Source organism: Lactobacillus sp. B4026 (assembly GCF_026535825.1).
GTDB lineage: Bacteria > Bacillota > Bacilli > Lactobacillales > Lactobacillaceae > Lactobacillus > Lactobacillus panisapium.
On record NZ_JAFNPD010000002.1, the window covers coordinates 230,686 to 288,356 of the forward strand.

Consider the following 57,671-nt stretch of genomic DNA (forward strand, 5'->3'; position numbering starts at 1 on the left):
ACATTCTGCTAGCAATTCAAACGATTGCGGCAATAGTTATTTCAATTATTAGTGTAATTGGTTTTAGAGACGGCCATTTTTACTTATACGATAATGGCAATACTGGCTTTTTCCTCATCTTGATTGGGGTTTTCGCTAGTCTGGCTTTGATTGCTCTGATAGTATTTTTTGGTATTACTTGCTTTAACAACGAAAGCTATAATAGCAACCAAAGCTACCGATTATTGGCGATTAGTGATACTAAATATTTTTTAGCTAATATTCTAAGTTCATTTGTTGCCCTGATCGTGATGAATATCATTAATCTGTTATTTGTCGTCCTCTTTTCCATATTAGCCTTTGTGACAGATCAAGATTTTCGAATAAATACCATCAGTATCTGGCAAGATATTTGTCATGATGCTTTCAAACTAGGGGCCGACTTTTATCTTACGCTGTTACAAATAGTGGTTTGGCTGATTCTACTAATATTTGTAACTTATGTCTTAATTAGCTTTTTAAATTTCTCCAGTAAGGCCATTCTTAATTTTTTACCTGGATTTTCAAATCGTCCAGCTTTATTTTTTGTTCGCGGATTACTAATTTTAGTAATTTCTTGGCTAGTAATTAAAGTAATGGAACCCATCAATTGGCTCGTTGCTTCCAATGTTCCAGGTTCTTTATTCTACAATGACCCGGACTTGACGGGCTTCTTTTATAGCTCCAGTCTCATTTGTGTGGTTATCTTTCTTGTATTCTTATTAGCAGATTTATTTTTATTCAACCGCTATTTTGAACCAAAAGATTGAGCAAATATCGAATTCAAAAGACCAACTACTGAAATTATGTCAGGGCTGGTCTTTTTCTTAAAGTTATTGCAAATTCTTATTATTTAGTTTAACATGATACTGTATTAGAAAAATAATACAGTAAAAAGAAAAATCTGATGCTTTGAGCTTAATCTTATTATCTTGCAAGGGATTTTTTAAAAAAATTTCTCTCGTGAATGATCAAATACCATCAACGTCTAACCACACTAAACAGTTAAAAAATAGCTTAATGCTTGCCACCACTTTAGACAATAAAGCGGAGGACACCAAAAACCAGTACAATCTTATCTGGTTATTCAAAACAGGAGTAGTACAATGGAAAATCTTTTACAAATCAAGGATTTGACCTACCGGAAAAATCAGAAGTCAATTTTAAAAAATATTAACCTAACCCTGCAACCTGGTAAAATTGTAGCCCTACTAGGTGAAAATGGGGCAGGGAAAACCACCCTGATGCGTATCATCAGCAGCACAGCCAAGAATTACCATGGCAGTGTCTATGTAGCTGGACGTGAAAAAGAAGCTGAAAGAAAGGCACACCTGTCCTTTACTGACGGCCTGACAGGTTTTACTGATTCAACCAGAATTAATGAGATTGTCAAATTCTACGAAGTGATTTATCAAGATTTTGATCTTGAAGAATTTGACCAGTTACGCCAGTTTATGAGGCTAGATGCAAGTTCACGATTGGCAGAACTATCAAAGGGGATGCGGGAAAAACTAGTTATTGCTTTAACTTTTTCACGTAAAACTGACCTTTATTTGCTTGATGAGCCTTTTTCTGGCATTGATGCGATGGCCCGCAAAAAAATAATTAGTTCTATTATCTTGTGGAAAGCGGAAAAAGCTACCATTTTGATTTCTGACCACTTTGTTAATGAAATTGCATCACTTTTAGATGAAGTGGTCATTATCAAAGACAAGACAATTTATTGCCACAAGTCTACTGAAGAAATTAGAGCTAAAAACGAAAGTCTCGAAGACTATTATGAAGGTCTTTACGAGAAGGAGGAAGAGTAATGTCAATTTTTTACCGTAGTTTTACTGAGCTGTTCAAGCTAAAAATCAAAAATACTCATCTATGGTTTATTTGCCAGCTAATTGGCTCATTTGCCCTGACCTTCTTTAATTACATTCACGATAAATCTCTTCAGAATGCCAGTTTCACCGCAACGTGGTTGACTAATTTCTTATATTTAACTTTTTTATTTATTGGAATTTACTATTGTATAACCTGTATTACTCATGAAAAAGTCAACCGCAATCAAACTTGGCGTTTAATCCCAATGAGTAGTTCGGGACTATACGCAGACAACATGTTAAGTTCATTTGTTTCCGTAGCATTCTTTTGCATATTGGAAATCATTAGTAATATAATTTTTCTTTTAATTACAATGCTGGTCGATCGCCAATTTGCCAAAGAAGTTATTAAAAGCTTTCAATATGTTAATGCCGATGTATCTAAGATCGATTTTCAAATTGTTTCTAGTATATTGAGTTTAGTCTTTATCTTAATCTTACTGGGTTTCTTATTTTACTTCATAGTTGATTTCTTAAACTTTAGCAGCCGCTCAATTGCTGATTTTCTTCCCGGTTCTAACGGTCAAGCGTATATCAGAGTTATTATTATCTTGTTGATTATTTTGATTGCTTGGACCATCATTAATACAAATAACTTTATCGCATCAATTGTGTTATATCCACTTTCATTTTTGCGCGGGGACCTGTTTTCCGACAATCATACTTTGTCAAACATAATTATTATATTGATCACGTTTAATGTTGTATTAGCTATTATTAATTTATTCTCTTACAACAAATTCTTTGAAGCGAGTGAAAGTAAGTAAAGTTACTAGTAACACATTTTATCTTAAGCAAAAAGGGCACTAAGCAGATACTTAGTGCCCTTTAATTATTAAAATCGTAACTCCTAATGGTTAGCGGCAAGGTAATCATAGAGTTGGTTAATTTCTTCAGGAGTGAACTCACCCTCACCGGTTTTCATTGCATGAATTTTTTCAACCGAAAGGTGACTGGCAAAAGCCAAGTCAGTGTCCGTGATATGATGCTTAATTTGATAATTAATAATTGAACTGGATAATTCTTCTAGTTGCTGATTCATAATAATTCTCCTTTACAGTTTATTTTAGCGAAAAAACCGGTAATTTTAAAGAAAAGTCATATTAAAAACCTTGTACTTTGTTAAAAGGCCAATACCGCAATACCACCTTACCAATTAAGTTCTTACGTTTTACCGGGCCAAAAATATGTGAATCCCTCGAAATATCGCGGTGATCACCCATTACCCAGTAGTAACCTTTCGGTACCTTATAAGTAAAATTATTAGTATAAGTATGGCCAGTGTCATTAGCTGCTTTTTTAAAGCTATTATTTAAATAAGACTCAGGAAGCAATTTTCCGTTAACATACATTTTATCGTTTTTAGACACCAGTTTATCGCCAGGTAAGCCGATAACACGCTTAATATATAGAGCGCCAGGAACATCGTTGGCAGCCTTAGGAGCCAATAGAACAACGACATCATTTCTTTTAGGTGTGAAATTTCTGACGGAAATCAACCGATCATTATTTTCAAAAGTAGGTTGCATTGATGGGCCAGAAACCCGATCATTAGACAATACGAAATGGAAAATGAGATAAAAAGCGCCTAAGATAACCGCCATCATGACGACGATATCTAAAATAAATTTGCCAAGGCTTTCTTCCTCTTGATCCTGCTTTTTTGTAACATTTTTTGCCATAAAAATTCTCCTATTTTAGATTAAAAACTTTGAACCCGGTTAAACGGCCAATAACGAAAGACAACTTTACCAACTAAATTACCACGGCTAACGGGACCAAATCTGCGTGAATCTTTTGAGATATCCCGATGATCACCCATAACCCAATAATGGCCACTAGGTACGCGATAGGTAAAATTGTTGGTATAGGTATAGCCCGCAGCATTATCTGCTTTCTTGAATTTGTTATTCAAATAAGGTTCAGGTATTAGTTTACCATTAACATACATTTTATCATTTTTTGCTGTGACCTTATCACCCGGCAATCCAATCACACGCTTAACATAGAGTGCATGCGGATCATTCGCCCTTTTAGGAGGAATTAAGGCAACAAAATCGTATCTTTTGGGCGTAAAATGACGAACTGAGATCATTCGCTCATTATTTTCAAAAGTCGGCTGCATCGAAATGCCAGAAACACGCACGTTAACTAAAACAAAGTGAAACAGCAGATAAAAGATTCCGAAAATAACGACTACCATTACGACAAAATCTAAAATGAATTTTCCTAAACTTTCTTCCTCATCGTCTTTTTTTATATCATTTTCCATCAAATATTCTCCTTTATTCTATTACTCTTTATTATAACTGAAATCATTTCATTTGAATGGTAAAATCATTATAGGTATTTGATATGACAGAATTTTTAGAGAAAATTAAGCACTTAGCAATTGAGATTGACAACCAACAGGTTGATCAGCAAGCTAAAGAAATCATGAGCATCATTCAAACAATTGAAAAAAAGCAAGTTTTGGCTAAAGCACCAGACATACTCGGCTTTTATCCTGATAAACTAGAGGAGATAATGACAGAAGTCGGACCGCAAAAAGCAGCGGCACTTAAGATAATTAACCAGCTTTTTAACAGTACAAGGCAGTTTTTATCGATTCACTATGGTTTATGGTCTTTACCGAACTTGGAAACGGCTCAAGCAATCAAAGAGAACTTACATGTAAATTCAGCACTGGAAATAATGGCGGGTAACGCTTATTGGACTCGGGCATTACAACAGGTTGGGATTCAAACAGTTGCAACAGATTCATTGCAGTGGGCCAAGACTTCGCGAACTGGCCAGCAACCGTTTGCTTCTGTGGTTAATCTAAATGCTAGTTCAGCTATTGCCCAGTATTCGGCAGTAGACTTAATTCTTTGTTCTTGGGCACCCAATTTTAACCGCAGTGATTTAGTAGCAGTTAATGCTTGGCAAAAGTACAATCCCAAAAGTCACTTCTTGTTTATTGGCGAAAAAAATGGGGCAACAAACTCACCAGCTTTTTGGCACCAGGAAAAATTTCGTCATTCACCAGCTCTTAGACAAATTAAGCAAACTTTTACCAGTTACGATTTTATTGATGAACAAATATTTGAGATAGAACATGAAATTTAAAAAGATTTTTTTATTATTTATTATTTTTTTAGCAATGCTCGGTGTGGGCTCAATGCTATCTAATATTCAATCCGATGAAGCCAATCAATTACTTGAAGCATACGGATTAAGTAATAATACTCGTTATATTAAAATTAAAAATGACCAAAACATTAGCACTTTTGTGCATTATTTAGAGCAAAAGTTTCCAAAAAACAAGATCCAGCTTCACCTAGCAAGTAACAGAAAAGATAAGCAAACTTTAATTTGGTCTAACAAAGATGTCTTAACTTTGCCAACAGAAGCGGGTCGTTACTTTACTTCTGACGACTTTAAGGGTAGGGTCTCTTTTGGTGTCTTAGGCTTAAATGCCAATGTTAAACAGTATAAAACGCAAGGAAACCAGTACATTGTTTTAAACAATAAATATTACACCGTAATTGGGACATTAAAGCATTATCGGCAAATGAAACAGAATGGGTATTATTTAACTACGGGTTCAAAGCAGCCGACTGGCCAATTTAAGTTGCGCAATTACGTAATTATCATTGATAGTTCGACTAGGGTGATCAGACAGATTGCTGCTCATTATGGTGTAAAGGTTAAAACACCATCGTTTGTCAAAAGTCATCAGAGCCATCAATTTTCAGTGATCAAGGAAATATTATTAATTGTCGTGTTTATTTTGATTGCCGGAATCAGCAATCTTATTTTAGCCTTTTTAGATTGGCAAACTGTTAAGCAAACCCACTTAAGTGGCGGATTACTGCGCAATTGGCTGTTAAACCACGGAATTAGAACCATTTTAACCGAAATTTTACTGGTGTTTGGTGCCTATTTCTTCTTATGCTGGCGGGCTTTCTTCTCAAAGCCGGAGCATCTCTTGTTATTGTTACTAGCTAGCTGGATAATTATTTCCATTATCTATAGTTACGGCATTTTTTATCGCGTACGAAAGGAAAAACTTGATGCTTAAATTACCTAATGAATTTACTGCTAAGTACCGCAAATTATTGGGTCCAAAAGCCGATCAGCTATTTGCTGCAATGAACGATGAAGAACCAAAGAAAGCATTTCGCATTAATGCACTCAAGCAAAAACAAGATATTGGTTACGCGCTAACCAAACCTGTTTTAGGGATTAATAACGCGTATTATGATCAAGTTAGTGGTTCAGATCCTGAATGGGTAAGTGGGATGGTCTATTCACAAGAGCCAGCAGCAATGTTTCCTGCGCAGATTGCTCAGGTAAAACCAGGAGAGAAAGTGCTTGATCTTTGCGCTGCGCCTGGCGGAAAAAGTACCGCTTTGGCTGAACAGTTAAGAGGTGATGGTCTGTTAGTTGCTAACGATATCTCATCTTCCCGAGCAAAAGTCCTACGTGAAAATTTGGAGCGCTGGGGAGTCACCAATGCATTAATTACTAATGAAAGTCCAGCAAGATTAGCGCAGCACTTTAACAGTTTCTTTGATAAAATTATCGTTGATGCACCATGTAGTGGGGAAGGGATGTTTCGTAAAAATCCGGATGCCGTTTCTTATTGGTCCCAGGATTATGTCTTAACCTGCCAAAGTCGTCAAAAAGAAATTTTAGCAGCTGCGACAGAAATGTTGCGACCGGGTGGCGAGCTTATTTACTCGACGTGTACTTTTGCGCCCGAAGAAGATGAACAAATTGTATCTTGGCTCGCAAAAACTTATAGCTTTGAGATTATACCTATCACTTTAAGCAATACTAACTGCGCTACTGGAAACCCTGATTGGGCTGATCAAAATCCAGCGTTAACTAACACAGTACGTTTTTGGCCTTTTGATGAGCTAGGGGAAGGCCAATTTGTGGCAAGATTGCAAAAGCCTGCCAGCTCAGTAATCGCTAAAGCCAAGTCTCAACGACAAAAGCGTAAACGTGAAAAAGCCAGTACCAGGCACCTAACTAATCAAGAGCTGGAATTGATTGCACCAGTCTTAAAACCATTCAATCTGCCTTCGGCATTAAGTGAATGGTCCACGCGCTGTTTAGTAAGCCACGATCACGTTTTTTTACCAGCTTTAACGACAAACATTGCTCATTTGAAAATTTTAAATAATGGTTTTGAACTAGGTTTGCTCAAGAAAAATCGGTTTGAACCGAGTCATCAATTGGCAATGGTTTTAAGTCAAGTTGAGCAAAAGCAGGTGCTTGAACTTAGCCAACCAGATTTCACTGCTTTTTTACACGGAGAAACATTACGTGGCCAAGATAAAAAGATGCAGGGCTTTATTTTACTTAGTTACCAGCACTTAATCTTTAGCTTTGGTAAAAATACGAGAGATGGCGTTTTGAAGAATTTTTACCCTAAGGGTTTACGAATTTTGAAGAAAGATTAGAGATTAACATGATTAAATTAATTGCTACCGATATGGACGGAACATGGTTGACCGATCAAAAAACCTACGATGAAGAACTATTTTTACGTGAATTTGCAGTTATGCAGGAGCGCGGAATTAAATTTGTCATTGCTAGCGGTAACCAATATGAAAATATTTATGCCCGTTTTCCCAAAACTGCAGCTAAAATGTACTTTATTGCTGAAAATGGAGCATTGGTAGCCCAAGGCAGGCAGGTTATTCATACCGATTGTATTTCCGATGAGGATCTGCAAGTCATTTTTGAGATTATCGCTAAGTATGCGCATGAAAAGATAACCGTTTCCGGTCTTGCAAGTGCATACGTACGCGCAAGTGACGGACCAGAATATGCTACTGAGTTAAAAAATATTATGATAAATTGACAATTGTGCCAAGTTTTACCGATTTGCAAGATCAGATTTTTAAAGTTACACTCGATGTTCCAGCAAAAAAGCGACCACGAATTATTAGCGAATTGCAAAATAATTATCCTCAGATCGGTTTTGTGTCGGGGTCAGCTACTTCAATTGATATTTCGACCAAAAAAATGAACAAGGCGGTTGGATTAGAGTACTTAAGCAAAAAGTATCATATCAATCCCCGCGAAATGGTTGCTTTCGGTGATAGTGGCAATGATGTGGGAATGCTTAAATATGTAGGTCAAAGTTATGTGACTGCTACCGCCTTGCCAATCGCTAAAAGTGTAGCTAACCGCGTAATTGGCTCTAGCAATAGTAGTGCAGTTCAAAAAGAAATTTGGCGGCTTTTAAATGACTAATAATAAGCAAGTCAGTTAAATATACTTTATCTTTTAATCCAAACAAAAATCCTGTTAAATCAAGGTTTACAATACCAAGATCTAACAGGATTTTTCAATACTCATGTTTTTGACTTATTTTTAAAGTAATTGGTCAATTTGCGCTTTCAATGGTAAATCAAAGTACCGCTTAATTTTAGGCAAATCGGTTAAATTGTTTTGACCATAAATCGCCATTAAGTAAGCAAGTTGCTTTTGCCATTCTTTAATCAGTTGAAGTAAATTTTCAAAGCCATTGTCTTGAAGGAGGACTTGTAAGAAGGTGTTAGAAATACCAACATATTTTCCACCTAGGCAAAGTCCCTTGAAGACATCTAACGGATTGCGAATCCCCCCTGAAACAATCAAATCAACATCTTCGTTTGCAGCAAGCACCGCAGCAATAACAGTGGGTAAGCCGATATTTTCAAGGTAAGCAAGGGGCTGCGGATTTCGGGCATTTTCGATTTGTGCAAAATTGGTTCCACCACTACCAGCGATATCGAAGAAGGTGATACCTTCTTTTTTTAAACGGTGAATTGTTGCTTGATCCAGACCACAACCAACTTCTTTAATAATGATTGGCACAGTTATTTGCTGGCGTAGTTCTTGAAGGTTAGCTAGCCAGTGAAAGTCGCGATCACCTTCCGGCATTGCTATTTCCTGCACGACGTTTAAATGGACTTGCAAGGCATCTGCTTGCAGCTCAGCAATAATTTTTTCAGCATCTCTTACAGAGGTCTTAGCATTTACGTTAGCGAGCAATACACCGTTAGGGTTTTCTTGACGAGCAATGATAAAACTATCCAGCTGATCTGCTTCTTTGACGAGAATGCTGGCGGAGCCTAAAGCAAGCGCAATGTGCGTTTGTTGGGCAATTTTACCTAAAGCTTGGTTAATTGCAAAAGATTTTTTAGAGCCGCCCGTCATTGCATTAATGAAAAATGGGGCACTCACAGTTTTGCCAAACATTTTTGTGCTAATCGCCTGCAAGTTAACATTAGTTTCGGGTAAAGCCGGCCGAACTAAATGCATCTGATCAAAACTATTCGACTTCTCATTCTCATAGAACTTTTGGGCTAAAGCCAAGTGTTCTTCTTTACGCGTAGATCTAATGGACATTTTTTCCTCTTACTCATTTACCGGGCTAACTTGACGGAATGAACGCGAAAATCAAGGGGCATAATCCCGTTTTGATGCCATTCTTCTTCAAGGGCCGCTATGTTGGTTTGCTCATCTGTAATGACGATCCCGCAATCACCGTTACCGGCACCAGAAGTTTTAGCAGCACCACCAAATGATTCAGCAATGTTAATTAATTTGGATAAGCGGGGAATTTCAATCGCAATTTGATTGATAGCAGCAAAATGTTGCAACAATTTACGGTTTTCGCGGATCTGCTTTTTAATTAGGTCGATATCGTTTCTTTCAAACCCAACAATCATTTTTAAAACACATTTTCGTGAAAGCCTAATAAATTCCCGGTACTTTCCGTTCAGTGCCTCTTTGTTGGCATTAGTTTCATCAACTAAGCGGGAAGTGGAAGCAGGCTTTTGACTCCAACCAATCATTAAATTCATGCCGGTTGGCGGCGTTAACAACTGAATTTTTAGTCCTGGCCATGCTTCATCGACAACTTCAGACAGCGATTTATGTGCTAGTTCTTGTTTTAGCCAGCTCTTATCAAAAGTCTGGTAGGCAAGCCAGCCACCATAAACGCTGGCAGCAATATCACCAGCCGAACCATTACCCTGAACTGAATAATGAGAGATGGCTGACAATTTATAAACAAGTTCGTTACTGAAGGGTACGTTATAAAAGCGTAAGATTGCTTTCACAGTTGCTACCGTAACTGCCGCACTCGAGCCCAAGCCATACTTTTTACCATCAGCCGAATCAAGATCTGAATTGATATAAAGATCATAGACCTGCATCTCAATGTGCTTTTCAAGGCAAAATCGTTCAGTAAACGAAATAGCCGCCAAAATATATTCAAAAGGGTTATCACGATTGTCAATAACCATTTCGGCCCCATGCCTAACCCAGTGAATTGAATCTTGTGAATATTGTTTAGAATGGATTAACCCAGTAGATGACTTTGTTTTAGTAATTGAAACCCGGATAAATTGATTAACTGCGACTAAAATTGCGGGACAATCTTGTTCAAGTACCGCATATTCGCCAGCAATATATAACTTTCCGGGCGCTTGTTCTGTTATCAAAAGAATTTAATCTCCTAATCAATTAAATTACATTAATTAGTCCAAATATGATAGACCTGGACCAAAACTTGCATTTACTATCTTAACATTGTCAAATTGCGATACAAACTGATTAGTAATTTCTTTTACATTTTTTAAACGAGTAATAACTTTTACGTTGGGACCGGCATCAATCGTGTAATAACACTCAATCCCAGTTTCACGTAAATGCCTTACCAAGTTAATCGCTGCAATTGTTTGTGGCTCAAAATATGTAAAACCAGGCTGGGCGGTTAAGTTAATTGCGTGCATTTCGTTAGCATTTAATTCTGCTAGTTGTCCCAGCGCAGTAAAATCATTATTTTGAATGGCCGTTATCATTTGGTCTAGCTCGGTCTGATTTCGCTGTAACCAAGGCTTAAAGAAGGGGGAACTGGTTGCTTGTTTCATCCCTTCCGTTGATGAAAGTTTTTTAGGTTTCGGATTTAATTCAATTGCCAAAAGCTGTAAGTCCATCTCGGGCTTTTCGTTTAAGGCGTAGGCATAAGAGGAAGTATCATCTTCACCTTTTTGCCACAAGACAAAGCCACCAAAAACTGACCGACACGCAGAGCCCGAACCCATTCTAGCAAGCCGGGATAATTCTTTGGGTTCTATTTCAAAGCCATAATGAGAGCAGAAAGCTCCGGCTAAAGCAGCAAAAGCCGATGAAGACGATGCCAGGCCAGCAGCCGTTGGAACATGATTGGTTGATCTAACGGCTAAATTACCACTAACACCAAACTTGTCCTGCAAAAATTTAAGATAAGTGAAAACACGCTGCGAACTTTGACCGATTTGTTCAATCCCGTTTAAGTAAAAATGATTAAGATCGCTTTCGGTAATTTTAGTATCAGTATAAAAACGATCCAACGTCATAGAAAGGCTTGACATTAAAGGAAGTCGCAAACGTTCGTCTTTTTTCCCCCAATATTTAATTAGTGCAATATTGGCGTGTGCTCGTACAGTTTTTCCCATTAAATCTCCTCAATCCAACTATTAACAGCAATTTTTTGACTATGATCTGCTATTGCTTGCGCTACCGCATGATTCTTGCAAAGAGCAATTACAATGCCGCCAAGACCGCTGCCTGAAAGCTTAAAGCCGAGCGCTTGGTGCGCAAGTGCTATTTTTTGTAATTGGTCAATTTTAGCCGTTGATAAGCCAAAAGAACACAGAATTTCTTGTGCTTCATTAAAGTAAGTACCAATTTGACCAGCATCATGATTAAGCCAAGACGTCTTAGTCCTATCGGCCAAATTTCCCAGTCGCTTTAACTTATCTGCTGCTTGAGGTGAAGCTTTTATTTGATCATGAACTTGCATAACGGCTTCTTTCGTACTGCCTAATTCTCCCGTATCCATAATTAATAAAGTAGCCCCCAGTTTTGCTTTTAAAACACGTGGACCATCTTTTTGATTAAAAAAAACGAGGTAGTTGGAATTAACTGTAGCCGCATCTAAACCTGAGGCTTTACCATGATTAATCATTTCCGCATGATTGGTAATAGCCAAAATTTGCTCTTCGGTTAGATTAAGCTTGAAATAATCGTCCATTGCCCGAGTGGTTGCCAGGGCAACGGTGGCACTGGAACCCAATCCGCGTTCAATTGGAATTTGCCCAGTATATGAGATTTTCAGTTGCTCAGTACTGGCAGCTAACTCCAACATTTTTTTAACAACATATTTTAAGCCGTTATATTCATTTGGAGCCATAAAAAAAGGCCCTTGATAACGCTCAGTGTCCATCCACATCTCGGGGGCCGGTTCAACAGTTGTTTTGATATGAAGCGAATTAATTGGCATTGCTAACGCATCATAGCCATATACAACCGAATGTTCCCCGATTAAAATTACTTTGCCATGGGCCAAATAACTAGATTTCATTTTGCTTAAGATCCTTACTGTTTGTGAAAATTTTTTTACTCCTTATGCTAAAATAAATAGCAAAGGAGAAGAGAACAGATGATCAAGATTTTAGTCGGTCGGCAGACAGATTCTTTACAAGAAAAAGTCCTGCAAGCTGCAGTTGATAACTACCAACGCTTTCCAGAACACGAAACTTTTATTATCGTTCCTAATCATATTAAGTTTACCACAGAAGTCAGAGCAATAAACAGATTAGCCGTTAGCAAGGGCAACGTTGAGCAATCGGTTAAAAATTTGCAGGTTTTATCATTTTCACGACTTGCCTGGTTTTTCCTCAAAGATGCTGAACAGGGTTTGCCAACGCAACTTGATAATGCCGCGGCTGCCATGATTTTAGCCAAGATTATTGAGCAAAAACGTGACCAGCTTCATCTTTTTAAAACGGTTAGCGTCAGTCCCGGTTTAGTTAAACAGCTTTATGATACGATTTTGCAGGTTAGGGAAGGGAACCTTGATCTTGATGAAATCGACGAAGATTCTCTTGACTTAGAAACGAAAAATAAGATTGCAGACCTTAAAATCATTTACGAGGCATTTACCAGTACAATTGCTACTAAGTTTTCTACTTCGAATGAGGTGCAATTGCAGCTGAATGAGTATCTTGCTGGCGGAATTGATTTAAGCAAGACCGATTTTTATTTTAGTGATTTTTCTCATTTTTCACTGCAGGAATGTTTGACGGTCAAATTGTTAATGATGCATGCTCATAGCGTTACCTTAGCTTTTAAAACCAAAATTGGCGACATTAACCCTGATTTTGCGAAAGGTGATTACGATTATGTAATTCAGAGAACAATTAATCAATTACTGAATTATTTGAAACAGCACGATCTGTCTTATGAAGTAGAAAAAACTCCTATTTCGCCCCAGCCCACTAAGCGGGAATTGCTCAATGAGTTCTGGACGGGTACTGCTTATGATGTGGGTAAACTTGACCAGGTGCAATTAGTTCGAGCAGATAACCGGTATGCCGAGGCCTATTATGTTGCCCATACAATTTACCAACAAGTGGCCCTAAAAAACTACCGTTACCGCGATTTTTTGGTCTTAGCACCCAATCTACATGAATACGAAACATACCTGATTCCGATTTTACGGCAGAATCATGTCCCATTTTTTGATGACTTACAGCAAGAAATGAAATATCATCCGTTAGTTATTTTAATTGAAAATATTGCTCAGCTTTTGGCACGGCCGTTTCAAACCCAAAATATGCTAGCAATTATGAAAACCCATCTAATTATTCCGGACTGGTACCAAGAAGAATCAGCTTATATTCATGACGTCGATGAGCTGGAAAATTTTGTTTTAGCGCACGGAATTAACCATAATTTATGGAAACGTGATTTTACGGACTATGTTGCTTCTGAAGTGATCAGGCTAGACAAAGTTCCTGATGAAGTGGCTAAAATAAGCAAATTAAAAGACTTTTTTGTGAAAAAGCTTGAACGGTTATTAACTAAACTTAAGCAGGAAGAGGACACGCAAAAAGCGATTACCACTTTCTTTAATTTTTTAACCAATAATAAAGTTAATCAAGTGCTTGAAAAATGGCGCGAAGATGCGCAAACCGCTGGTGACTTGCAGCAAGCTCGCCAATCTGAACAAGTATGGGACTTGCTCATTACGTTATTACATGATTACTTACTGATTAATCCGACTGAATTTGATGTAGCCAGTTTTTTCAATGTTTTAACCAATGGCTTTAAAGAGGCTACTTTCTCCCAAATTCCTTCTACCTTGGATGCAGTTAATCTTTCTGAAACAGGTATTGTCCAAGTTAGCGGCTATAAGCAAGTTTTCATCATGGGCGCTACTAGCACTGGTTTGCCAGCAATTCAAACCACCCCAGGTTTTTTAAGCACTGAAAATCTAGAGAATTTAAGTACTGCCTTTGGCGAAGATTCTTATTTGGAAGATCACCAGCAATTAAGCAATCTTGATCAGAACTATCAGTTTGGTATTTGTTTAGCCTTGGCCAGTGACAAGGTTTACTTATCTTATTCGGTGGCCAATTCTGACAACGAAGCAGTTGAGCCTTCAATTTATTATGACCGGCTCAAACGCGCTGGTGCAATCGAATTCCAGCAACACAATTTACCGGAAAAATTCCAAGACCTTTTAAGTTTCCTAACCAATCCCCAGGCAAGTTTAGGTTACTTGACTTACTTAAAGCAGGCAAATAGCGAAATTGATGTTGATCAATTATTAAAATTAACAGCAGCAAAAATCCCAACTAAGACGGCAATGGTTCTAGAAGCCAGTCAATTTGACAACCAGCCGGCAGATATTGGTGCTGAGTTAGCCCAGGAATTGTACGGTCAGAATTTAAATTCATCCGTTTCACAACTGGAAACTTTTTATGAAAATTCTTACGAATACTTTTTAAATTACGGTTTGCATTTGCATAAACGCTTTGAAAATGAGTTTGATATTATTCAAGCTGGTAATTATTTTCACGAAACTTTCGACCGTTTGGTAAAAGAACTTAACCAAAAGCACTTAGATTTAGCCGATGTTGACGAAACTACTTTAAGTCAATTACTAGCCATTGCTAGAGCGAAAATGATGACCGAAGCTAAATATAAGCAGCTTGCCAATGATCCCTTTAACCAATTTTTATTTAAGTGTCTTGATCAAACTACCACCAAGGTTGCTTTCAACTGGCAAAAAGCAGTACAAAAAACGCCTTTACGGGCAAAATACTCTGAACTTAGTTTTGGTTTTGGCGAAAAAGTCCACGGCCTTGACCTGGTTGTTCCTAACTTGGCTGGCAAGCATTATGTTAATTTACGCGGTAAGATGGACCGGGTTGATTTGGCCCAAATTAGTGACAAGAATGAATACTTGGCGCAGGTGATTGATTACAAGTCTTCCGCAAAGAAATTTAATTTGGGCCTCTTTTACCAAGGTATCTCGCTACAAATGGTTTCCTATCTCGATGTTTTACTGAAAAACCAGCCCTTCTTTACGGGCAAAACACCACTTTACTTGCTTGGTGCGTTTTACCAAACAATTACGAGGCAAACTGAGCGGTTAAACGGTAAAGATTTGTACAATAGTCATTTAGAGTTAAAACAAGATAATCTGGATGGCAAAACCAGGCTAAAATACACTGGATTAATTAATTATGACCAAGCACTAGTTCTTGACGCTGACCCTGAGCTTGAAAAAAACAGTACCACCTCGGATTTATATACCGGTGTTAATAGTAAAAAAGATGGCAGTCTCAGCTTTCGGGGTAATGCTTTTAAAGATGATGAAATTGAGCTTTTGCTGCAATATGATGAAGAGCTCATTAAGGACGCCGCAAGTCAAATTTTATCCGGTGAAATTAAGCTCAATCCATATAAGTATGGCAAAGGTATTAACGCCTTAACTTATTCCGACTACCGTGATATTTTCTTTTTTGACGCAATGCTTAAGGAAAACAAGTATCACCAGGTAGGTAGTTTAAGTAAAAAAGAGTTATTAAGTAAAATTAAAGAGAAACTGGGAGAGGAGGAATAGTCATGGCAGATTTTACTCAAGCCCAAAATAAGGCGATTAGCGATCGCGGACACGACATCTTAGTTTCTGCTTCCGCTGGAAGTGGCAAAACCACTGTTTTGGTGCAGCGTTTGCTGCAAGAAATTCTTGCCGGAACTAGGGTAGACCAACTATTAGTAGTGACGTTTACCAAGGCAGCAGCCCAAGAAATGAAGGGGCGAATTAAACAAGTTTTGCAAACTGAGCTAGCCAAGACGACTGCCAAAACCTATCTCAGGCAGCAGCTTAACGCGGTTGACTCTGCCAATATTTCCACAATTGATGCCTTTTGCCTAGATGTCATTCATCGCTTTTACTACGTCATCGATCTTGATCCAAGCTTTAGCGTCTTGACCGATGAAACGCAAGCCGAATTGATGCGTGAACGAGCACTGCACGAAATTGAAAGCGAGTTTTTAGAGGCAAATGACGAAGACTTCATTAGCTTTTATAATAATTTTGCTGGCGACAGGGATGCAGAATCAGCGCAAAATCTTCTTTTAGATTTATACTCTTACGCAATGGCTAAACCTGATTATTCCAGTTGGTTAAAAGGCTTAGCTGCTAAATATGAAGTAGGGGAAAGCGTAATTACAACTAAGCTGTGGCAAAAGCAAATTAAACCTTATTTAACGAATACTTTTACTGAGCTCAGCAATAAAATTGAACAAATTGTTAACGACCCATTGATTGAAACCAAGGAACTAGCGAAGGTTAAGGAAAGTTTTACTATCTTTCAGAAATGCTTAAACCGGTATCTTGAAGGACTATTTAATGACGCTAATTACGACGACCAAAGGCAGTTATTGCGTAGTTGTCTTTTTACCGGAACCTTTCGTAAGTCAAAAAAATGGGATGAGGATCTACTAGCTTTTTACCAAAATTGTTATGACCGCAAAGCCGAAGCCGCTGAGCAAGTGTTTACTGCCTTCACGTCTTTTTACGCTACAGATGAACATGAGCAAATTGAGATCCTGAAACGTGGCCAAAAAATTATGACCGCAGTTGTAAAAGCAGAAAATGCCCTAATTAAACGTTTCGGAGAATTAAAGCGGGCAGAAAATTTGGTCGACTTCAGTGATATGGAGCAATTTGCATACCAGATCCTAAGTCAAGACACATCTAACGCTGAAATGGCACGCTCCTTTTACCAAAATAAGTTCACTGAAATTTTAGTTGATGAATACCAGGATATTAATCCGTTGCAAGAAAAGATCTTACAACTAATTAAGAAAACCGGTCAAAATAACTTATTTATGGTAGGTGACGTCAAACAATCGATTTACGGTTTTAGGCAAGCCGAACCCACGCTTTTCTTGCATAAATACCAAGAGGCGGCGAAGAAAGAAAATACCGACCAAGAGCGAATTTTGCTTTCCGAAAACTTTCGTTCGACTAATCCCGTTCTCAAAATTGTTAACCAAGTGTTTAAGACCATCTTAACACCCGACTTTGGCGGCATTGACTACCAAAAAGAAGGGCAGTTGGTTTTAGGGGCTAAATATTATCCGGTTGCACTTCCCGCTGCATGCGAAATCATTTATCATAACCAAGATGAAAAAGAGGGCTCACTCAATGAGGAGCAGGAGCAAGATATTGACTCGGCAGAAATAGCCATGGTTATTAATCGCATCAAGCAATTTCAAAATGAACACTTAGAAGTATATGACCCACAGACAGGTCAAAAGCGGCCTTTTAAATATAGTGATATTGCCATCTTGACTCGTAGCCGGAGTGAGAACCTTGCTATCATGCAGGAATTTGCGAAAAACGATCTGCCGTTAATGGTGACGGATGCCAAAAATTATTTTCAAACAATTGAATTGACCATCGTTATGAATTACTTGCGCATTATTGATAATCCCGATCAAGATATCCCTTTGGTAACTGTTCTGCGCTCTCCGCTGTTTAACTTTAATGAACAAGATTTAGCCCAAATTCGGATTCATAGCAAAAATACTAATTTTTATGATGCTTTGACCTCTTACGTGGCAATTAACGACAGCCTCAGTCAAAAAATAAAGGATTTTTTAAACCAATTAGCTGAATTAAGACAATTTGCTACGAATCACCGGATTTCCGAATTAGTCTGGAGCATTTATGAGCGAACCAATTTGCTAGAAATCATGACGGCATTGCCCAACGGCAAACAGCGGCGGGTCAACTTAGAAGCACTGTATGAACGGGCAAGCTCATATGAAAGTGCCGGTTTTAAAGGACTTTACCAGTTTATTAACTTTATCGAAAGAATGCGCCGCAGCCAAAAAGATCTGGCACAGCCGTTACTGGCTAAAGAAGCAGGCAATTCAGTGCGGCTAATGACTGTTCACGGGTCTAAGGGCCTGGAATTTCCAATTGTTTTTTACCTTGGGCTGCAGCACCGGTTTCAATTGCGTGATCTTAGTGGAAATTATATTATTAACGCAGATAATGTCGGATTGACTTTACGCCAAGAGCATTATCGCGCTGATTCACTGCTCAAATCATATGACAATGTTGCCAAGAAAAAACAATTACTCGAAGAAGAGGCTAGAATACTATACGTTGGTATGACTAGAGCACGGCAAAAGTTAATTTTAGTGACTGACTTAAAAAATTTTCCCAAACTTACCCAGACCTGGAGTCAGCAGCTCACTCATGAGCATAAGTTACCCTTAAGCGATAAGATTGATGCTACCAGCGCAATGAGCTTTATTGGTCCAGCCATTAACTTTACGCATCAGGTAGCTTTGCCAATGAGTGAGATCACCCCGGAACTAGATGAGCAAGAAGATTTACTCTTAATTCACTACCAGGATGAAACAATTGCGCGGCCAAAAACCGTACAAGCAAAAACGGCCGCTACAGAGGATTTCACGCTTTTAAATCAAACAGCCAAAAAGCTCTATGATTTTGCTTATCCGTTTAAAGATGCTAGTCAGACGACCGCTTACCAATCTGTTTCAGAAATTAAAAAGGCCTTTAATGATCCGCTGGACAGTGAACTAGAGAATGCTCATTTGCTCTCATCAACCAATAGGTATTTACAGCCGATTGATACTAAGCCTAATTTTTTGTTTGCAACCAAATTTACCGGTGCCGAAATCGGAACCGCGACACACCTGCTGTTACAATATTATGATTATCACGGCAAGGGTGACGACCAGCAGTTAGATGATGAAATTGCTTCTTTGGTTAAGCAAGATAAACTAAATCCCGCTATTGTACCGGATTTAAATAAAGAACAGATTAACTGGTTTGTTCATAGCGACTTTAGCCGTGAATTTTGGCAAAAGCCGGAGAACTTAAAACGTGAAATTGAATTTTCTAGTTTACTTTCGGCAAGTAGCTTATTTGACCATTTTAGTGATCCAAATGCTAAAATTTTAATTCACGGTACAATTGATGGTTACTTCATCCAAAATGATGGCATAATACTATTTGACTATAAAACTGATTATCTCGATCCTAATCATTTGGATTTAGCAATTAATCAGCTTAAGCAAAAATACACGGGGCAGTTAAGACTTTATGAGCAGGCTTTAAATTCGTTTGCTAACAAAAAGGTAACGCACAAATACCTAGTTTTACTGGCAGCGCAAAAAATCGTCGAAATTAAGTAGAAAAGAAAGGAGGTCGAATTTAATGACATTATTTGCTAAGGAGACATTTGCAGTCGTTGATCTGGAAACAACCGGAACCCAGCGCGAAGAGGACAATCATATTATCCAGTTTGGCTGTGCCATCATCAAAAACATGAAGGTTGTTAAAACCTACTCTTTTATGATTAATCCCCACCGTGACATCCCTTTAGCAATTCAGAACCTTACGCATATTCATAATTCAGATGTAGCTCAGCAAAAGGACTTTTCTTATTATGCTCCAAAGATTATTGCCATCTTAAAAGATGCGGTCTTTGTGGCGCATAATGTAAATTTTGATTTGCCGTTTCTTAATTATGAACTAGTGCAGCATGGCTATGAGGCTTTAACCAATAGGGCAATCGATACAGTTGAACTGGCTAAGATTGCATTTCCAACTTTACCGTCATATAAGCTGACAGATCTAACTAATCAGCTAAATATCCCACACCTAAATCCGCATAAAGCTGATTCAGATGCATACGGGACGGCTGTGTTACTGCTTAAGATTATCAACAAATTGGAAACATTGCCGCAAGCCACACTGAATACGTTAAGTTCTCTTGCGCACGGTCTTATCCGAGATACTTCCTGGATTTTTACCACAATTGCAGACGAATTGCGGCTAACTAAAAGACCACTAGGCAAAAACTACGTGCAGGTCCGCAATATTATTTTGCAAAAACAACAGACTAAAATTCCAGAGCACAGTAATGGCTCAAATGCATCTTTTCCCCTCAGTAATAAAGCCAAGCATCAGCTATTTAAAGGAAAAATCAATTACCGGCAGCCACAAGTTGATTTGATCAACCAAATTAATCAGTTCATCAAGAATCCTGATCAAAGGGCGTTATTGGTTGAAGCACCCAATGGTACTGGTAAAACTTTTTCCTACTTGTTTGCTTATTCCTATCATTTATATACGAGTCGAAAGCTTGTGGTGGCGACGCCAACTAAAGTTTTGCAAGATCAGATCATCACGCAGGAAATTCCCCAATTACTTAAGGTCACTGACCTTGATTTAACTGCAGAAGTGGTGAAATCAAGTAGTCATTATCTCGATTTAGATGGCTTTTACCAAAGTCTGTACCAGGGAACTCCTAACAAAATGACGCTAGTCTTGCAAATGCGAATTTTAGTGTGGTTAACGGAGACTAAAACGGGAGATCTAGATGAATTACAGCTGACTAACTATAAGGCACCGTTGTTTGTTCAGATAGCTCATCCGGGGGATGCCCGGGTAGGTAGTAGTTTTGCTAAAGTCGATTTTTGGAATTTAGCGCGGCAAAAGCAAGAAGAAGCCGATATTTTAATTACTAATCACGCCTATTTGGCCAATCATTACAACGACACAATTTGGGGGCAAAATCCTTATTTGGTGATTGATGAAGCTCACCGTTTTGTCGATAACGTAATCAATTCGCGGAATGATTCATTTCAGTTTGAATCACTTTGGGGCGTACTCAATCATTTGCGCAATCTTTTGTTTTATGCCGAAGATAGCGTATTTAACCAGTATGGTAATGATGTTTCAGTCAACTTTTTACTAGAAAAATTAGATCCGGCGATATTGGACTTGATTCACGTCATCAACCAGTTACAGAGAATATTATTTGCCCAAAACGAGCAAGCGGTAAATAAAAATATCTTGCCAAATGGTAATCTGCTCTTAAGTTTTGAGGGCACGGATTTATTCGCTAGTGAGAGTCCATTTTTACCGAAACTTGGAGAGTTTCAGCGCAAATTAGAAGACGTCCGGCAACAGACTAATGCTATTTTATTTAAGCTGTATAATGAAACTGATAATTCGGGATTGGAGAGGGATGCTGTTTTAAGTGAGTTGACTGATCAAATTGATCGTCTTGATTTTTATATTACTAAAAGCTACCAGCTATCAGACATTCTTCATACCAAGGAAGTTTTAACTCAGGAAGGATTTTTACTAACTTTAACCAATCCCCAGGATCCGTTAAGTGTTAATCTGAGCTGGATGACATTAGACGCTTCTAGTGAATTAAAACAAATTTACGCTCGTTTTGACCATCTTTGCTTTGTTAGTGCTACTTTGACAAATGATAATGATTTTTCCTTTACAATTAAACAGTTAGCTTTAACTGATTTACATCCGGAAAAATTTATTGGTAGCAGCACATTTAAACTTGATCAGCATTTGCAGGTTTTAGCCGTGAAAGACTTCCCTGCTATCGACACGCCGCAATATGATCAGCAGCTAGCTAACATTCTAGAAAATGACTTGAGTCAGAAAAGCCATATTCTAGTTTTAATGACTAATTTAGATAAAATAAAAGAAGTCTTTAGTGCCATTTTAAATTCGCCTAATCTACGTGACTTTGAAATTTTAGCCCAAGGTGTATCCGGCTCTAATAACCGCATTACCAAAAGGTTCGCGATTGCGCAAAAGGCCATTTTAATCGGGGCCGATAGTTTCTGGGAAGGAATTGATTTTCATGAATGTCGGATTGATTTAGTTATTGCCGCTAAACTACCATTTGAATCCCCCGACCAGCCGGAAGTCCGTTTACGTCAACGCCAATTGCAAAAAAAGGGCATTAATGTTTTCCAAAATGATACGATGCCACGGGCAATTATTCGGTTTAAGCAGGGCATGGGACGCCTAATTCGTGGCGAAAAAGATCATGGTCAGTTCTTAATTTTGGATTCACGGATTTGGAGCAAAGATTATGGTAAAGTATTTTTAAACGCAATACCTGTAACAACAAGAAAAATTTTGATAAAAGATTTACGGAATAAGTTGGATAATTATGATAATTGAAGACGACACAAAACAAACGCTTAAATTTATTGCTTGGCTAATTGCCATTATTGTTGTGCTCTATTTTTCATTTCTGCTTATTTTTTATAAAGCAAGCAGTCCCGTACGAAATGAAACACGTGAGCTTAATCAAATAGTCTTGCAAAAATCACCGATTAAAAAAATTGAGCGAAACTATCATTTAGATCGCGGTGTTAATAGTTACTCCGCTAAAGGCATTGCTAAAAACAGCCAAACCTATTACTTCATTTATTTACCCGCCTCAAAGAAAGCCTACCTTTTATCTAGTAAAAAGGGCGTTGGCGAGACAGCAGTTAGAAATAAATACGGAACTAAGTATCCAGATGATAAAATTACTGCGGTTAACTTGGGGTGGTATCGTAACAAAGCGGTTTGGGAAGTAGCGGCTAAAAATAGCTCAGGTGACTACCATTACAAACTCTATGAATTTAAAAACGGAAATTTACTAGGTTAAGTCGCTTATTTAACAAAACTTTGGTATTATTAAGTTGATATGATAAGGAAAGTGGAATAAAAGTTTATGACAAAATTAATTTCAATTAGAGATTGTTCAAAGCATGTTGATGAAGAAGTTCAAATGCATGTTTGGCTGACTGATAAACGGTCAAGTGGAAAAATCGTATTTTTACAGTTACGTGATGGAACTGCATTTTTCCAAGGAATAGTTAGAAAAAATGATGTTACAGATGAAGTTTTTGAAGCAGCAAAATCATTGCATCAAGAAGCTAGCTTTTACATCACAGGAACTGTTCACCAAGATGATCGTTCTCATTTCGGCTATGAAATTCAAATTTCTGATTTAAAGGTTGTCACTAATAATGAAGGCTACCCAATCGGGAATAAAGAACACGGAATTGAATTCTTGCTTGATCACCGGCACTTATGGTTGCGTAGCAGAAGACCATTTGCAATCATGCGCATTAGAAACACCATCTTTAAGGCAACAGTTGATTTCTTTGAAAACGAGGGCTTCGTTAAATTTGATGCTCCAATTTTCATGCATTCAGCTCCTGAAGGTACCACGGAGCTATTCCATACCGAATACTTTGGTGGTGATGCTTATTTATCACAATCTGGTCAGCTTTATGGTGAAGTAGGCGCTGAAGCCTTTGGTAAGATTTTCACTTTCGGTCCTACTTTTAGAGCAGAAGAATCTAAGACAAGACGGCATCTTACTGAATTTTGGATGATGGAACCTGAAATGGCCTGGATGCACCAAGATGAGTCTTTGGATATTCAAGAACGCTTTTTATCATACGTTGTTAAACAAGTCTTGGAAAACTGCGATTACGAATTAGAATTACTCGGCCGTGATAAGGAAAAACTGCGGCCTGCTGCAGAAGGCAACTATACCCATTTATCTTATGATGATGCGGTTAAAATGCTTCAAGAAGATGGCAGAGATTTCAAGTGGGGCGATGATTTTGGTGCTCCAGACGAAGCATTCATTTCTGAAAAATTTGATCGTCCATTTTTCATTGTTAATTACCCAACGGCAATTAAGCCATTCTACATGAAGAAAAATCCAGATAACCCTAAGGAATATTTATGTGCCGATGTTTTGGCTCCAGAGGGCTATGGTGAAATTATGGGTGGTTCTGAACGTGAAAGTGACTACGACACTCTGAAAGAGCAAATTAAAGAAGCCGGTCTTAAAGAAGAAAATTATGATTGGTATCTTGACTTACGTAAATATGGTAGTGTTCCTCACTCAGGCTTTGGTATGGGCTTTGAGCGTGTAATTGCTTGGATTTGCAAATTAGATCACGTTCGCGAAGCTATTCCATTCCCAAGAATGATTAACCGGGTTAAGCCATAAATTTGCATTAACTAAATAATTAAAAAAGTTGAACTAAAATATTTTAGTTCAACTTTTTTAAAGGAGAGAAAATTATCATGCATTACAATGATTACCGAACTCTTGGATTTACAACCTTTTCCAATGGTTTATTAGCTTATTATCCGCAACTTAAAATTAGTGACTCTGAAATAATCTTAATTATGCAACTTGAATTATTTGCTCAAAAAGGTGAGAATTTTCCCTCTAACGAACAGATCGCTGCTAACACTAATTTTTCTTCAGCCGAAATTGCTGATATTATTCAGCGCCTAATTGAAAAAAATTACTTGGCAATTGACCAAGTCACTGATAAGAAGGGCCGGATTGGCAATCAATTTAATCTGGACCAATTATATATAAAACTCGATGAGTTGTTAGCCAAGAATGTTTTGCCTAATGCTGAAGAAGGAGTAACTGAAAGCAGCTCTTCAACTGTTGATAATAGTCCGTTAAACCAGTTAATGCGGCAATTTGAAATTGAATTTGGCCGTTATCTTAGTCCAATCGAACGAGAAGAGGTTGCTGCTTGGTTGAATGTTGATCATTATGATCCGGAAATTATCAAGTTGGCGTTAAGAGAGGCTGTTTTGTCGCAAGCATATAGTTTAAAGTATGTTGACCGCGTGCTTCTTAACTGGCAGCGGCACAACCTAAAAACAACAAGTGAAGTGCAAAAATTTTTACAAAGGAACCGTTAAATGCCTGAAAAATTATTAAGTACAGCAGAAGCAAGAAAAGTCTTGCGTGCCATAAACGAGATGTACCCTGATGCAAAAAGTGAATTGATTTGGGATAATAAATTTCATTTACTTTGCGCCGTGTTAATGAGTGCTCAAACGACTGATAAAATGGTTAACAGAATCATGCCGAAATTTATTGCGGATTATCCAGATCCAAGCTCTTTAGCGCAAGCATCAATTACCGATATTGAGCACCATATTTCAAAAATTGGCCTCTATCATTCTAAAGCCAAGCACTTAAAAGAAACCGCCCAAATTTTGGTGGACAAATTTGCTGGTCAGATTCCTGAAGATAAGAAAACGTTAGTGACATTGCCCGGAGTGGGCGAGAAGACTGCAAATGTAGTTTTAGCTGACGGTTTTGGTGTACCGGCTATTGCTGTTGATACACATGTTTCCCGAATCTCAAAAAGATTTCATATCGTACCGCAAAATGCCAAGCCACTGGAAATTGAAAAACGACTAGAAGAAATATTACCAAAAAGTGAGTGGATCCACACTCATCACGCAATGATTTTATTTGGTCGTTATTCTATGACAGCAAGAGATAAAGAAGATCCATATTCATATTTGAAAAAACAATAACACCGCATACAAAAATGCCATAGCTGTAAATTAGCTATGGCATTTTTATTTTTTAATTATTAATGATCATGTTCGCCGTCATTTGCTGGATTGCTATTGCCTTCATGATTATCAGAATTTTCGTTTGAATTTGAATGAGAGCTGTCATTATCATGATTATTTGGTTTATTTTCCGGTGAATTATTACCATTATTTGTCTGATCACGATCATGACCAGTATCATTTTTATTTTCATCAGACTGTGATTCAGTTGGTCTCTTTTTACGGGTAATAGTTCTGTTTTGCTCGTTATAATTACTCTGAGTTGAATTGCTGCCAGTCTGTTCCTCAGAACTATCATAATCACTACTATCATCAACAATTCCCGCTGGAGCATGCCCACGAACAAACAGTTGCCATTCACCAGTTGAAGAAACAACAGGAGGATTAGAATTTTTAATTATTCTAGCTCTAATGACTGAATCTGGTTTTTGCCAATCAACATTTTCTTTATTACTCATAAGATAGGACATCATATTTTTATAAAGCAATTGAGCAGATTGCTGGCCAATACCAGAAATAGTTCCATCCTTTAAGTTATCATAGCCTGTCCAAACTCCCATCGAGTAGCTCTGTGTATAGCCTACAAACCAAGAATCTTTAGGCGTTGCGCCATAACCAGGGTAACGAGCTAATTCTTGGTCGGAGTATTTAACAGAACCGGTTTTACCGGCGTGGTACAAACCTCTGATTTGCGCGTTGGTTCCAGAACCATGCTTGATAACGCCCTTTAACATATCAGTGATCATATAAGCGGTAGCTTTGCTCATTACCCGAATTCCTTCGGAATCATAGTTTCTCACTAAACCGTCAGGTGTTTCAATTTTGGAAACAAATTGTGGTTTGTGGTAAATCCCCATTGTAGCAAAGGCACCATATGCACCTGCCATTTGTAAGCTCGATGCGTCTGCGCCAATACCCACAGATAGACCTGCAGTCTTTGGCACATTAATATCCATTTGCCGGGCAAACTTAGAAGCACGTCTAATGCCGACCTCTTTTAGAGTTTTAACAGCCGGAACATTTCTAGACTGCTCTAATGCGTGCCGCATAGTCATTTGGCCTTCATACTTATTATCCCAATCATAAAGTTGGATACTAGTTCCAGGGTAGTAATATTTACTGTCATCCAGTACTTTAGCAGTTGACCAGTTTAAATATTCAATAGCTGGACCATAATCAAGAACGGGTTTTATTGAAGAACCGGTAGAGCGACTAGTTTGAACTGCTCGATCAAGACCTAATTGAACCGTTGACGGAATATGCCGGCCACCAATTATTGCTACAACATGGCCATTGCTTGGATCTACTACCGTAGCACCCACCTGCATAGTATCGCTGGTAAATGGTACTTGACCATTATTTGCTAATTCATAAAGCTTTCTTTGGGCTTTTTGATTAATGTTTAATGTAATCTTTAAATTGTCACGGTAGGGGTCAAAGCCCTTATTTTTAACTTCTTGGACTGCTTCCTTGATATAAGGATCATCAATTTTTCGAATATTTGACTGGTTCTTTTGTTGATGTGGCTTTAGGCCCTTTTTGATGCTTTCTTTTCGTGCTTGATTGTACTGGGCTTTAGTAATTTTTTTATTATCAAGCATAGCCTGCAAGACAATGTCACGCCGATATTTGGCATATTTAGGATAAACGTATGGGTTATAAATCGTTGGTCTGTTAGGCATCCCAGCCAACAGTGCAGTTTGTGATAGATCTAATTCGCCAATTTTCTTACCATAATAATAGTTAGCAGCCGTGCCGATACCATAATTACCGTAATTCATGTAAACCTTATTAATATAAAATTCCAGAATTTCATCATGGGTATATTCACGTTGAACTCGCATTGCTAGCCAAGCTTCTTGTGCTTTTCTCCTTAAGGTTCTCTGTGATGCATCAGTGGAGAACACACTAAGTTTAACGAGTTGCTGCGTAATCGTTGAACCACCCGCAGAAATACTTTGACTTTTAGCATTGCTTAACATGGAACCGACAATTCTGATTGGGTCAATTCCCAATTTATCCTTGTAAAAGCGCTTGTCTTCGACAGAGACGATTGCATCTTTTAACAGTTGCATGTCTGTACTATCTTTAGCATAGATTCTTTTTTCTGAACCAAGAGATAATAAAAACTTGCCGTTTGGGGTATAAAAGGCGGTAGAACCACCACTTTCAAGACTAGCCCTACTAATATTAGGCGCATCCTTAGCATAATATGCAAAAAGACCAACACCGGAAAGCAATAATAGAAAAATAGCCATCAAGAGCAATTTAACTACACGGTGCCACCTTGGTTTAGGTAAATTTTCGCGGTAATCTTTTCGTGATTCGCGTCCATTGTTTGAATTATAATTTCTATTTGCCATTATTCAATTTCCTATCTGCGATAAAATGATCTACAGCTTTTAAATAAGGTAAGGTAGGTTGAAAGCCGCTTTTAATTTCAATTGACCATTTTTCAACTTCTTTTAACGTGACCGAGCTTTTGTCCTTGTCCCACCAAGCCTCAATAATTTTACTTGCTGGTGTAACGAAGTACCTATTTAAAACCGTGAAACCAATAATGGTAAAACAAATTCCTTTTTGTTTCAAGCACTGTTCTAAGTGAATAATCTGGTGCTCATGAAAATTTTTTAACGGAAAATTTGTTTTATTTTTAGTTTCTTTAGCCTCAAAGTCTAAATAATAACCCTGATACACTCCATTATAGTCCGTTGTCGATTCTTGGCGAAAATAAGCTTCTTTAATAACTGCTCGTGATCTTTTCGGGTAATCTACCTTAACAATTTGGATTGGTGTTGGTTTTTTATGTACTACCGCAATCTCTTTAATGCGATAAAATTTATTTGATTCGTTAATCATCTGCTCAAGATTCATTCCCCGATCAGAAAAATTAACATTTTCACGATGTGTGTACTTTTTCCTGATTTTTGGTTCTTCAGCAGCTTTACGATATGCGGCAGAACTACCGCTTGGATATTTGACCATCAATCTCACTCCTGTTAGCATTATAGCAATAAAGGAAAAGTTTTTGAACAAGGAGCTATCTCTTTCAATATGCAACGACTATGGGTTACTGGGTACCGCAATTATGAACTGAACACTTTTGGTGAAAAAGATCCTAAAATAAAAATCATCAAGTTTGTAATAGAAAAACGTTTAACAGAAATGTTAGAGGATGGACAACTCGATTGGGTAATCACCGGGGCAAATCTTGGCGTTGAACAGTGGGCTAGTGAGGTTGCCGTTGAATTAAGGCAAAAATACCCCTTAAGAGTTTCAATGATTATTCCTTATGAGGAATTTGCATCTAGGTGGAACGAAAATAACCAAGCTAAATTTTTAAGCCTTAAAAATCAGGTCGACTTTTTTGCTGCAACTTCAAATAAGCCTTATCAAAGCCCTGTGCAATTAAGGAATTATCAAAATTTTATGTTGATGCACACTGACAGCGCATTAATGGTTTATGATTTAGAAAGTCCTGGCAAACCTAAGTTTGATTATAATTTAATCAAAAAATACCAGGAAGCCAATAATTATCCACTAGAATTAATTGATTTTTATGATCTTCAAGATGCTGCTGAGGAATACCAGTCTGAACAGGAAGGAAATACCTTTGACGAATAATTTCTAAAGCTTTTTCTAAACTTATCTTTTCTGTTTTAAGAACCGGTGCTTTTTGCTAGAATAAACTAGGGAATTATAAAGGAGTTGTCATCATTATGGCAGATTTAAAAGACATTAAACTATCCACGCAGGATATATTAAAAAAACAATTTAGAACCAAGGTTAAAGGCATTGATCCAGACGAAGTTGATGCTTTTTTGGACCAGGTGATTGCCGATTATGATACTTTTGAACAAATTATTGAGGATTTATACGGCCAAATTGGCAAATTACAAGGCCAATTAATGGACGATCAACACAAGCAAAGTGCTGTTCAATTGCAAAAGACTAGGAGAATAACCCCAGTTAATACTGAAGAAACAGTAAAGACATACACTCCTAGCCAAGGCCGCGACAACACATTCAGCTCACTGAACAGTGATTCACAAACTGAAAGTTCAACGAACATGGCAATAATTCAACGCATTTCAACTCTGGAACGCAAGGTCTATAATCTAGAACAACGAGTTTATGGGTTACAAAAGGACTAAGCTCTGGTATAATTTTTAATGGTGCAAATTTTGAGCAGTCGCGGTTTGGTCTATTATTGACTGAGCTGAGGAAAGTCCACGCACGCACAGGCTGCGAAGCTTGTAGTGTTCGTATTTAGCCCAATAAGCTAAAGAATTGGTTACAATTACGGCGAAAAAAGTGCTAAGTCATTTTTTGATATGCATGATTATTCTGAAAAGTGCCACAGTGACGAAGCTTGAGCGGAAACGCTCTTGGTGGAACGAGGTAAACCCTGCGAGCGTGCAACCCAAATTTGGTGGGGGCGTCTCAACCTAGGGAATTGAACTAAAGGTTGGATTGCTATTAATAGCAAAGATAGATGGCTGCTAAAGGTAATTTGGCCAAAATTACTGGAACAGAACGTGGCTTATAAAAATTTGCACTGGCAGCGTTGAGCTTTTCAAAGGGCTCAACGCTTTTTTTAAAGAATGAAAGAAGTAATAATGAAGCAATATCAACTATATACGACAATGGGAGCAGGCTTTGAGAGCGTTGTTGCCAAAGAATTACAATCGTTAGGTTACCAAACACAGACAGAAAACGGTCGGGTCTTTTTTAAAGGCGATCAGGCAGATATTGTTAAAACCAATCTCTGGCTTAGAACTGCTGATCGGGTAAAAATTTTACTTAAAGAATTCCGAGCATTAGATTTCGATACTCTTTACAATCAAGTATATGATATTGATTGGGCAGAACTTTTACCTGTTGATGCCAAATTCCCAGTTCAGGGAAGGGCAGTTCGATCTAAATTACATTCAGAACCAGGCATACAGTCAATTGTCAAAAAAGCAATTGTCAATAAGATGTCAGATCAATACCATCGCCGTGGATTTTTACCGGAAAGTGGTAATGAGTATCCGCTAGATATTCATATTTATAAAGATGTTGCGCGAATTTCTCTTGACACTACTGGTGCCAGTTTATTTAAACGGGGATACCGAATTGAGCATGGTGGTGCACCGCTAAAAGAAAATTTTGGTGCTTCCTTAATTAAACTGACACCTTATGATGGTAGTCATCCGTTAATTGATCCAATGACTGGTTCCGGAACTTTGGCAATTGAAGCCGCATTAATTGGCAGAAATATTGCGCCAGGTTCTTGGCGTAAATTTGCTTTTGATGGCTTTGATTGGTTTGATCAATCTTTGCATGAGGAAGCTGTAGAAGAAGCGCGCACGCAAGTAAAACCACTTGAGCAACCAATTTGGGCTTGTGATATTGATCAGTCAATTTTAGAAATTGCTAAATTAAATGCCAATAATGCTGGCGTTTTGCAAGACATTTATTTTAAACAGGTCGCTGTAAAAGATTTTGCTACTGATTTGAAAAATGGTGTGATTATTGCAAATCCACCTTATGGTAAGCGATTAAAAGAAAAGAAATCCGCTGAAGAGTTATACCAGCAGATGGGCGAGGCCTTGCTCAAATATGATGACTTTAGTCAATATTATTTAGTCGGTGATCCCCTTTTTGAAGAATTTTTTGGTAAAAAAGCGACCAAAAAACGGAAGCTGTTTAACGGCAATTTGCGGGTTGATTTCTATCAATATTGGGCAAAGAAAAAATGATTACTGACAAGTTAAACACTGAATTTTGGATTATTACTGACACTCATTTGATTGCAGATTGTCTCCATGATGATAAAACGGCCTTTCAAGAAATTCAAAAAACCAGTCAAGGTAAAGACCTGGCCTACCAAGAAATAGCGCTTAGTGCCTTTTGCCAATTGGTTAATGATAAAAAGCCAGCCGCAATCATTGTGACAGGTGACGTCACTTTTAACGGTGAATTATTGTCAGCCAAAAAATTCCAAGAAATATTTAGTGCTTTAACTGCAACGAAATTACTTGTCATTCCGGGCAATCATGATATTTATGATGGATGGGCACGGATTTTCAAAGAAGAACAGCAGCTTTATACCGAGCAGATTAGTCCAACCGATTGGAAAAGGATTTTTAGTTCATCTTATGAATGTGCACTCAGTCAAGACCATTATTCTCTTGGCTATAGTGTCCAGCTTAATCCGCAATACTTATTGTTACTTTTAGATTCCAATATTTACGGCAAGCGTGAAGCAATCGGTGCTCCTCCGACCGAAGGACAAATTAGCGAAGAGCAAATTGTTTGGTTAGAAAAACAGCTAACTTATGCAAAAAAGCATCATTTGCGACCGCTACTTTTTATGCATCACAATCTTTATGTTCATAATCCAGCAGTTAATCGTGGCTTTGTGTTAAATAATGCACCTTTACTGCGACAACTATGTAAAGATTATGAAATTAAAGCAGCCTTTTCTGGGCATATTCATGCACAAAATATCGTTGGTCCGCAAGACAGAACACCAACGACTGAAATCGTAACTTCAAGCTTTTGCTCTTACGACCAAGCATATGGCATTGTTAAGCTGGACCCAACTTCTTTAACTTATCAGCGACAGACATTTGACATGACGCCGTATTTAAGCGCTGAACAGCGCCAGAATCCGTTACTAACTAATTTTCACCAATATTTAAAAAATATTCAGCTACGTAATCTCAGTACGAATTCAAAGCAGAAAGATTCTTTGGCTAATCAAAAATCATCTAGACTGAACAAAATAAATCAATTGTTCATTGAAATGAATTATAACTACTTTACCGGACACAACCATCTTAGTGAAAAGCAGCTACATGATTTATATGCTTCGCCTGAATTTAAAGCATTGGTGGCCGATCATCCCCGTTTTAGTAAATATTTAAAAACTCTTTATGATACGACCGATCACAGTAATTTATCTGTCAAACTTAATTATTAATTGAGAAGGTTTTATGAAAAAAAAGCATTTTATGATCTTAGGTAGAGTAGGCTTAATTTATTACAGTTGGCTATTAGTGGTGCTTTTTCTCTGCTTAATTTTCGCTTATGAGAGTACAAAAGCTATTAATTGGCCCGCAATTATCACAGGAATACTTTTCTTTTTACTGGTGTTATACACCTACTTCAATTCTTATTGGCAAAATAATTGCTTAAAGTTACCATTTAAGCGAAAAATTAATGAAAACAAGCAACCTCAACTGATTAGCCGTTTCAACTGGTTAACAATTTATCAAGTTAAGGTAACTGAATTAGAAAAATACCTATTATTGCGCATCGAAAAACAAAATTAAACAACAATTATTTATTAGTGTCGATTAATTCTATATTGAAACTAAAATTTGTCACCAGATATTCTATAAAAAAGTATTTATGGGGAAAAATTTGGTATAATTGAACCTGATTAATAAAAAGGTGGGACCTAAATTCTAATATGAAAAGGCAAATAACTAAAATGACAATATAAAATTATTCATTAACTAAATTAAATAGAAAGAGGCATGCGCAATGAAAACAGATATTCAAATTGCACAAGAAGCTCACGCATTACCTATCAAAGAAATTGCAGCAAAAGTTGGTTTAAGCGAAAATGACCTTGAACCTTACGGTTTTGATAAGGCCAAAATCAATTGGCAAGCTATTAACAAGACAATGGCTAACGGTCATTTGGGCAAGTTGATTTTAGTGACATCTATTTCCCCAACACCAGCAGGTGAGGGTAAATCCACCATGACTATTGGTCTGGGGGACGCTATCAATAATCAATTGCATCAAAAAACCATGATTGCTTTGCGCGAGCCCTCAATGGGACCTGTATTTGGACTTAAAGGCGGCGCTACTGGCGGAGGCCAAGCGCAAGTAATTCCAATGGAAGATATCAATTTACATTTTACAGGTGACATGCATGCACTGACTGCCGCTATTGATACTTTAGCAGCTTTGGTTGATAACTATATCTACCAGGGTAATGAAATTGGACTTGATCCAAATCGTATTGTGCTAAAGCGCGGAATTGATGTTAACGACCGCAGTTTGCGCAATATTACTGTTGGCCAAGGATCAAAGTTTAACGGTGTTGAACACCAATCAAGCTTTGCAATTACAGTAGCAAATGAATTAATGGCTATTTTATGTTTAGCCACTGATATTGATGATCTTAAAAAGCGAATTGGCTTAATGTTAGTTGGCTACACTAAAGATGATCAACCAGTTTTCGTTAAGGACTTGAAATTCGAAGGCGCGATTGCGGCCTTATTATCAAATGCTTTGAAGCCTAACTTAGTTCAAACAATTGAACACACACCAGCCTTAGTTCATGGTGGTCCTTTTGCCAATATTGCTCACGGTGCCAATACAGTTATGGCTACCAACTTAGCATTGCATCTTAGTGATTACACGTTGACAGAAGCCGGTTTTGGTAGCGATTTAGGCGGTCAGAAATTTATGGATTTTGTTTCTAAGCACTTAGAACGAAAGCCTGATGCGAGTGTAGTAGTCGCTACTGTCCGTGCCTTGAAGTATCAAGCTGAAGGTACAACTGATCATTTAGATGAAGAAAATCTTGCTGCTTTACGTACTGGATTTAAAAATCTTGAACAGCATATGAATAATATGCGCAATTATCATGTACCTGTAATTGTTTTGATCAACCACTTCACCACCGATACACCAGCAGAATTAGCTTTGCTGCAGAAACTGGTCAAAGAGCAGGGAATTGATGCAATTGTCGTTGATTACCATGAGCAAGGTTCAAAGGGTGGCGTTGAGGCTGCCAAAGCAGTAGTCGATCTTGCTAATTCTGGTCAAGCTCAGTTAGAAACAACATACAGCGAAAGTGATCCGGTTAAGACTAAGATTGAGAAAGTCGCTAAAAAGATCTATCACGCTAAAGACGTTGAATACAGCGATAAGGCCGAAAAAGATATTCAAGAACTAGAGAAAATTGGTAAAGATAAATTACCTGTTATTATTGCCAAAACGCAATACTCATTTACTGACAATCAAAAGCTTTTAGGTGCACCAACTGATTTCACCTTGCATGTTAAGGGTGCAAGTTTAAAGAACGGTGCTGGGTTCATTGTAATTACGACTGGTCATGTTTTAGACATGCCGGGTTTACCAAAACATCCCGCTGCTCTTGATATTGACGTTGATAATAACGGAAAAATAAGTGGTTTATTCTAAAAATATTTATGCAATTTTTATACTTAATTATTCCTATAATTGTTGTTTGTTTAGATCAAGGCTTAAAATTTTTCATTGCCAATAACTATGCCCTTGGAGAGGTTCACCAGATTATTCCGGGTATCTTATCTTTTAATTATCTTCAAAATGAGGGTGCCGCTTGGAATATTTTGCCTGGACAAATGTGGCTATTTTACATTATTAGTGTAGTAGCTATTTTGGTTTGTCTCTATTACCTTTTTAGACACCAAAAGCAGGGTAAGCTTTTTGATGTTGGTATTAGCATGGTTTTAGGGGGTATTCTCGGTAACTTGATTGATCGGATCCATTTAAAATATGTGATCGATATGATCCAAGTTGATTTTATTCATTTTAATATTTTTAACGTGGCTGATTCTGCAATTACTATCGGAATTATCCTAGTATTTATCTACCTAATCTTTTTCGATGAAAGTGATGAAGAACATGACTGAAAATTATCTTTTACAGGTAAAAAATGAGAACACGAGGCTGGATAAATTTATTGCAGAGAAAATCAGTTCTTTATCACGTACACGAATTAAAGAACTGATTAAGGAAAAGCACGTTTTGGTTAATGACAAAAAAGAGAAAACTTCTTATCAGGTTCATGAGGGCGATGAAATCAAAGTCACTGTTCCAGCACTGAAGCCACTTTCTGTTGAACCAGAGAATATTCCACTTGCAATTGTCTATGAAGATGATGACGTAATTGTGGTTAATAAGCCTCAAGGAATGGTCGTTCACCCTTCAGTAGGTCATCCCGACCATACACTAGTCAACGCGCTTTTATATCATACCAAGGATTTAGCAGCTAGCCCCGAGGGTTTTCGTCCGGGGATCGTTCACCGCATTGATAAGGATACTTCTGGCTTGTTAATGATTGCTAAAAATGCCAATGCACGTACAAGTTTGGAGCAACAATTGGCAAATAAAAGTAATAAACGCCTATATCTTGCAATTGTTCATGGTAATTTTACCGAAAATTCCGGTCTAATTGATGCCCCGATTGGGCGAGACCATTATAACCGTAAAAAAATGGCAGTAGTTGAAAACGGCAAAGACGCTATAACCCATTTCAAGGTTTTAGAACAGTTTAACGGCTACAGCTTAATTCAATGTCAGCTTGAAACAGGTCGAACTCATCAAATTAGAGTCCATTTAGCTTACATTGGGCATCCCGTCGCTGGCGATCCATTGTACGGACCACAGCACACATTGAAGGGGCACGGGCAATTTTTACATGCACAGGTTTTAGGCTTTACGCAACCGGCATCGCAAAAATGGCTTGAATTTTCGATTGATCCACCACAAATTTTTGAACAGCGATTATCTGAACTAAGAGAAACTAAGTGATGATATGAAAAGATATTTGATTCTCGAAGACGGTAGTTCATTTCTAGGAGAGGGGTTAGGCTCATCAATTATTTCAACCGGTGAATTAGCAATTCAAACCGGTAATTTTGGTTATCAAGAAGCTCTAACTGATCCTACAAATGCGGGTAGAATTTTGGTTTTTACTGCACCAATGATTGGTGGTAACGGGATTAATGCTATTGATTATGAAAGCATTAATCCCACCGTTAAAGGAATTATTGCCAATGATGTTGCGCGGAATATTTCCGATAGTGAGAATTTCCAGGATTTAGATTCTTTTTTAAAAGAAAAAAATATTCCTGCTATTTATAACATCGATACCCGAGCTTTGGTGCACCGGCTTAATAAAGAGAAAACGATTAAGGCTTCCATCATGGATACTAATGATGAGCATGCTTTTGATCAGATTAAGGCTCTTGTTTTACCAAAGAATCGGTCCGCAAATGTGTCAACGAAGAATGCCTACGCAGTTCCAAATGTCGGCAAAACAGTGGCCGTTATTGATCTTGGGCTCAAACACTCGATGCTGCGAGAATTATCTCTTAGAAAAATTAACGCCACCGTTTTACCGTATGATGTTTCCGTCCCGGATATTAAAAATCTTCGTCCTGAAGGAATCATTATTTCTGGTGGCCCCGGCAAAGTTGAAGAAGTTGCCGCTAATCTCAAACCTATCTTTGATACCTTTTTTGGCAATTATCCCATATGGGGCATTGGACTAGGCTTTTTGGCTCTTAGTTCATATTTAAACTTTGAATTAATAAAATTGCCAGAGGCATTTAACGGGACCAATTATCCGGTTATTGAGCAGAATTCCAATCGTATTTGGCAGACGGCCATGAATATTGACCAGCTTGTTTTACCTAACAGTGTCCAAATGGAAATGGAGCAAGAATATTATGACTTGCACAGTGAACTTTTGGCTGGTTTCAGTAATAAGAAAAGCAAAGTAATTGCAACAGCTTTTAATGCTGAAGGGGCACCAGGAAGCTTAGATGCACTCGAAATTTTCGATGATTTTGTAAAGATGATGGTGTAATTATGCCTTTAGAAAACGACTTAAATAAAGTATTAATTATCGGTTCTGGGCCAACTTTGATAGGTAATGTTTCGGAAACGGATATCTTAATTACAGATGCGATTAAGGCTCTTTTAGAGGAAGATATTCAGGTTGTCTTGGTTAATCCTAACCCCGCAACCGTCTCAACTGACAAAAGACCGCACGTAACTGTATATTTAGAGCCAATGTCATTAGACTTTCTAAAGAGAATAATTCGCATGGAAGAGCCTAATGCAATTATTTCTGCTTATGGCTCAACGATGGGAATCAAAGTTACACGTGATTTAGTTAAAGACGGTATTCTAGGAAAAATGGGAATTCGCTTGCTTACTATTAACGAGCAAGCTCTCATGATTAACAACCAGCAAAAGATGACATCATTTCTTGAACAAAATCAGATTGATGTTAACCAATATTGGAAATTAACTGACTTTGACTCAACGCATTTAGAAAAACAGTTGACAGAACGAATCGTTTTTCCAGCAATGCTTATTAAAGAAGAGCAGTTTTTCCATAACAAGCAACTTGTTTTTGACAGTGCGCAAGATGTGGTTGATTACATCAAAAATGAACGACAAAATGATGATTTTTCTTATAATCAATACCGTTTAACTGAGGACTTGTCTTCATGGGAAGAAGTAATCCTTAATATCATTCGCGATAGTGACGGAAACGTTCTTTTTACCAGTTTAGCTGACACGATTGAATCAGTAGCGATTGATTCAGGTGACTCAGCGGCAGTTATGCCGGCTTTGACCCTAAATAATGATCAGGTCCAAAAACTACGAGCAATTGCGAAAAAAATTGCGGAAGGACTCAAAATAGTCGGTATCTTAAATATTCACTTTGCTGTCAAGCACCACGGAACAAAATTTACCGTTAAAGTACTAACAATTAAGCCGCGCCTTACAAGAAGTGCAATCTGGTCGCAGAGAATTGGGCTTTACAGCATGGGCTACATTGTATGCAAAGTTGCCATTGGCTATCGCCTTAACGAGATCTTTGACCCAATGTCTGGTCTAAATGCGGCAATCGAGCCTGCTCAAGATAAGGTTGCGATTAGAATGCCATTTTGGTCGTTAACCCAATCTGGTAGTAATCATTATGCCTTAGGTAATAAAATGCAGGCCAGTGGGGAAGCGATCGGCATTGGTCAAAATTTTGAATCTGCTTTTCTAAAAGGACTAGCTTCAACAGTCAATGTCAAAACGGCAATTAAAGTTTTTCATGATGAAACCACTAAAGATAGAGAACAAATTATTTACGATTTAGTTCATCCAGACGAGCTTCATCTAGTTAAGCTTTTAGCAGCAATTGCTGTCGGCTTTTCCTATCAGGATTTACAAAAGATTATTAACATTCATCCAATTTATTACCAAAAATTTGAACATATTGTCAAAATTGGTCAATCTTTGGCTACAGGGGAGCTCACAGATGAATTGTTACTTGAAGCAAAAAAACGGGGCTTTCGCAACGTACTAATTTCTGATTTAACTGGCATTCCAATTACGGCTTTAAAAAAGCGAATCGCAAAATTACATCTTAAACCTTCATATTTACAAATTGATGGGTCGGCTGGCCTACATGAGCCCCTGGTTCATGCTTACTACAGTGCTTTTGGGGTTCAAGATGAATCTGTTCCTTTAACCGCGCAAAAAAAGGTTTTAGTTATTGGTATGTTGCCATCTCAGGTTTCCGTAACCAGCGAATTTGACTACATGATTAGCCATGCAATTGATACTTTACATAATAATAATTATGCCACTGTATTGATTTCTAATAATGATGAATCCGTTGCAACACGTTTCAAAAAAGCCGATAAAATTTACTTCGAACCAATTACCGTTGAAAGTATTATTCATGTAGCTGAAAAAGAACAAATTAAAGACGTTTTGCTGCAATTTTCTGGTAAAGAGATTAATTCTTTAAGTAAAAGACTAATTGAAAATGGTTTAAACGTTTTGGGAACAGGGGATCTTAACCCTAAGAAACGAATCAGGCAAGTTCTTGAGTTACCAATGAAGACTCTTAAACAAAATCAATTAGTCACTACCGTGGATCGACTGCAGGCTAAAGAATTCATTCATGATAATGGTTTTCCAATCTTAATTGGTGGTTTTAATGATCAGGGCGTTAAGCAAAAATCTGCGGTTGTCTATGATATGCCAGCTTTACTCAAGTACTTAGAGGAAAACTTATTAGCCAAAATTACGTTATCTCATTTTATTGAAGGCAATAAATACGAGATTACTGCTATTTCTGATGGAAAAAATGTAACTGTCCCGGGAATAATTGAGCACTTAGAGCAAACAGGCTCTCATGCTTCTGATTCAATTGCCGTCTTTAAACCGCAAAATTTATCAGACAGTGGTAGAAAGAGACTAACTTATTATGCAATTGAACTGATTAAAAAAGTCAAAATGCGGGGAATCTTTACCTTACACTTTTTGACCGTTAATCATGATATTTATCTCTTACAAATTAAGCCTTATGCTGGCCATAATGTAGCATTTTTATCGCAGGCTTTAGGTAAAGACATTACGCAATGTGCCACTGAAGTTCTAAGCGGCCAAAATTTAAGTGATTTAGGCTATCCAAATGGGCTTTGGCCATCTAATGATTTTATTTACGTTAAAATGCCCGTATTTTCTTACATCAATTATAATAGCGATAATACCTTTGATTCTAAAATGAAATCTTCGGGTTCTGTTATGGGACGAGATACTGAATTAGCTAAGGCTCTGTTTAAGGGCTACGAAGCAAGTGGTCTGCGTATCCCAAGCTATGGAACAATTTTTATTTCTGTTCGTGATGAAGATAAAGCGAAAATGACCGAACTAGCGCAACGATTTTATCGCTTAGGTTTCAAAATCGTTGCCACTGAGGGAACGGCTAATAATTTTGCTGAGGCTGGCATTACAACAGGACTCGTTACTAAGGTACATTCTGATCCAAATAATTTGTTAGCTAAGATACGCCAGCATAAGATTGTTATGGTAATCAATATCACGGATTTATCGGATACTGCTAGCGAAGACGCAATTCGGATTAGAGATGAAGCACTAAATATTCACGTACCGGTTTTCTCGAGTATCGAAACTACCGAATTGATTTTAAAAGTTTTAGAATCTCTTTCTTTAACTACACAACCAATTTAACAATTAAATATTTTTACAACAGAAAAGTGATGACAAATTGTCATCACTTTTTTAGTCTATTCTTTTGGCCAAAACACGTTCTTTTTCAGGCGTAACTTCAATTGAATTCTGTCCTGTGTAAATGACAAAGCCAGGTCTTGCACCGTTTGGTTTCTTTACGCGCTTATCTTGTACGTAATCTACTTGAACATGCGCAGAATTTTTGGCTTTCGAGAAGTAGGCTGCTATTTCTGCCGCTTCTAAAATATCATCATCAGATGGATTAGCATCTTGTAAGATGACATGAGAACCAGGGATATTTTTTACATGAAACCAAATATCGGTTTTATTAGCCTTTTTTAAAGTTAGCCAGTCATTTTGATAATTATTTTTTCCTACCAAAACGGTTTTACCCGATGATAACCTGAATTTGTTCAAATTATGTTCAGTTACCTTCTTTTTCCGTTTTTGCTTTTGTGGTCGCTTAAGGTAACCCTGATTTATTAATTCATCAGTTATTTGATCAATGTCTTCTGGTTCAGCATTATCAATAGCAGTTTGAATTGAGTCAAAATAACGTAAGTTGTCATTAGCAATCTCAATTTGTTCTTTAACATGCTTAATTGAATCACGCAATTTTTTGTAGCGTGTGAAATATTTCTGCCCATTTCGAGCAGGCGAGAGGGCAGCGTCAAGTTTAATCTCAATTGGCCGATTATTATCATAATAATTAGGCAACGAAATTTTGGTCATACCTGGTTTGACCTGCGCCAAATTAGCGTTTAATATTTCACCGCGAATGCGATATCCTTCAGAGTTTTCAGCTTGCTCTAGCTGCTTCTTGAGCTTAACAACTTTTTTAGTCAGTTTTTTTTGTTCGTTTTTAACCAAACGTTCAATTTTGCTAGATTTTTGTTTTACCCAGTCATGATTTGCTTGGTAAAGATAAAACTCATCTAAGGCATGATTTAAATCAGGATCAGAACTTTCTTTAACTAAATCCAAATGGTAGGGAAGGTAAGGAAAAATTTTACGTTTATTTCTAGGTGTTAATAGTACAAAAGCACCTTTTTTATCAAATTGATTTATAAAAGTCCTAAATGAGGAATAAGAAAAGTCATCCTCAAGATAACCTATTAACTCGGAGCGATCATCACGATCAAGACCATTTATCTGACCAGCAAATTCGCTAGGATCATTTACAGCAGCTTTTTGCTTGAATTCTTGCTCGCTCAAATCAAAACCATTAATTCCTGGATTAAGAGGAGGGAGCTCATACTTAGCTTTCGGTAAAAGAATACGCGCCCGATTTTCATCAGGGTTAATCCGCTTCAGTAAATCAATGATATGACCATTGCTATTATCGTAAAGAATAACATTACTATGCCGGCCCATTAATTCAACTGATAAAACTAGCTGAACCTGATCGCCCAATTCGTTACGATTACTAAAGCGAAAATTAACTATGCGGTCTACACCTATTTGCTCAATCCCCTGTAATATTGAGCCCTCTAAATACTTTCTAAGTACCATCACAAAGGTCGGAGCCTTATCTGGGTTCGCAATTGCTTTCTTAGTTAAATAAAACCGCGGATATTGCGCATTAGCAGAAATAAGTAACTGATAATTTTTACGTTCATTTCTAAATGTTAAAACCAGGTCTTGTTCAAACGGCTGATATATTTTTGAAAGACGACCGTTAACGAGAGTTGGCTTAATACTGTTTAATAGGCTATGAATGAATAATCCATCGAATGCCATAATATCACCTCAAAATACGATATCTATTATACCAATTATTTTGGCATAAGTATAAAAGAAGAATAAGAATGATCAATCTTAAAATAAGTTACCTTTGTTCATATATTAACTTTTAGACACTTTTGCAAATAAATCATTGCAAAAAGTCGATATACTGGTAATATAGATTTATGATTATTGCTATGAAATATCATAAGTTAAAAATAATATAGTTTGTTTCACGGCAAAAATTATTTTGTGTCCGTGGTGATGTTTCACGGATTTTCAAAGGTAAAAGCCGCGTCTTCTTATGGTGGCCGGTTTTTTCTAGGAATAGTTTTCACTTATAAAATATTTTTATTGTTTACTTTAACAAAGAAAAGGTAGTTAGATGGATATTTTATCTTTTAGTACAATAGCGGGAAATGTCAAAAAAGAGATTAGCAAAAGGTGTGGATTAAACCTCTCACAAACACGAATTTTGCTATATTTTGATCAAAACAATAATATGGCTTTAAAAATGGGGGATTTAGCCGTTAATTTGCAAATCTCACTCTCAACTTTGAGTAGACAGCTACAGCAGAAAAAAACATTAAGTTTTGTTACCATCACACGTTCAGAAAATGATTCTAGCAAGACCGTTGTTTTAAATGAAAATGGGCTGCAAAAAATTATTGAGCTAAAACGGGCCTTGACTCAGATTGAAAAAGCAATGTTTAAAGATTTTTCAGATCAAGACGTGGCAGTTTTTACTAAAATCTTTAATTCATTAGTAGAGCAAGCGCAAGCAAATTCATTAAACTAGCTGTCGAACCACTTCTTTTTTTATGCTATAATTTCCCTATATTGTACATACAAGAAGCGAAAGGTTAATTAGATGAAGATTGCATTAGTTACTGATAGTACTAGCGTTATTACTAAAGAAGAAGCCAAGGAAAACAACATTGTTGTCGTTCCTATTCCGATTATCATCGGTAACAAAGAGTACTTAGAAGATATCGACATTACTTCTGATCAACTGTTCGAAATGCAAAAGCAGGGAACTGATTTTCCTAAAACTTCACAACCAAGTCTGGGCTATTTGATTAGTCTATTTGATAAACTCCATGATGATGGTTATGAAGCAATTATAGCGATTACTTTATCAAGCGGAATTTCTGGATTTTATCATACTTTATGTAACATTGCGGAAAGCAATCCAAAGTATAATTTACATCCAATTGACACAAAGATGACGGTACGCTTACAGGGAAACTTAGTTTTAGCAGCTGCTAAAATGATTAAGAATGGGGTAGAATTGAACGTTATTCTTGAGCGCCTTGAAAATATCCGCTCAACTATTAACGAAATTTTTGTTGTTAATGACTTGAACAACCTTAGTCGTGGCGGACGACTAAGTAATGCCGGGGCTTTTATTGGCTCCATGCTCAATATTAAGCCTCTTTTAACGTTTAAGGAGGGCAATATTGTAGCCTTTGATAAAATTCGTTCCATGAAGCGGGCATTTGCCAAAATCAAGAAACTCACGGTTAAAGATATTGCTAAATTGCCGTATAAGGATAAGATCAAACTCTTTATTATTGATTCCAATGATAGCAGCCAGGTTGAAGAAGCAAAAGAATGGATCAAGCAGGAATTTCCTGAGCAGAATGTATCCGTCACTAAATTTAGTCCGGTAATAGCTACACATTTAGGTGAAAAGTCATTTGCAATTGGTTGGATGATTGATATTGACAAAATCGATTTAACATAATTTATGTATGCAACTGTTCCAGTTGCTTTTTTTGTAAAAACAAATCGGGCTGCTTGCAGCTGAAAGGAAACAATAATGGAAAAAAAGGATCAATTTTCAAAATGGGCAATTGAATTACAAAGTATCGCACAAGATGGACTGGAATATGGTCATGATCGCTTTGATTTGGAACGATATGCTCGCATTAGAGAAATTGCAACTGAAATGATGGCAGCTAAAACTGGTTTGCCGTTAAAGCAAGTAAAGGACTTATTCAGCAGCGATGATGGCTACCAAACACCCAAATTGTCTACACGTGCGGCAATTTTTAAGAATGATAAGCTATTGCTGGTACACGAAACCACAGATGATCATTGGTCAATGCCTGGCGGTTGGTGCGAGCCAAATTTATCAGTTGCGCAAAACTGTATTAAAGAAGCTCGGGAAGAATCGGGCCGAAAGATTGCAATTGATCAAGTAATTGCAATCAGAAACAGCAAAACTAACGTTCATGGCCATGACCGAACTGAGCGAGCAATTAATGTCTGTAATGTAATCTTTTTATGTCATGAACTAGGTGGAGATTTTGTAAAAAATACTGAAACAACTGAATGCGACTATTTTTCCTTAGACAATTTGCCGCCGCTTTCACTTATTAGAAATACACCAGAAGAAATTAAAATTTGTTTTGATGCTCATAAGGCCACAAACTGGCAAGTTTTATTTGATTAAAACAAAACTAAAAAGAACTCCACATAACATTATTGGAGTTCTTTTTTTCTTAGCTATTCTTTTTTATCTTTAGCTGTAGCAATTCTATCTAAAGCTGCTCGTTGCTTTTTTTGGTCAACGTGTGTGTACAAATCGGTAGCCGAGGTACCTTTTTGTCCAAGTTGCTGTGCTACTAACACCTGGTCTTTAGTCACATCATATAATTCGGAAGCGAGTGTATGCCGCAATTTATGTGGAGTTAGTGGATGACCAAAAGCAGCAGAATATTTATTAACCATTTTTTCAATGGCATTAGTCGTAATTCTTTTTGTTTGATGATGCCACCTCGTGAGGAAGAAAGCTGTTTCCTTTTTTGAGGCCATATAACGCTGTCTGCGGACTTTTTTATAGTCGGATATATAGTTTAGTGTCCATTGAGCAATCGGCACGCTATCGCGCTGTCCGCCTTTACGGGTGACATCTAAGGTAGCCTTTTTTAAATTCAAATCGGTAAGGTCAATTCCGGCACATTCTGAAACGCGAATACCGGTTCCAAGAATTAAAGCAATAATAGCCATATCACGCTCCTTATTGACTTTAAAACTAGGTAGCGCATGAACATTACACTGCTTTTCAAATTCATTAGCAATAAAATCTAAAAACTGATATTTTAATTTTCCGGTGTACATATGCGATTCCAAAACATGTGCACGATAATTTAACGTTTCAGTATTGTTAAGTGAGTCAATCTTCAGCATTACATTTCGTTCAAAATATGGTTTTCCATCATTATTATCAGCGGTAATAGTTAAAAATTTGAATAAGGAACGCAACGCATTAATTGACCGGTTAATCGTTGTCGGTGAATTTAAATTACCTTGCTTGTTTCGAACATGGCCCAAATAATTGATATAGAGCATAATATCGTTTCGGTGCAAAGTCGCCAAAGTTTCAATACTAATTTTTTGATTGGTATCAGCAGGGGAAATACCTTCATGACGAAGCCAATCAAAAAAACGTCTAATTTCTGTAAGATACTGGTACGATGTCGCTAAAGAATGACTGGTACCAAAATTGTACTCTTTGACAAAATCCGGCATCTTATTTAATTCTTCTTGAATGAGATCCAAATACTTTTTTGTTTCCACGTAGTTCTCCTAGCTTTTTTACTAACTATTATATAGCAAAATCTGAATGTATGTTTGTCTTTTTTATAGTGAAAGAGTGGGAAGTGGGGAAGAAGAGGCTTAATAAGGCTAATTTAACTGCAATAATAAGTGGAAGTTGACCACGTTAAAAAGAATACTTGGTCAGCGCCATTTTAGGTAACTAAGCAGGATAAATTGCGTTCTTTAGCCTTGTGCGTATTAAGAAACACGCAGGAGGGTAAAAAGGCCGGTAAAAAACAGATATTTTGAATAAATCCGACCAAAAACCGCGAACTTAAAATCTTAAACAGCCCAAATCCCAAGTTACAAGTTGATAGTTAAAACTTTAATTACTAGAATATTTTGCAAATGGTTTTAACAAAAGTTATATAATCATTTTTATAATATTTTTGAGTTAGATTTAAGCAAATTCAGCAAAAGCCTGTCAGATAGCTGCTTTTACTTATCATTAAAATTATAGTTTTAATGATACCAAAAATAAAATTTTGCTTATTTTTTGCTTATTTTTTGCTTATTTAGCGCGGATAGCTAAAGCATTTTAAGCAGCAAACCATACCCAGTAAAATTAGTACTCTACTAGCAAATGTATCCTGGCAGAGAATAGTTTTTGCGTTCAGTTCATACTTGCTAGTGATGATCTTCATTTACTTGTTCAAATTCCTCACCAAGATATCTTATAGTTAAACAGCAACAGAACGCTTTTGCTTGCTCAAACTAACCGTGAAAGCATCAAGTTATCAAGTGTGTCCTTAATTAACTTCCACTAGTTTTCTTGACGACAATAGTTTTATTTCAGCAATAAAACTACCTTTATTGAAAATTATTAAGACTCTCTAAAGTCAGTAGTGTAAGATTTGTCGAATAAGCTAAGAGGAATTAAACTAACTACTGCTTAAAACTTAAATAGTAATATTAGGTCGATTGTCGTTGATTATTAACAGATTTTGGCAAAACGCACTTCTACTAAAACAACTGGCAGTCATTGATAAAATTGAGATAACTTTACATAATATATATTATACGAAGTTGTCCTACGGATTGAATCATTTTCACTTGCTATACCCTTTATTTACTTTCTTAGGACCTGCATTTATTTAAGTTTGTAGCAACCGTCAAATTATCTTTTTTAATTTGATGTATTTAGTGTAATAATTGGTTTAATTTGCTTATTCAATTTTGAAGCGATTATAAATTTTTCTTAGAATTGTGAGCAATTTTTGTTTGTGCGAATTTTATTATTTTTGGAACTGTTTCTTTTGCTTTTTAGCAATTTTGCTAATTATTGCCAGTTTTTCAAAATAAATTAATAAGCGCTTTCTATCTTGATGTTATATATTATTACCCTTTTTGGTAAAACTATTCTTAACCATATTTTGGACTTCATTGCTAATCAAGCCTTCCAATAGGCAAAATAGTATTTGCCACTTTTTCAATTTCCATTTTAAGTTGATTTTTTTAGTAGTTTTTATTTGATTTTTTTCTATTTTGTCCTACAATACTATCTGGGGTATAGTTTAAAGTGTTTTTATTTGACTGTTTTTGTTTAAGTTTTAGTTGAATTTAAGCGTTTTATTCATTATTTTTATTGTTTTAGTTTTTAATTCCATAATTAATCTGTTATTATGTAATATGGAATTATATTTTTGAAAGGGTTGAATTTATTCCATGAGTATAAATTTAGGAAAAGAGATATGCCGTCGTAGACGTGAGCAGAAGCTGACACAGGAGGACCTCGCTGAATTAAGCGATTTGTCAGTTAACTTTATTTCACGTCTTGAAAGAACTAAGAACCAAAACATTAGTATTCAAAAATTGGATTCTATTGCTAGAGCTTTGAATACTACTACGCCGGATATTATTATGAATGCTTACCGCTTCAAAGAAGTTAAGGTTGAAAATCATCATGATAATACACCGGTATTCATCAAGAAGGTTCTTAATGAATTAAGAAAGATGGATCCAGAAAAAGCTGAAAGAGTATGCAAGTCTTTCATTATTCTGGCCAAAGAAATTAATAAAGATTAAGAATTAATCCTAAAACTAAAAAGCACAAGTTAGGCTTCTCACCTACCTTGTGCTTTTTCTATTGCTTTGTTTATTTTGTTTTTAGTTAAATGCTTCAGTCAATGGCGGAACCACTTGCTTTTTACGTGATACTACCCCTGGCAAACTAATTTCTGAATCAGCAACCTTGCCAAAAGCCTTCTCAAATGCTGCTATAGCATCATCTGAGCCGGTTACTAATGCCTTTGAATCAGAGTCAAGTACATTAGTAATTAGCAACATGAACAAATCATAATTTTCACTTGCTGAAGCGGCGTTCATTGCCTTCAAGAAGGCATTTTTACGTTCCATCGCCTCTGGTAAGTCAACCACATTAATTTGCGCTACACGGACAGTTTTGCCGTTTAAATCGAAGCTCTTAGCATCTAAGTCAATTAAGTCTTCTTCAGACTTGCTGGCGATATTAGTTCCAGCCTTTAATTCTTCAAGACCATATTTTTCGTAGTCCACGTCAGCAATTTCTGCTAATGCTTTAACTGCTTTCTTATCTTCATCCGTAGTTGTCGGTGATTTTAAAAGCAAAGTATCGGAAATAATTGCGGAAAGCATAATTCCAGCGATATTTTGGGGAATTTCAACATTGTAGTGCTGATATAATTGCCACATAATCGTACTTGTACAGCCAACAGGAGCAGCTAGGTAGAATAATGGTGAGCTAGTATTAAAATTCATAATTCGATGGTGATCAACCACATGAGTAACAGTTACCTGATCAATATCTGAAACACTTTGCTGCGGTTCATTGTGATCAACAAGCATTACCTTGTCTACTTCATTTGCGGCAGTTTTAATAACTCTAGGAGCTTCAAAGCCAAATTTTTTCAGCGCAAATGCAGTCTCATCATTAGCCTCACCCAATGCGACTGGCTCAGTATTATAACCCAGCTTGTTTTGCAAGTATGAGTATGCAATAGCAGTCCCAATCGCATCTGTATCAGGATTTTGATGGCCAAAAATTAACTCTTTTTCCATTAATCTTCCTCTTTTTCTTTCAAAAATATTGTTCTTCATTATTAAGTTTACCTAATAATGCTTATTCATCCAAGAATTTTTTGAATTCGGCTAAAAAGCGTTCAATTCGGGGAACGTCTTTTTTACCCTTGCGATAAATTACTGAAGTTGAGAATTTTGTATCATCTTTCAAATAAATCGGGGTTAAATTGATATCATTTTTATGTAATTGATAGTATGAGTTATTAATAAAAGTATCGTACTCAGTTTCTTCAGCCGTATCAAGCAATTGCTTTGTTGAAGAAAAGCTTAGTGGCACCTTCATGCCATTTTTAGCATTCATCTTACTACCAAATTTTTCCCTCATTATTTGGGTCAGATAAAAATTATCTGGATATGCTACCCACTGTCTGTCAATAAATTCAGAAACCGGGTAAGATTTTCCAGCCTTCGCTTTTTTATCATGCGTCAAGATCGTAAGCCGATCTTCACAAACTTTCATGTAATCGTACTGATTCTGGAGATTAACCTGACTCTTCTTCATATTATCCGGCACATAAATAAGTGCCAAATCAATTAAATTATTGTCCAGATTATACCAAAGATCCTTCCGATTAAAATAGCATACGTTTACGGTTATATCAGGACTTTTTTGGTTAAATTTGACCAAAAACTTTCGTAATACTTCAGAGTCTACACTATCTAAGACTCCGATTGAGATATTACCCTTATCTGCTTGAGTAAACTCCTGAATATCGTTGACAACTGAATTGATTGTCCCCAAAAGCTTGATTGCACCCGTTTGCAGCTGCTTGCCCGCTTCAGTCAGATAAAGCTTCTTACCCATCTGTCCAAACAAAGGAGTACCAATCGCGTGCTCGATTTTTTTAATTTGTTGAGTCAAAGCTGGTTGTGTAATTCCTAAGATTTGGGCCGCTTGAGTATAGTTCATAGTATCAATCAGCTGTAAAAAATAATGTAAAGACTTAGTTGAGAGTATTGTATCTGTTTTAGGCATAAAATTTATCCTTCTATCTTAACAATAATATAACCCTATTTATATGCTATTATCTGTCAAAAAATATTACATGTCAAAGTATAATTCAAAGTCAATTAAGCCTTTTTTAGCCTATTTACAGTGTATAAGTAAATAAAATTTATCTCGAACTAAGTGGTTTCCCAATTTGTAAATTAACAGGTATGCCGTCACTTGTCGTATCCACTACGAATGAACCATTTGAATAGCGATCACCAAGTGGATAATCATTTGTTTCCAGTTTAATCCGCCTTTTGCTGCTAGTAGTAATTGTTAATTCGTGATCTTGGCCATATGATGCCACTGCTACTATGCGATGAGGATTATTTTTGAGTTCTCGCAATACGAGAACGCCGCGCTTAGCACGCGAAACTTTATTAATTAGTTTTACTTTAAATTGTTTAAATGCACCTCGCTGCGTTACCAAGCCAACTCGTACCAAATTGAGATATTGCGGATCAACTAAAATATAAGAAACAACAAAATCATCATCTTTTAAGTTAACTGATTTTACCCCGGCTGCTTTAGCACCAGATTCAGGAACTTCACTGACATCATAGCGTACAGCGTATGCCTTATGGGTAAATAAAATTATTTCTGCTTTAGTATCCGGCTTAATTAAATCAACTCGTACAACCTGGCTATCATCTTTCTTCATTTTAATTGCAGTAATTGCCCGGGAACGGTAGGTTCTAGTCGGTTGCAGGTTTTGCAATTGCAATTGCTTAATATAACCATCATCAGTTGCAAGCAGGAAGTTGACATCTTGATCAAGCTGATCAAATTCAAAGACCCGGATGATTTGCTCTTCACTGTTTAAGCCAATTTCCTGTGAAAGGTGCTGACCAGTATCCTTCCACTTAGTTTCAACTAATTCATTAACTGGCCTGTAAATCAAATTCCCGCGATTAGTAAAGAGATAAAGATTAGTCAGAGTTGATAGTGTTTTTTCAAAAACAACTTCATCCCCATCCGGCAAACCATTATCTTCATCATCACTAGATTGCCAAGAACGCAAAGAGGAACGCTTTAAATAGCCATCCCTACTTATTAGGACTCTAACTTGCTCATCAGCAACCAACGCTTTTTCATCAATCTGAATCTTGGCCGTTTCAGCCGAAATTTCTGTTCGCCTTGGATTACCAAATTCACGCTTAACAATCGACAGCTCTTTAATGACTTCTTTATCTAAAACCTTTGAATCAGATAACAAAGTTTGATACCGAGCAATCTTTTGGTTTAAATCAGTCTGCTCATCAACTAATGCATCAACATCAGTATTAGTTAACCGGTAAAGCTGCAAAGAAACGATTGCCTCTGCTTGCCGTTCAGTAAAACCGAACTTTTTAGCCAAATTAACCTTCGCTTCAGTTTTATTCTTTGAAGCTCGAATCACCTTAATTACTTCATCAAGGATATCCATCGCGTGAATTAAGCCTTGTATAATTTCTAGGCGATTCTCTGCTTTATTAAGATCGTACTTAGTTCTCTTAGTAACTACATCTTTCTCATGCTCCAAATAAGACGCTAGGATATGCTTTAAGCCAACTTGCATTGGCGTCATATGATCAATTGCGACCATGTTGAAGTTGTAGGAAACTTGTAATTCCGTGTTCTTAAAAAGATAATTTAAAATATTTTGTGCATCTGCACCCTTTTTAAGTTCGACAACAATTGACAAACCATGACGATCAGTTTCATCACGTACTTCCGCAATGCCGTCAATTTCTTTATTCAAACGGATTTCATCCATCTTTTTGACTAAAAGAGCCTTATTGACTGCATATGGTATTTCCGTAATGACAATTTCTTCACGGTGACCACGAATTTCCTGAATAGATGACTTGGCCCGCACTTGCACACGACCACGGCCAGTTTCATATGCTTCTTTTAGCCCTTTTTGTCCCATCACGATTGCACCGGTAGGAAAATCGGGACCTTTAACAAACTTCATTAAGTCATCTAAGGTTGCATCCGGGTGCTTTAATAAATAGATGGTCGCATCAATTACTTCCGTTAAGTTGTGCGGTGGAATTTCTGTTGCATAACCAGCTGAAATTCCCGTTGAACCATTAACTAGCAGATTAGGAAAACGGACTGGTAAAACGGTTGGTTCATATTCCGTGTCATCGAAATTAAGCACCATATTAACCGTATCTTTATCAATATCCTGTAAAAGCATATTTGATATTTTGCTTAAGCGAGATTCCGTGTAACGCATCGCCGCAGGACCGTCACCATCCATTGAACCGTTGTTACCGTGCATTTCAATTAAGGTCTCACGCATCTTCCAATCTTGTGACAAGTGAACTAAAGCACCATAGATTGAACTGTCACCATGGGGATGGAAGTTACCCATGATATTACCAACCGCCTTGGCAGCCTTTTTAAAGGGTTTGTCATAGGTATTCCCGTCCCGGTACATAGCATACAAGATTCTTCTTTGAACGGGTTTCAAACCATCACGAATATCCGGCAAAGCCCGTTCTTGAATAATGTACTTGGAGTATCTTCCAAAACGTTCACCCATGACCTGCTCAAGCGGCATTTCACGAATTCGTTCTTTTGTTGCCATTAATTAAAAACCTCTTTACTCATTTTCTTCTTCCAAGATTGAAGCATTTTCGCCCATTCTGAACTTAACATTTTCTTCAATCCATCTTCTTCTGGCATCGACCTTGTCGCCCATTAGCGTGGTAACTCGGCGTTCAGCTAAAGCTGCATCATCGATTTTAACTCTAATTAGCATTCTAGATTCTGGGTTCATTGTTGTCTGCCACAACTGCTCGGCATTCATTTCCCCCAAACCTTTAAATCGCTGCAAAGCGTAACCGCGGCCCATCTTATCTTCGTCAGCCCGCAATTCCTCATCAGTCCAGGAATATTTAACTTGAGTATTCTTGCCACGCCCCTTTTGCAACCGGTATAAAGGCGGTAAAGCAATATATACTTTGCCGTTTTCAATCATTGGTCGCATGTAGCGGTAAAAGAAAGTCAACAGCAAGATCTGAATGTGCGCACCATCGTCATCGGCATCCGTCATAATGATAACTTTGTCGTAATTAGAATCAGCAACATTAAATTCAGCGCCAACTCCCGCACCGATGGTATAGATCATCGTATTGATTTCTTCATTTTTAAAAATATCCTGCAATTTAGCTTTTTGCGTATTTAACACCTTACCACGCAATGGCAGAATAGCTTGGAAACGACGATCACGTCCTTGCTTTGCAGAACCACCAGCTGAATCCCCCTCAACTAGGAACAATTCGTTCTTTTTAGGATTACGTGATTGTGCTGGTGTCAGTTTACCCGAGAGTACTTCTTTTTTCCGACGTTTTTTACCATTTCGACTCTCGTTTCGAGCCTTTTTAGCTGCCTCACGTGCATCCCTTGCACGTTGAGCTTTTTTCACTAATTCCTGGGCCAATTCGCCGTTTTCCATTAAGTAATAAGACATCTTTTCGTAAACAATTGCGTCTACAACTGATCTTGCTTGCGGCGTGCCTAATTTGCCCTTCGTCTGTCCTTCAAATTCCAGTTGTTCTTCTGGTATCTTGACGGATAACACAGCACTTAGACCTTCACGGTAGTCGGAACCATCAATATTTTTATCTTTTTTACCTAATAAGCCTTGCTTTTTAGCATAATCGTTAAATGCCCGCGTAAAACCGCTTCGTGCACCAACTTCGTGTGTACCACCATCAGCAGTTCGTACATTATTAACAAACGATACTAGACTTTCAGAGTAACTGTCACTGTATTGACCACTGAATTCGACTTCGATTTCGTCTTGTTTACCTGAAAAGTAAAAAACATCATTTAACGTATCTTTGCCTTCATTTAAATAGGACACAAAGGACTCAATCCCATTGTCATACTTAAAATCATCATGATGCTCAGGCTCACGTTCATCAGTCAAAACAAAGCGAACGCCTTTTAATAAGAAGGCAGATTCTCTAATTCTTTCCTGAATCGTCTCATACTTATATTTAGTTGTTGAAAAAATCTTCTCATCCGGTTTAAAGGTGATTGTCGTTCCTGTTTTTTCCTTTGTCTTACCTAAACGCTTCAAAGTACCAACAGGATGACCACCATCCTTAAACTCTTCTTCATAGGCAACGCCATCGCGAACAACCTTAACATCCATATAACTGGAAAGAGCGTTAACTACCGAAGAACCAACACCATGTAATCCACCTGAAGTTTTATAGTTTTGCTCCGTGAACTTACCACCGGCATGCAAAACGGTCAGAATGACTTCAATTGTCGGTCTGCCTGATTTATGCATCCCTGTGGGCATTCCACGACCAAAATCGCGGACGGTCACGCTATTGTCTTGATGGATGGTTACATCAATTTCTTGACCAAACCCGGCCATTGCCTCATCAACTGAATTATCAACTATTTCGTAAACGAGCTGATTTAATCCATGGATATCTGTCGATCCAATGTACATTCCTGGGCGCTTACGAACAGCTTCTAAACCATGAAGAATCTGGATTGATGAGTCATCATAAGAATTCGTTTTTTTATTTGCTTTAACCAAATAAACTCCTCCAGTTTAAATCATTTATTTATTTTAATCCTCATACTAAGCAATTTTTGATAAAATAGCTTTAGTTATTAAGGAAGTAGGATATAAATGATAAATCTTAAATTAATACTGGTATTTATTCTAGCATACTTGCTCGGATCCTTCCCAACAGGTGTAATCGTCGGTAAAATATTTTTTGCAGAAGATATCCGTGATTATGGCTCTGGTAATATCGGTACAACAAATTCCTTTCGCGTCTTTGGACCGGTTGCTGGAAGTTTCGTTTTGATAGTTGATGTTCTCAAGGGAACACTTGCAACAAGCTTGCCACGACTGTTTCACCTTCCAGGGCCAAAATATTTATTGCTAATTTCTGGTGGATTAGCTATTTTGGGTCATACTTGTTCAATTTTTCTTAAATTTAAGGGTGGAAAAGCAGTTGCAACAAGTGCAGGCCTGTTTTTGGGTTATAACCTAAAATTCTTTGCCGTCTGTGCAGTGATTTTCTTGCCACTGGTATTCATTACCTCGTATGTTAGTTTATCCAGTCTAATCGCAGTCGTATTAATTTTTATTGCTACCTTTTTCTTTCATGACATTTTCCTTGAGGTAATTGTTGGCTGCATCATGATCATTTTATTTGTTCGTCACCGCAGTAATATCAAGCGGCTCATTCACCACCAAGAAAATATCATCCCTTTCGGGTTGTGGTACTGGTATAAAAAAAGCCACCACAAGTTATAAAGCTAAAATAAATACAGCCAGTAATAAAGTTACTGGCTTTTATATTATAACTTTTGGGAACAATAGTTCGCAAGCGAAAAAATAAACAAATTGGATTATTTATGTAAAGAGCCGGATCTTACTTACTACCAACTTTTGACCGCGGCGTAATAAGGCCACGGCAAGTTTTACTCTTAGTCGCTTTAAAAATGTTCTTCAAAACTAAAACTAAATAATTTTTGGGCTAGCAATCTATTCTTAGCGGCAATTAAAAGGCGTCGAGTTTTAACTTGACGCCTTTAGTTAATTATTAAACTTTAGTCTAAATTTGCTAGCTAGTCTTGATCATGAAAAGCCATACTAAAACCAGCAGTAAAGGTTGCATTAGCATCTAAATGATTCATGCCATACTTTTCTTCTAACTTTTGGTTCGTATCTGCCCGATCGGCAATCCCCCACCACGGCTCAATACAAACATAATCAGCCGTTTTAGGATATTGCGACCAAATACCAACAAATGGAGCATCACGCAACCAAACATTTATATGGAAATTACTAGTATCTGTTTTTAGCGAAACGCGATTATCATGACCACGCAATTGAAAAATTAAAGCATCATTTTTAAATAAATGATCACTTAAAGTTATCAAGCTGTTAGTTGATGCTAGTGAGCGGTTATCCCAGTCCAAATATGCTCCCTTTAGCGGAATTTGAACCCGAGCCCGCGAAGGTTTGGTACTAAAGTAAAAATCTTCTTTTGCTACCTTTTCATCTGTTGGAATATTAAATCCTGGATGACCACCAATACCAAAAATCATTTCGCCATCAGACCGGTTGGTCACACTGAAATTTTCTTCCAACAAGTTATTAAGCAAATTGTAATTTACCCGTAGTTCAAATTTGAACGGGTAAATCGCTAATGTCTCTGGCGTATCAGTTAACAAAAAAGTGATACTTTCAGCGGTCTGATGTTCAACAGTAAACTCCATATCCCGGGCAAAACCATGCTGGGTCATATGATAGGTTTTACCTTGATAGGTATACTCATCATCTTGCAATTTGCCAACGATGGGAAATAAAACCGGTGCATGGCGCTGCCAAACATTAGGGTCAGCTTGCCATATATACTCATATCCGCTGTGTTGGCTCTTCACGCTTTGAATTTCAGCGCCAGTACTTGATATGACGACTTGTAAAATACTGTTCTTGATAGTGTAATCCATGATAATACATCGCCTTTTTACAGAATAAACTTAGTTAAATCCTTATTAGTTATTATATCACTAAGTTTTTCATCAACATATGCTTGGGTTACAGTTATTTCACCCATGGTCATATCAGGCCCTTCATAAAGAACATCTTCAAGCAGCTTTTCGAGAATAGTTGACAGTCTTCTAGCCCCAATATTATCTGTTCCCTGGTTAACGTCATAAGCAATTTGTGCAATACGGTCAACTGCTTCTTTAGTAAAGATTAGCTTGATGCCATCTGCTTTCATCAAAGCAACATATTGCTCAAGTAGGGAATCAGCTGGATCCTTCAGAATTTTTACAAAATCATCTTTTGAAAGAGCATTAAGTTCAACCCGAATTGGGAAACGTCCTTGCAGTTCAGGAATCAAATCGCTTGGCTTTGACTCAGAAAAAGCCCCTGCAGCAATGAACAAAATATGGTCAGTTGAAACCGGACCGTACTTTGTCTGAACAGTCGATCCTTCAACGATTGGCAAAATATCCCGCTGTACACCTTCACGAGATACCTCACCCGAAGTCTTTTTGTTGCCAGCAGTAATTTTATCAATTTCATCAATAAAAATAATTCCGTTGTTGGCTGTCCGTTCAATTGCTTTTTGGTAAATTGTATCGTAGTCAACCATTTTTCTAGATTCTTCTTGAATCAAGACTTCACGGGCATCTTTAACCGGTAGCGTCCGTTTAACCCGCTTTTTAGGGACTAAGCCATTAAGTACGGAACTCATGTCCATTCCCATTTGACTCATCATATCATTCATTGGATTAACTTTAGGAGCTTGTTCTACTTCAATCGTGACGTCCCGATCTTCTAACAATCCCTTATTTAGCTGTTCAGCAACTGACAAACGTTCATTTCTAATTTCGTCAGTTACTTCATCTTGGTCATTATCGGCTGCTTGATCAGTATTTTGACCATTGGTCATCAGCATTGACATCATGTCCTGGAATTCTTGCATTTGATTTTGCCGTTTTTCGTGCTTAATGCCAGGAACTAACAACCGAACCAATGTCTTATTGGCTTCTTTAGCCGCCTGCACACGTACACGATCAAACTGCTCTTTTTCTTCCATTCGAACTGCTTCAGTTACTAGGTCGCGTACCATCGATTCAACGTCCCGTCCAACATAACCGACTTCCGTAAATTTGGTTGCTTCCACCTTAACAAACGGAGCATTGACAATCAGAGCAAGTCTTCTAGCTATTTCGGTTTTACCTACCCCGGTTGGACCTGCCATAAGCAAGTTTTTCGGAGTGATATCTTCCTGCATCTTTTTAGGTAGCTGCATTCTTCGATAACGGTTGTACAAAGCAACAGCCACTGCCTTCTTGGCCTCGTCTTGACCGATAATATATTCGTCTAATAAACTAACGATTTGTTTTGGCGTTTTTGTTTCCATAACTAATTTCACCTACTTTTAAAGTTCATCTGTATGAATCTGATCATCAGTAAAAA

At 37.3% G+C, this 57,671-nt stretch carries 46 protein-coding genes, 1 other RNA gene and 1 pseudogene (2 of these 48 only partly in view); 30 read left to right on the forward strand and 18 right to left on the reverse strand.

Features of this window, described 5'->3' with window-relative positions; translation table 11 throughout:
- The 3 genes from J3U69_RS03020 to J3U69_RS03030 all read left to right on the forward strand — a co-directional run.
- Nucleotides 1-788, forward strand: the 3' portion of a protein-coding gene (locus tag J3U69_RS03020; protein WP_267412987.1) for a hypothetical protein. Its footprint begins 52 nt before the window's first position; 788 of the gene's 840 nt are visible here — the last part of the coding sequence; the start codon falls outside the window, past its left edge; the stop codon is at nt 786-788.
- 336 nt (nt 789-1,124) lie between these two features.
- Nucleotides 1,125-1,829: an ATP-binding cassette domain-containing protein gene (locus tag J3U69_RS03025; protein ID WP_267412988.1), complete on the forward strand. Its 705-nt coding sequence runs from the start codon at nt 1,125-1,127 to the stop codon at nt 1,827-1,829.
- Nucleotides 1,829-2,656 (forward strand): hypothetical protein, encoded by an 828-nt coding sequence (locus J3U69_RS03030; RefSeq protein WP_267412989.1) that lies wholly within the window; start codon nt 1,829-1,831, stop codon nt 2,654-2,656. The genes J3U69_RS03025 and J3U69_RS03030 overlap by 1 nt, the downstream gene beginning before the upstream one ends.
- An 83-nt stretch (nt 2,657-2,739) precedes the next feature.
- Here the strand turns inward: J3U69_RS03030 and J3U69_RS03035 are convergent, their stop codons facing one another.
- From J3U69_RS03035 to lepB (J3U69_RS03045), 3 genes are all read right to left on the reverse strand, one after another.
- Entirely contained in the window at nt 2,740-2,931 is a 192-nt protein-coding gene (locus tag J3U69_RS03035; RefSeq protein ID WP_103751643.1) for an LBP_cg2779 family protein, read from the reverse strand.
- A 61-nt stretch (nt 2,932-2,992) separates the two neighbouring features.
- Nucleotides 2,993-3,571, reverse strand: a complete 579-nt coding sequence (gene lepB / locus J3U69_RS03040) for a signal peptidase I (RefSeq protein ID WP_267412990.1) — start codon at nt 3,569-3,571, stop codon at nt 2,993-2,995.
- A 20-nt stretch (nt 3,572-3,591) separates the two neighbouring features.
- The gene (gene lepB / locus J3U69_RS03045; protein WP_267412991.1) at nt 3,592-4,161 is read right to left on the reverse strand and encodes a signal peptidase I; all 570 of its coding nucleotides are present in this window, start codon (nt 4,159-4,161) and stop codon (nt 3,592-3,594) included.
- Between the two features lie 83 nt (nt 4,162-4,244).
- On the opposite strand from lepB (J3U69_RS03045), the gene J3U69_RS03050 reads away from it, so the two are divergent.
- The 4 genes and pseudogenes from J3U69_RS03050 to J3U69_RS03065 all read left to right on the forward strand — a co-directional run bounded on the left by J3U69_RS03050 (nt 4,245) and on the right by J3U69_RS03065 (nt 8,141).
- Nucleotides 4,245-4,997: an SAM-dependent methyltransferase gene (locus J3U69_RS03050; protein ID WP_267412992.1), complete on the forward strand. Its 753-nt coding sequence runs from the start codon at nt 4,245-4,247 to the stop codon at nt 4,995-4,997.
- The gene (locus tag J3U69_RS03055) at nt 4,987-5,952 is read left to right on the forward strand and encodes a hypothetical protein (protein WP_267412993.1); all 966 of its coding nucleotides are present in this window, start codon (nt 4,987-4,989) and stop codon (nt 5,950-5,952) included. The genes J3U69_RS03050 and J3U69_RS03055 overlap by 11 nt, the downstream gene beginning before the upstream one ends.
- Nucleotides 5,945-7,342: an RsmB/NOP family class I SAM-dependent RNA methyltransferase gene (locus J3U69_RS03060; RefSeq protein ID WP_267412994.1), complete on the forward strand. Its 1,398-nt coding sequence runs from the start codon at nt 5,945-5,947 to the stop codon at nt 7,340-7,342. The genes J3U69_RS03055 and J3U69_RS03060 overlap by 8 nt, the downstream gene beginning before the upstream one ends.
- 8 nt (nt 7,343-7,350) lie before the next feature.
- Nucleotides 7,351-8,141, forward strand: a pseudogene (locus tag J3U69_RS03065) (Cof-type HAD-IIB family hydrolase).
- A gap of 120 nt (nt 8,142-8,261) precedes the next feature.
- On the opposite strand, the gene fni reads toward J3U69_RS03065, so the two are convergent.
- From fni to mvk, 4 genes are read right to left on the reverse strand one after another with little or no spacing between them, the layout of a single operon-like run.
- Complete coding sequence (gene fni / locus J3U69_RS03070; RefSeq protein ID WP_267412995.1) at nt 8,262-9,281, reverse strand: type 2 isopentenyl-diphosphate Delta-isomerase; 1,020 nt, start codon at nt 9,279-9,281, stop codon at nt 8,262-8,264.
- A 17-nt stretch (nt 9,282-9,298) separates the two neighbouring features.
- Nucleotides 9,299-10,381: a phosphomevalonate kinase gene (locus J3U69_RS03075; protein ID WP_267412996.1), complete on the reverse strand. Its 1,083-nt coding sequence runs from the start codon at nt 10,379-10,381 to the stop codon at nt 9,299-9,301.
- Between the two features lie 36 nt (nt 10,382-10,417).
- On the reverse strand, nt 10,418-11,377 hold the full coding sequence (gene mvaD / locus J3U69_RS03080) for a diphosphomevalonate decarboxylase (RefSeq protein WP_267385331.1): 960 nt from the start codon (nt 11,375-11,377) through the stop codon (nt 10,418-10,420).
- The gene (mvk, locus tag J3U69_RS03085; RefSeq protein WP_267412997.1) at nt 11,377-12,285 is read right to left on the reverse strand and encodes a mevalonate kinase; all 909 of its coding nucleotides are present in this window, start codon (nt 12,283-12,285) and stop codon (nt 11,377-11,379) included. The genes mvaD and mvk overlap by 1 nt, the downstream gene beginning before the upstream one ends.
- A 78-nt stretch (nt 12,286-12,363) precedes the next feature.
- Here mvk and J3U69_RS03090 point away from each other — a divergent pair, with 78 nt between their 5' ends.
- From J3U69_RS03090 to nth, 7 genes are all read left to right on the forward strand, one after another.
- Nucleotides 12,364-15,837: a PD-(D/E)XK nuclease family protein gene (locus J3U69_RS03090; protein ID WP_267412998.1), complete on the forward strand. Its 3,474-nt coding sequence runs from the start codon at nt 12,364-12,366 to the stop codon at nt 15,835-15,837.
- A 2-nt stretch (nt 15,838-15,839) separates the two neighbouring features.
- Nucleotides 15,840-19,457: a helicase-exonuclease AddAB subunit AddA gene (addA, locus tag J3U69_RS03095; RefSeq protein WP_267412999.1), complete on the forward strand. Its 3,618-nt coding sequence runs from the start codon at nt 15,840-15,842 to the stop codon at nt 19,455-19,457.
- A gap of 22 nt (nt 19,458-19,479) precedes the next feature.
- Entirely contained in the window at nt 19,480-22,269 is a 2,790-nt protein-coding gene (locus J3U69_RS03100) for a helicase C-terminal domain-containing protein (RefSeq protein ID WP_267413000.1), read from the forward strand.
- Nucleotides 22,259-22,744, forward strand: a complete 486-nt coding sequence (locus J3U69_RS03105; protein WP_267413001.1) for a hypothetical protein — start codon at nt 22,259-22,261, stop codon at nt 22,742-22,744. Before J3U69_RS03100 ends, J3U69_RS03105 begins: the two co-directional genes overlap by 11 nt.
- A gap of 66 nt (nt 22,745-22,810) precedes the next feature.
- Nucleotides 22,811-24,109: an asparagine--tRNA ligase gene (asnS, locus tag J3U69_RS03110; protein WP_267413002.1), complete on the forward strand. Its 1,299-nt coding sequence runs from the start codon at nt 22,811-22,813 to the stop codon at nt 24,107-24,109.
- 77 nt (nt 24,110-24,186) lie between these two features.
- On the forward strand, nt 24,187-24,828 hold the full coding sequence (locus J3U69_RS03115; protein ID WP_220221145.1) for a DnaD domain protein: 642 nt from the start codon (nt 24,187-24,189) through the stop codon (nt 24,826-24,828).
- Entirely contained in the window at nt 24,829-25,455 is a 627-nt protein-coding gene (gene nth / locus J3U69_RS03120; protein WP_103751627.1) for an endonuclease III, read from the forward strand.
- Between the two features lie 59 nt (nt 25,456-25,514).
- On the opposite strand, the gene J3U69_RS03125 is transcribed toward nth, so the two are convergent.
- Together J3U69_RS03125 and recU are read right to left on the reverse strand one after the other, a co-directional pair.
- A complete protein-coding gene (locus J3U69_RS03125; RefSeq protein WP_267413003.1) occupies nt 25,515-27,860 on the reverse strand; it encodes a transglycosylase domain-containing protein in 2,346 nt (781 codons plus the stop codon).
- Nucleotides 27,850-28,482, reverse strand: coding sequence for a Holliday junction resolvase RecU (gene recU, locus J3U69_RS03130; protein ID WP_220221143.1), 633 nt, complete (start codon nt 28,480-28,482; stop codon nt 27,850-27,852). The genes J3U69_RS03125 and recU overlap by 11 nt, the downstream gene beginning before the upstream one ends.
- A 69-nt stretch (nt 28,483-28,551) precedes the next feature.
- Between recU and J3U69_RS03135 the strand changes: the two genes are divergently transcribed.
- The 11 genes from J3U69_RS03135 to J3U69_RS03185 all read left to right on the forward strand — a co-directional run bounded on the left by J3U69_RS03135 (nt 28,552) and on the right by J3U69_RS03185 (nt 40,323).
- Nucleotides 28,552-29,121, forward strand: coding sequence for a DUF1273 domain-containing protein (locus J3U69_RS03135; RefSeq protein WP_220221142.1), 570 nt, complete (start codon nt 28,552-28,554; stop codon nt 29,119-29,121).
- Between the two features lie 95 nt (nt 29,122-29,216).
- Nucleotides 29,217-29,651: a DivIVA domain-containing protein gene (locus tag J3U69_RS03140; protein ID WP_103751624.1), complete on the forward strand. Its 435-nt coding sequence runs from the start codon at nt 29,217-29,219 to the stop codon at nt 29,649-29,651.
- Nucleotides 29,652-29,677: 26 nt separating this feature from the next.
- An RNA gene (rnpB, locus tag J3U69_RS03145) (RNase P RNA component class B) lies at nt 29,678-30,048 on the forward strand.
- Between the two features lie 68 nt (nt 30,049-30,116).
- A complete protein-coding gene (locus J3U69_RS03150) occupies nt 30,117-31,241 on the forward strand; it encodes a THUMP domain-containing class I SAM-dependent RNA methyltransferase (protein ID WP_220221141.1) in 1,125 nt (374 codons plus the stop codon).
- Nucleotides 31,238-32,467, forward strand: coding sequence for a metallophosphoesterase family protein (locus J3U69_RS03155; protein ID WP_267413004.1), 1,230 nt, complete (start codon nt 31,238-31,240; stop codon nt 32,465-32,467). The genes J3U69_RS03150 and J3U69_RS03155 overlap by 4 nt, the downstream gene beginning before the upstream one ends.
- A 13-nt stretch (nt 32,468-32,480) precedes the next feature.
- Complete coding sequence (locus J3U69_RS03160; RefSeq protein WP_103751621.1) at nt 32,481-32,819, forward strand: acyltransferase; 339 nt, start codon at nt 32,481-32,483, stop codon at nt 32,817-32,819.
- A 214-nt stretch (nt 32,820-33,033) separates the two neighbouring features.
- On the forward strand, nt 33,034-34,710 hold the full coding sequence (locus J3U69_RS03165) for a formate--tetrahydrofolate ligase (protein WP_267385323.1): 1,677 nt from the start codon (nt 33,034-33,036) through the stop codon (nt 34,708-34,710).
- Between the two features lie 8 nt (nt 34,711-34,718).
- Entirely contained in the window at nt 34,719-35,183 is a 465-nt protein-coding gene (gene lspA, locus J3U69_RS03170; protein ID WP_103751619.1) for a signal peptidase II, read from the forward strand.
- Entirely contained in the window at nt 35,176-36,084 is a 909-nt protein-coding gene (locus J3U69_RS03175) for an RluA family pseudouridine synthase (protein ID WP_267413005.1), read from the forward strand. Before lspA ends, J3U69_RS03175 begins: the two co-directional genes overlap by 8 nt.
- 4 nt (nt 36,085-36,088) lie before the next feature.
- Nucleotides 36,089-37,144: a carbamoyl phosphate synthase small subunit gene (locus tag J3U69_RS03180; RefSeq protein WP_220221136.1), complete on the forward strand. Its 1,056-nt coding sequence runs from the start codon at nt 36,089-36,091 to the stop codon at nt 37,142-37,144.
- Between the two features lie 2 nt (nt 37,145-37,146).
- Nucleotides 37,147-40,323, forward strand: coding sequence for a carbamoyl phosphate synthase large subunit (locus J3U69_RS03185; protein WP_267413006.1), 3,177 nt, complete (start codon nt 37,147-37,149; stop codon nt 40,321-40,323).
- A 51-nt stretch (nt 40,324-40,374) separates the two neighbouring features.
- On the opposite strand, the gene J3U69_RS03190 is transcribed toward J3U69_RS03185, so the two are convergent.
- Nucleotides 40,375-42,063 carry an Rqc2 family fibronectin-binding protein gene (locus J3U69_RS03190; protein WP_267413007.1) on the reverse strand — a complete coding sequence of 563 codons (1,689 nt, stop codon included), beginning with the start codon at nt 42,061-42,063 and terminating at the stop codon, nt 40,375-40,377.
- A 370-nt stretch (nt 42,064-42,433) separates the two neighbouring features.
- On the opposite strand from J3U69_RS03190, the gene J3U69_RS03195 reads away from it, so the two are divergent.
- The 3 genes from J3U69_RS03195 (at nt 42,434) to J3U69_RS03205 (ending at nt 44,506) form a co-directional block, all read left to right on the forward strand.
- Complete coding sequence (locus tag J3U69_RS03195; RefSeq protein WP_220269636.1) at nt 42,434-42,847, forward strand: MarR family winged helix-turn-helix transcriptional regulator; 414 nt, start codon at nt 42,434-42,436, stop codon at nt 42,845-42,847.
- 72 nt (nt 42,848-42,919) lie between these two features.
- Nucleotides 42,920-43,795, forward strand: coding sequence for a DegV family protein (locus tag J3U69_RS03200; protein WP_220233036.1), 876 nt, complete (start codon nt 42,920-42,922; stop codon nt 43,793-43,795).
- Between the two features lie 75 nt (nt 43,796-43,870).
- Nucleotides 43,871-44,506 carry an NUDIX hydrolase gene (locus J3U69_RS03205; RefSeq protein WP_267413008.1) on the forward strand — a complete coding sequence of 212 codons (636 nt, stop codon included), beginning with the start codon at nt 43,871-43,873 and terminating at the stop codon, nt 44,504-44,506.
- A 53-nt stretch (nt 44,507-44,559) separates the two neighbouring features.
- Here J3U69_RS03205 and xerS read toward each other — a convergent pair whose 3' ends face one another.
- On the reverse strand, nt 44,560-45,633 hold the full coding sequence (gene xerS / locus J3U69_RS03210) for a tyrosine recombinase XerS (RefSeq protein WP_220221131.1): 1,074 nt from the start codon (nt 45,631-45,633) through the stop codon (nt 44,560-44,562).
- A gap of 1,686 nt (nt 45,634-47,319) precedes the next feature.
- Here xerS and J3U69_RS03215 point away from each other — a divergent pair.
- Nucleotides 47,320-47,679, forward strand: a complete 360-nt coding sequence (locus J3U69_RS03215) for a helix-turn-helix domain-containing protein (protein ID WP_103751610.1) — start codon at nt 47,320-47,322, stop codon at nt 47,677-47,679.
- A gap of 81 nt (nt 47,680-47,760) precedes the next feature.
- On the opposite strand, the gene J3U69_RS03220 is transcribed toward J3U69_RS03215, so the two are convergent.
- The 4 genes from J3U69_RS03220 to parE form a co-directional block, all read right to left on the reverse strand.
- Nucleotides 47,761-48,690 carry a manganese-dependent inorganic pyrophosphatase gene (locus J3U69_RS03220; RefSeq protein WP_220221130.1) on the reverse strand — a complete coding sequence of 310 codons (930 nt, stop codon included), beginning with the start codon at nt 48,688-48,690 and terminating at the stop codon, nt 47,761-47,763.
- Nucleotides 48,691-48,751: 61 nt separating this feature from the next.
- The gene (locus J3U69_RS03225) at nt 48,752-49,687 is read right to left on the reverse strand and encodes a LysR family transcriptional regulator (protein WP_220221129.1); all 936 of its coding nucleotides are present in this window, start codon (nt 49,685-49,687) and stop codon (nt 48,752-48,754) included.
- Nucleotides 49,688-49,826: 139 nt separating this feature from the next.
- Complete coding sequence (gene parC, locus J3U69_RS03230) at nt 49,827-52,280, reverse strand: DNA topoisomerase IV subunit A (protein ID WP_220235409.1); 2,454 nt, start codon at nt 52,278-52,280, stop codon at nt 49,827-49,829.
- Between the two features lie 15 nt (nt 52,281-52,295).
- Entirely contained in the window at nt 52,296-54,254 is a 1,959-nt protein-coding gene (gene parE / locus J3U69_RS03235) for a DNA topoisomerase IV subunit B (RefSeq protein WP_220233032.1), read from the reverse strand.
- A 96-nt stretch (nt 54,255-54,350) separates the two neighbouring features.
- Between parE and plsY the strand changes: the two genes are divergently transcribed.
- Nucleotides 54,351-54,986 (forward strand): glycerol-3-phosphate 1-O-acyltransferase PlsY, encoded by a 636-nt coding sequence (gene plsY / locus J3U69_RS03240; protein ID WP_103751605.1) that lies wholly within the window; start codon nt 54,351-54,353, stop codon nt 54,984-54,986.
- Nucleotides 54,987-55,300: 314 nt separating this feature from the next.
- Here the strand turns inward: plsY and J3U69_RS03245 are convergent, their stop codons facing one another.
- The 3 genes in view from J3U69_RS03245 to hslV are tightly spaced (at most 18 nt apart) and all read right to left on the reverse strand, a layout consistent with a single transcriptional unit that may run on beyond the window.
- Nucleotides 55,301-56,188, reverse strand: coding sequence for an aldose 1-epimerase family protein (locus J3U69_RS03245; RefSeq protein WP_267413010.1), 888 nt, complete (start codon nt 56,186-56,188; stop codon nt 55,301-55,303).
- A gap of 17 nt (nt 56,189-56,205) precedes the next feature.
- The gene (gene hslU / locus J3U69_RS03250; protein ID WP_267413011.1) at nt 56,206-57,615 is read right to left on the reverse strand and encodes an ATP-dependent protease ATPase subunit HslU; all 1,410 of its coding nucleotides are present in this window, start codon (nt 57,613-57,615) and stop codon (nt 56,206-56,208) included.
- A gap of 18 nt (nt 57,616-57,633) precedes the next feature.
- Nucleotides 57,634-57,671 carry the final stretch of an HslVU peptidase proteolytic subunit gene (gene hslV, locus J3U69_RS03255; protein WP_267413012.1) on the reverse strand. 487 nt of this gene lie beyond the right edge of the window, so only the last 38 of its 525 coding nucleotides appear in the window; its start codon lies off the right edge, out of view; its stop codon occupies nt 57,634-57,636.

Bases quoted from the DNA above. Each gene is read 5' to 3' on its own strand.
- J3U69_RS03135 (WP_220221142.1), top strand. From the start codon at position 28,552: ATGCAACGACTATGGGTTACTGGGTACCGCAATTATGAACTGAACACT.
- J3U69_RS03215 (WP_103751610.1), top strand. From the start codon at position 47,320: ATGAGTATAAATTTAGGAAAAGAGATATGCCGTCGTAGACGTGAGCAG.
- J3U69_RS03200 (WP_220233036.1), top strand. From the start codon at position 42,920: ATGAAGATTGCATTAGTTACTGATAGTACTAGCGTTATTACTAAAGAA.
- J3U69_RS03205 (WP_267413008.1), top strand. From the start codon at position 43,871: ATGGAAAAAAAGGATCAATTTTCAAAATGGGCAATTGAATTACAAAGT.
- mvaD (WP_267385331.1), bottom strand. From the start codon at position 11,377: ATGGGAAAAACTGTACGAGCACACGCCAATATTGCACTAATTAAATAT.
- hslU (WP_267413011.1), bottom strand. From the start codon at position 57,615: ATGGAAACAAAAACGCCAAAACAAATCGTTAGTTTATTAGACGAATAT.
- J3U69_RS03035 (WP_103751643.1), bottom strand. From the start codon at position 2,931: ATGAATCAGCAACTAGAAGAATTATCCAGTTCAATTATTAATTATCAA.
- J3U69_RS03140 (WP_103751624.1), top strand. From the start codon at position 29,217: ATGGCAGATTTAAAAGACATTAAACTATCCACGCAGGATATATTAAAA.
- J3U69_RS03245 (WP_267413010.1), bottom strand. From the start codon at position 56,188: ATGGATTACACTATCAAGAACAGTATTTTACAAGTCGTCATATCAAGT.
- J3U69_RS03125 (WP_267413003.1), bottom strand. From the start codon at position 27,860: ATGGCAAATAGAAATTATAATTCAAACAATGGACGCGAATCACGAAAA.
- J3U69_RS03150 (WP_220221141.1), top strand. From the start codon at position 30,117: ATGAAGCAATATCAACTATATACGACAATGGGAGCAGGCTTTGAGAGC.
- addA (WP_267412999.1), top strand. From the start codon at position 15,840: ATGGCAGATTTTACTCAAGCCCAAAATAAGGCGATTAGCGATCGCGGA.
- fni (WP_267412995.1), bottom strand. From the start codon at position 9,281: ATGTCCATTAGATCTACGCGTAAAGAAGAACACTTGGCTTTAGCCCAA.
- recU (WP_220221143.1), bottom strand. From the start codon at position 28,482: ATGGTCAAATATCCAAGCGGTAGTTCTGCCGCATATCGTAAAGCTGCT.
- J3U69_RS03195 (WP_220269636.1), top strand. From the start codon at position 42,434: ATGGATATTTTATCTTTTAGTACAATAGCGGGAAATGTCAAAAAAGAG.
- J3U69_RS03055 (WP_267412993.1), top strand. From the start codon at position 4,987: ATGAAATTTAAAAAGATTTTTTTATTATTTATTATTTTTTTAGCAATG.
- J3U69_RS03155 (WP_267413004.1), top strand. From the start codon at position 31,238: ATGATTACTGACAAGTTAAACACTGAATTTTGGATTATTACTGACACT.
- J3U69_RS03100 (WP_267413000.1), top strand. From the start codon at position 19,480: ATGACATTATTTGCTAAGGAGACATTTGCAGTCGTTGATCTGGAAACA.
- J3U69_RS03185 (WP_267413006.1), top strand. From the start codon at position 37,147: ATGCCTTTAGAAAACGACTTAAATAAAGTATTAATTATCGGTTCTGGG.
- J3U69_RS03180 (WP_220221136.1), top strand. From the start codon at position 36,089: ATGAAAAGATATTTGATTCTCGAAGACGGTAGTTCATTTCTAGGAGAG.
- J3U69_RS03030 (WP_267412989.1), top strand. From the start codon at position 1,829: ATGTCAATTTTTTACCGTAGTTTTACTGAGCTGTTCAAGCTAAAAATC.
- parC (WP_220235409.1), bottom strand. From the start codon at position 52,280: ATGGCAACAAAAGAACGAATTCGTGAAATGCCGCTTGAGCAGGTCATG.
- J3U69_RS03165 (WP_267385323.1), top strand. From the start codon at position 33,034: ATGAAAACAGATATTCAAATTGCACAAGAAGCTCACGCATTACCTATC.
- J3U69_RS03225 (WP_220221129.1), bottom strand. From the start codon at position 49,687: ATGCCTAAAACAGATACAATACTCTCAACTAAGTCTTTACATTATTTT.
- plsY (WP_103751605.1), top strand. From the start codon at position 54,351: ATGATAAATCTTAAATTAATACTGGTATTTATTCTAGCATACTTGCTC.
- lspA (WP_103751619.1), top strand. From the start codon at position 34,719: ATGCAATTTTTATACTTAATTATTCCTATAATTGTTGTTTGTTTAGAT.
- J3U69_RS03060 (WP_267412994.1), top strand. From the start codon at position 5,945: ATGCTTAAATTACCTAATGAATTTACTGCTAAGTACCGCAAATTATTG.
- J3U69_RS03190 (WP_267413007.1), bottom strand. From the start codon at position 42,063: ATGGCATTCGATGGATTATTCATTCATAGCCTATTAAACAGTATTAAG.
- J3U69_RS03050 (WP_267412992.1), top strand. From the start codon at position 4,245: ATGACAGAATTTTTAGAGAAAATTAAGCACTTAGCAATTGAGATTGAC.
- mvk (WP_267412997.1), bottom strand. From the start codon at position 12,285: ATGAAATCTAGTTATTTGGCCCATGGCAAAGTAATTTTAATCGGGGAA.
- nth (WP_103751627.1), top strand. From the start codon at position 24,829: ATGCCTGAAAAATTATTAAGTACAGCAGAAGCAAGAAAAGTCTTGCGT.
- J3U69_RS03090 (WP_267412998.1), top strand. From the start codon at position 12,364: ATGATCAAGATTTTAGTCGGTCGGCAGACAGATTCTTTACAAGAAAAA.
- J3U69_RS03175 (WP_267413005.1), top strand. From the start codon at position 35,176: ATGACTGAAAATTATCTTTTACAGGTAAAAAATGAGAACACGAGGCTG.
- lepB (WP_267412991.1), bottom strand. From the start codon at position 4,161: ATGGAAAATGATATAAAAAAAGACGATGAGGAAGAAAGTTTAGGAAAA.
- J3U69_RS03220 (WP_220221130.1), bottom strand. From the start codon at position 48,690: ATGGAAAAAGAGTTAATTTTTGGCCATCAAAATCCTGATACAGATGCG.
- J3U69_RS03115 (WP_220221145.1), top strand. From the start codon at position 24,187: ATGCATTACAATGATTACCGAACTCTTGGATTTACAACCTTTTCCAAT.
- asnS (WP_267413002.1), top strand. From the start codon at position 22,811: ATGACAAAATTAATTTCAATTAGAGATTGTTCAAAGCATGTTGATGAA.
- J3U69_RS03025 (WP_267412988.1), top strand. From the start codon at position 1,125: ATGGAAAATCTTTTACAAATCAAGGATTTGACCTACCGGAAAAATCAG.
- J3U69_RS03160 (WP_103751621.1), top strand. From the start codon at position 32,481: ATGAAAAAAAAGCATTTTATGATCTTAGGTAGAGTAGGCTTAATTTAT.
- lepB (WP_267412990.1), bottom strand. From the start codon at position 3,571: ATGGCAAAAAATGTTACAAAAAAGCAGGATCAAGAGGAAGAAAGCCTT.
- J3U69_RS03105 (WP_267413001.1), top strand. From the start codon at position 22,259: ATGATAATTGAAGACGACACAAAACAAACGCTTAAATTTATTGCTTGG.